The sequence below is a fragment of the Pseudomonas sp. 18058 genome, assembly GCF_902706155.1.
Lineage (GTDB): Bacteria > Pseudomonadota > Gammaproteobacteria > Pseudomonadales > Pseudomonadaceae > Aquipseudomonas > Aquipseudomonas rustica.
Window position 1 is genome coordinate 1 of record NZ_CACSJY010000044.1, and the last position, 46,513, is coordinate 46,513.

Genomic DNA, 46,513 nt, shown 5'->3' on the forward strand with positions numbered 1-46,513 from the left:
GCGGTGTATCAGCAACGTTTATGGTGGCTGACACGACGCTTTCGCGAGCAAGCCCGCTCCCACAGGTACAGCGTCAGAGTCTGAAACCGGGCAACCTTATTTAAGAGCTTTCGCACCCAAGCCTCTGGCGTTATCCTTGATTTCATCTTAATTGCCCCAGGGCGGCTAAATACGACCTTGAACGCACCCATAGAACCACATCGTTTTATCCTCGAGCCCTTTGAGGCTCGCCGCTTCGCCAATCTGTGCGGGCAATTCGACGAGCATTTACGCTTGATCGAACAGCGCCTGACGATCGAGATCCGCAACCGCGGAAACCAGTTCGAGCTGATCGGCGACCCCAAACACACCACGTCTGCGGAAAATCTGATTCGTCGCCTGTACCGGGAAACCAAAGGTTCAGAGCTGTCGCCAGATACGGTGCACCTGTTCCTGCAGGAATCGGCCGTGGTCGAGCTGGACAATCACGCCCCCGCCGAAGCCTCCGTTGCCCTGCGCACCAAGAAAGGCATGATTCGCCCGCGCGGCTTGAATCAGCTGCGCTACGTGAAGGAAATCCTCGGTAACGACATCAACTTCGGCATTGGCCCGGCCGGTACCGGCAAGACCTATCTGGCCGTGGCTTGCGCTGTCGATGCACTGGAACGTGAGCAGATCCGCCGCATCCTGCTGGTGCGTCCGGCGGTTGAAGCGGGTGAAAAACTCGGCTTCCTGCCCGGCGACCTGTCGCAGAAGATCGACCCGTATTTGCGCCCGCTCTACGACGCGCTCTACGAGATGCTCGGCTTCGAATACGTCGCCAAGCTGATCGAACGCCAGGTGATCGAAGTTGCGCCGCTGGCCTACATGCGCGGTCGTACGCTGAACAACAGCTTCATCATTCTCGACGAGAGCCAGAACACCACCGTTGAACAGATGAAAATGTTCCTCACGCGGATTGGCTTTGGTTCTACAGCGGTCATCACCGGTGACATCACCCAGGTCGACCTACCGAAAGGCACCAAATCGGGTCTGCACCATGTGATCGAAGTGCTCAAAGACGTGCCGGGCATCAGTTTCACGCACTTCCAGCCGAAAGACGTCGTGCGCCATCCTTTGGTACAGCGGATTGTCGAAGCCTACGAGCGCTTCGAAAACCGTGACGAAGCACCCAAGGACACCTCGCGAAATGCTTGAGCTAGACCTGCAAATCGCGACTGAAGCGAACGCGCCGAGTGAAGCCGACTTCCGTCTGTGGTGCGAACTGGCCCTGCGCCAGCGCACCGCTGACTCGGAAATGACCATTCGTCTGGTCGACGAGGAAGAAGGCCGCGAGCTCAACCACACCTGGCGCCAAAAGGATTACGCGACCAACGTCCTGTCGTTCCCTGCAGACGTGCCCGACGAGTTTCTCGACATCCCGTTGCTCGGCGATCTGGTGATCTGCGTGGCCGTGGTCGAGCGCGAAGCCGCCGAGCAAGGCAAGGAACTAAAGGCCCATTGGGCGCATCTGGTCATTCACGGCTGCTTGCATCTGCTTGGTTACGACCATATAGATGACGACGAAGCCGAAGAAATGGAAGCACTGGAACGCGAGTTGCTTGCCGAATTGGGCTATCCCGATCCGTACGCGGACGACGAAACCGAAACATCCCCTATCGTTACAACAAAGGATTCAGAGTAATCGCTATGAGCGAAGATCGATCGAGCAACGGGCAGAAGTCATGGCTGGGTAAACTCACCCAGGCTTTTGCCCACGAGCCGAAGAACCGTCAGGAGCTCCTCGAGCTGCTGCGTGATGCACATCAGAACAAACTGCTGGACAGCGAAGCGCTGGCCATCGTCGAAGGCGCCATTCAGGTGGCTGACCTGCAAGTACGCGACATCATGGTGCCGCGCTCGCAGATGATCAGCATCAAGGCGACCCAGACACCCCGTGAATTCCTCCCGGCCGTGGTCGACTCGGCCCACTCGCGCTATCCGGTCATCGGCGAAAGCCATGACGACGTGATGGGCGTGCTGCTGGCCAAGGATCTGCTGCCGCTGATCCTCAAGGAAAATGGCGACAGCTTCAACATCAAGGATCTGCTGCGCCCGGCCACGTTCGTGCCGGAGTCCAAGCGTCTGAACGTGTTGCTGCGTGAATTCCGCGCCAACCACAACCACATGGCCATCGTCATCGACGAATACGGCGGCGTGGCCGGTCTGGTGACCATCGAAGACGTGCTGGAACAGATCGTCGGCGACATCGAAGACGAGCACGACGTCGAAGAAGACAGCTACATCAAGCCGCTGCCAAGTGGTGATTTCCTGATCAAGGCCCTGACGCCGATCGAGAACTTCAACGAGTTCTTCGACAGCGAATTCTCCGACGACGAGTTCGACACCGTCGGCGGTCTGGTGATGAGCGCGTTCGGGCACTTGCCAAAACGCAACGAAATCACTGAAATCGGCGCCTATCGTTTCCGCATCCTGAACGCCGACAGCCGTCGGATTCATTTGCTGCGACTCACGCCAATCGCCCGGTAATACCTCTAAGGATTGAAATGCGCTGGACAACCCGCCCCGGCTGGCCCGGTAACCTGCTGGCCGTGGCGGCCGGTGCAATCACCACCTTCGCTCTGGCGCCTTTCAACATCTGGCCGCTGGCCTTGCTCGCAGTCGGCTTGTTCTACGCCGGTCTGCGCGAGCTAAGCCCGCGTCAGGCGCTGGGCCGTGGCTGGTGCTTCGGTTTCGGCCTGTTCGGCGCCGGCACCAGCTGGATCTATTACAGCATCCACCATTTCGGCGGCGCTTCGGTGCTGCTGGCCGGGTTCCTGATGCTGCTGTTTACCGCCGCGATTGCCTGGTTCTTCGCCCTGCCCGCCTGGATTTGGGCGCGCTGGTTGCGTCGCAACGAAGCGCCGCTGGCCGATGCCCTCGCGTTTGCTGCGCTGTGGGTTGGTCAGGAAATGTTTCGTGGCTGGTTCCTCACCGGTTTCCCGTGGTTGTACTCGGGTTACAGCCAGCTCGACGGCCCGCTAGCGGGGCTCGCGCCGGTCGGTGGCATGTGGCTTGTAGGGTTTGTGCTGGCGCTGACTGCTGCGCTGATCTACAACGCACCGCGTTTGCTGCAAAGCCGCCGCAAAGCTTTTGTTGTCGCCGGTCTGGTGCTGTTGGTCGGGCCTTGGGTGGCGGGTTTCGCGCTTAAGGATCATGCCTGGACGAGTCCGTCGGGCGCGCCTTTGAGCGTTGCTGCGATTCAGGGCAACGTCGCGCAAAGCATGAAATGGGATCCGGCCGAACTCAACGCGCAGTTGGCTTTGTACCGCGATCTGAGTTTCCGCTCGAAACCGGTGGATCTGCTGATCTGGCCGGAAACCGCTGTGCCGGTGCTCAAGGAATCTGCCGAAGGCTACCTGAGCATGATGGGCAACTTCGCCGCCGAGCGTAAATCCGCATTGATTACCGGCGTGCCGATCCGCGAAATGGTTCGTCACGAAAAACGCTTCTTCAACGGCATCACCGTGGTCGGCGAAGGCGATGGCACTTACCTGAAGCAGAAACTGGTGCCGTTCGGCGAGTACGTGCCGTTGCAGGACGTGCTGCGTGGCTTGATCGCGTTCTTTGATTTGCCGATGTCTGACTTCGCCCGTGGCCCGGCCGACCAAGCGTTGCTGCAAGCCAAGGGTTATCAGATTGCGCCGTTCATCTGCTACGAAGTGGTGTACCCGGACTTCGCTGCCGGCCTGTCGGCGCGCAGTGATTTGCTGCTGACGATCAGCAACGACACCTGGTTCGGCACCTCGATCGGCCCGCTGCAACATTTGCAGATGGCGCAGATGCGCGCACTGGAAGCGGGTCGCTGGATGATCCGCGCGACCAACAATGGCGTAACCGGTTTGATCAACCCGTTCGGGCAGATCACCGAACAGATTCCGCAGTTTGAACAGGGTGTGCTGTACGGCGAAGTGGTGCCGATGCACAACCTGACGCCGTATCTGCAATACCGCTCGTGGCCGCTGATGATTTTGTGTTTGCTGCTGTTTGGCTGGGCGCTGATGGCTAGCCGGATCTCAAAAACCCTTTAAAGCAAAAGATCGCAGCCTTCGGCAGCTCCTACAGGGGATTTGTATTCAACCCTTGTAGGAGCTGCCGCAGGCTGCGATCTTTTGATCTTCAGCGGTAAAACAGCGAATACCCCACCTGCCCCACCGCTTCATTCAGCAACTGCCCGCTCTGCCAGATCGATTTGAATTCCGGCAACCAGCCACCAAACGGTCTCGCGTTATCAGTGCCCAAAAAGCCCACCGGCGCCGGCACCACTTCAAATCCTGCCTGTTCAAAACTCCATACCGAGCGCGGCATGTGCCACGCCTGCGTCACCACGACCACGCGCTTGATCCCTTGCGGCAATAGAATGTCGGCGCTGAATTTGGCGTTCTCCCACGTCGTACGGCTTTCCCCTTCCTGCCAACGCACGGTCACGCCGAAGTCATCACGCAGTGAATCAGCCATCAACTTCGCCTCGGTCGGCGGCGTGCCGTAATGCAGGCCGCCCGAAGTCAAAATCGGCAAGCCCGAGGCCTTGGCCAGGCGCGCCGCATAACGCTGACGTTCAAGCCCGACGCCGGTCGGCTGGTCTTCACCCCAGGCCAGATCGCCACGCTCACGTCCGGAGTCCAACACCACAATCGCGTCAGCCCGTTGCGCCAGCGTCGCCCATTCCTCACGCGCCAGCGGCGGCTCACGCTCCAGCGCCTTCGCGCCCCACTGCACGACAACGGGCAGGCTCATCAACCAGAACCCACCAAAACCAATGGCAAAACACAATCCAGCCAATCGCGGTCGCGAGCGGCGCAGCCACCACGCAGCCAGCAACAGCAGCAAAAGAATGCCGGGCGGCAATAGAAGTTGTTTGATGAAATAGCGAAAGGGCATCGGGCATCTCCAAAGATGCCCGAAGCCTAAGAGTGTTAATAACGCGTTACAACCAGTAGGTGGGATCCCGTTGAAAAAGATCCGTTTCTTGACCTGCCATGCGCTTACTTGGCCTGCATAGCCCGTACTTTGACGGTGTCTCTGCCGGGCGCCTTGTCCTTGAGCCAGATGACCTTGGCCGAATGTGCTGCATCGAGCTGCTTCACTGCTTGTGACAGGCAGCCGTGCGTTTCACGCTCACTGCGATCCAGATAGGCCTTGACCAGTTTGAACTCAGCGGGGCTCAAGCCACGCAATTCCAGTTCCAGGGGGCGCTCGTCGCGCAGCCGGTCAGCGGTTTTTACTGCGTCCAGGGCCATACCCAGACGGTCGATCAACCTCTCGTACAACTCGGGTTTATTCACGTTTTTTTGCCGTTGCTCCACCATCCCTCACCTCATTGAAGATAAGACTCACTCCCCAGTTAGAGCTTAGCTTCGCTGCACAAACCGGCTGTACGCCGCGACCAACGGCCCCGACGCAAGTATTGCGGGACATGTAGCTGTAATCAGGGTTTCCCTAGGCCAAGCGCGGTCATGTATGCTACGGCGCTTCCTGTAATTCCACTTCCAGCTCGTCCGGGCCAACCCCGGAACCTGCGTTGAAGAGGATTAGGCCACCCCTATCCAGTACAAAAGTAGCCATGCACGAACAATATCAGCCCCGTGAAATTGAAGCCGCCGCCCAGTCGTTCTGGGATGAGCAAAAGTCCTTTGAAGTCAGTGAACAGCCAGGCAAGGAGACTTTCTACTGCCTGTCGATGTTCCCTTACCCCAGCGGCAAGCTACACATGGGGCACGTGCGCAACTACACCATCGGCGACGTGATCTCCCGCTACCAGCGCATGCTCGGCAAGAACGTTCTGCAACCGATGGGTTGGGACGCTTTCGGCATGCCGGCAGAAAACGCCGCAATGAAGAACAACGTAGCCCCGGCCAAGTGGACCTACGAAAACATCGCCTACATGAAAACCCAGCTGCGCAGCCTGGGTCTGGCGGTCGACTGGTCGCGCGAAGTCACCACCTGCAAGCCGGATTACTACCGTTGGGAACAATGGCTGTTCACTCGCCTGTTCGAAAAAGGTGTGATCTACCGTAAAAACGGCACCGTGAACTGGGATCCGATCGACCAGACCGTTCTCGCTAACGAACAGGTGATCGACGGTCGTGGCTGGCGTTCCGGCGCGCTGATCGAAAAGCGCGAAATCCCGATGTACTACTTCAAGATCACCGCCTACGCGGATGAGCTGCTGGAGAGCCTCGACGAACTGACTGGCTGGCCTGAACAGGTCAAGACCATGCAGCGCAACTGGATCGGCAAATCCCGCGGCATGGAAGTGCAGTTCCCGTACAACGTCGATTCGATCGGCGAAGCCGGCACCCTCAAAGTCTTCACTACCCGTCCGGACACCCTGATGGGCGCGACCTATGTCGCCGTGGCTGCCGAGCACCCGCTGGCCACCCTGGCCGCGAAAAACAACCCTGAGCTGCAAGCGTTCATCGCTGAATGCAAGGGCGGCAGCGTCGCTGAAGCCGACGTCGCCACGCAGGAAAAGAAAGGCCTGCCGACCGGCCTGTTCGTCGAGCACCCGCTGACTGGCGAGAAACTGCCGGTGTGGGTCGCCAACTATGTGCTGATGCACTACGGCGACGGCGCTGTGATGGCGGTACCGGCGCACGACGAGCGCGATTTCGAATTCGCCCACAAGTACAACCTGCCGGTTAAATCGGTCGTGCGTACCAGCTCTGGCGACAGCAACCCTGCGCCGTGGCAAGACGCCTACGGCGAGCACGGCACACTGATCAACTCCGGCGAGTTCGACGGTCTCGACTTCGCTGGCGCGTTCGACGCCATGGAAGTCGCCCTGATCAAGAAAGAACTGGGCGCCTCGCGTACTCAGTTCCGCCTGCGCGACTGGGGCATCAGCCGTCAGCGCTACTGGGGCTGCCCGATCCCGATCATCCACTGCGATGCGTGCGGTGACGTGCCGGTGCCGGAAGATCAACTGCCTGTCGTTCTGCCGGAAGACGTGGTGCCGGACGGTGCCGGTTCGCCGCTGGCGCGCATGCCTGAGTTTTACGAATGCAGCTGCCCGAAATGCGGCCAGCCTGCCAAGCGTGAAACCGACACCATGGACACCTTCGTCGAGTCGTCGTGGTACTACGCCCGTTACGCCTCGCCGCACTTTGAAGGCGGTCTGGTGGAAAAATCCGCAGCTGATCACTGGCTGCCGGTCGATCAGTACATCGGCGGTATCGAACACGCGATTCTGCACCTGCTGTACGCGCGCTTCTTCCACAAGCTGATGCGCGATGAAGGTCTGGTGAGCTCGAACGAGCCGTTCAAGAACCTGCTGACCCAAGGCATGGTGATCGCCGAAACCTACTATCGTCGCGAAGCCAACGGTGCTTACACCTGGTTCAACCCGGCGGATGTAGAACTCGAACGTGACAGCAAAGCCAAGGTCATCAGCGCCAAGCTGAAATCCGACGGTCTGCCGGTGGAAATCGGCGGCACCGAGAAAATGGCCAAGTCGAAAAACAACGGCGTCGACCCTCAGTCGATGATCGATCAGTTCGGCGCCGACACCTGCCGCCTGTTCATGATGTTCGCCTCGCCGCCTGACATGAGCGCCGAATGGTCGGACTCTGGCGTTGAAGGCTCGCACCGTTTCCTCAAGCGCGTCTGGCGTCTGGCGCAAGCGCACGTTGGTCAGGGCTTGCCGGGCAAGCTCGACATCGCCAGCCTGAATGACGAGCAGAAAGCCGTTCGCCGTTCGATCCACGTGGCCATCAAACAAGCCAGCCACGACGTCGGCCAGAACCACAAATTCAACACCGCCATCGCTCAGGTGATGACGCTGATGAACGTGCTGGAAAAAGCCGCACAAGGCACCGAACAGGATCGCGCTCTGGTTCACGAAGGCCTGGAAGCCGTAACGCTGTTGCTGGCACCGATCACCCCGCACATCAGCCACGAACTGTGGAATCAACTGGGTCACGCCGATGCAGTGATCGACGCCGGTTGGCCAGCCGTGGACGAAAGCGCGCTGGTGCAGGACAGCCTGACCCTGGTGATCCAGGTCAACGGCAAGCTGCGCGGCCAGATCGAAATGCCGGCCAGCGCCACCCGTGAAGAAGTTGAAGCGGCAGCCCGTGGCAACGAAAACGTTCTGCGTTTCGTCGACGGTCTGACCATTCGTAAAGTGATCGTTGTGCCGGGGAAACTGGTCAACATCGTCGCCAGCTAATTGGATCGGGCTTCAGGTTCGCCTGACGCCGAGTAAAACCTTTCGGGCCGCACGGTCGGCCCACCTGGTTTCAAGGGGAGCAACACAATGATCAAACGCAATCTGCTGGTGATGGGCCTCGCCGTTCTGTTGAGCGCCTGCGGTTTCCAGCTGCGCGGTACCGGCACCAACGAACTGGCGATCAAGGAGCTCGACCTGAGCGCCCGTAACGCTTACGGCGAGACCGTGACGCAACTGCGCCAGGTACTGGAATCCAGCGGCGTGAAGGTTGTTTCCGGCGCGCCGTACAAGCTGTTCCTGTCCAACGAGCAGGAAAACCAGCGCATCCTCAGCTACTCGGGTAACGGCACCACCGGCGAATATCAGGTGAGCACCGTGCTCAGCTACGACATTCTCGGCGCCAACAACCTGAACCTGCTGAGCGACAAGCTTGAAGTGCAGAAGGTGTTCATTCACGACGGCAACAACCTCGTTGGTTCCGATCAGGAAGCCAACGACGCCCGTCGCGAAACCCGTCGCGAACTGGTACAGCGCATGATGCTGCGTCTGCAACAGCTGACTCCGGCGCAACTGGATCAACTGCAGGCGACCGCCGATGCCCGCGCCAAGGCAGAAGCCCAGGCCCTGGAAGCGGCGCAGAAAGCTGAAGCGGAAACCCCGCGTCAGTCGCCGCTCGAAGTACCGCAGCAGTAAGATGTTCGGGGCGCTCAGGCGCCCCGTTCGACCTTTCTTATGAAGCTCGCCCCCGCCCAACTCGGTAAACACCTGCAAGGCGCCCTTGCGCCGGTCTACATCATCAGTGGCGATGACCCGCTGCTGTGTCAGGAAGCTGCCGACGCCATCCGCCGTGCTGCCCGCGAGCAAGGTTTCGACGAACGCCAGGTCTTTGCCGCCGGCGCCAATTTCGATTGGGGTACGTTGTTGCAGGCCGGCGCCAGCATGTCGTTGTTCGCGGAAAAACGCCTGCTGGAACTGCGTCTGCCCTCGGGCAAACCCGGTGACAAAGGCGCTGCCGCTTTCATCGAATATTGCTCGCGTCCCGCTGAAGACACGGTGCTGTTGATCAGCTTGCCCAAGCTCGATGGCAGTGCGCAGAAAACCAAGTGGGGCAAGGCGCTGGTCGAAGGCCAGCAGACCCAGTTCATTCAGATCTGGCCGGTGGATGCCAATCAACTGCCGAGCTGGATTCGTCAGCGTCTGTCGCAGGCCGGGTTGTCGGCCAGTCAGGACGCGGTCGAATTGATTGCCGCGCGTGTCGAGGGCAACTTGCTCGCCGCCGCGCAGGAAATCGAAAAGCTCAAGCTGATGGCGGAAGGCGGACAGATCACCGTTGAAACCGTGCAGGCCGCTGTGGCCGACAGTGCGCGGTTTGACGTTTTCGGCCTGACCGACGCTGTGCTCAACGGCGAACCAGCGCATGCTCTGCGCATGCTCGAAGGCTTGCGCGGTGAAGGTGTCGAGCCGCCGGTGATTCTCTGGGCATTGGCGCGGGAATTGCGCCTGCTGGCCAATATCTCGCTGCAGTACAGTCAGGGCACGCCGCTGGACAAATGTTTCAGTCAGGCGAAACCGCCGGTCTGGGACAAGCGCAAACCGCTGATGAGCAAAGCCCTGCAACGCTACACGGCGCAACGCTGGGCGCAGTTGCTGCTGGAAGCTCAGCGCATTGATGCGCAGATCAAGGGCCAGGCGGCGGGTTCGCCGTGGATGAGCCTGAGCCGATTGGCATTGTTGATGGCTGGCCAGCGTCTGACACTGCCTGCTGAATAAGAGCAAAAGATCGCAGCCTTCGGCAGCTCCTACACCGATCCTTGTAGGAGCTGCGGCACGCTGCGATCTTTTGCTCTTGTTTCCTACAATGCGCGCCCACATTTGGCCTATAGACAGACGCCCAACATCGGCAGATTATTTCCCCCGCAAAACCCACCCCAATGAGAGAACCCTCATGAGCAAAAAGCCAGCAAAGCATGGCCCCAACAAGGCCAAATCCATCGTCGCCCAGCCCCTGTTCCGCAGTCGCCAGGAACGACCAACCAAGGGTAAAGGCAGCTACCGCCGCGAAGCCTTCCAGTCTGACAGCTGGGAGGCTTCTTACTTTCTGGCTGCTTAAAGCGCAGTACCCCCCGCTCATGTTAAGGTCTGCACTTGACTCGTTTCCCCTGGAACTGTGCATGCCCCTAAGTCTTTCCCATCGTTGGCCTGTGCGCCAATTGATCGCTGCCTCCAGCTTCATCCTGCTTGTCGCCTGCGCGGAAAAACCCACCGCCGCCGATGCGCAACCTCTTCAAGCTGCCCCTGTCGCCACGGCCCCAGCGATCATCCCGCCGGTAGTGCCGTCCGCCGACTCTCTCGATCTTCAGCCGACCCAGACCTTTGCCGAATGGCAAGCAGGCTTCCGTAAGGATGCCTTGGCCGCCGGCATTAGCCCTGAGCTGTTCGATCGCGCATTTGCCAACGTCAGCTTTGACGCGAGCATCATCCGCGCTGACCGCAGCCAGCCGGAGTTCTCCCGCCCGGTGTGGGAATACCTCGATGGCGCGCTTTCGCCGTTGCGCGTACGCAAAGGTCAGGCGCTGATCAATCAGTACGCCGACATTCTGCAAAGCATCGAACAGCGTTACGGCGTCGACCGTCAGGCGCTGGTGTCGGTGTGGGGCATGGAAAGTAACTTCGGCCAGTTGCAGGGCACAAAGTCAGTGATCAATTCGCTGGCCACCCTCGCCTACGAAGGTCGCCGTCCTGGCTTTGCCCATGCGCAATTGATTGCCGCCCTGCAGATCCTGCAACAGGGCGATATCACGCCGGAGAAGATGCTTGGCTCCTGGGCTGGCGCGATGGGTCAGACCCAGTTCATTCCGACTACCTACAACACGCACGCCGTGGATTTTGACGGTGATGGTCGCCGCGACATCTGGGGCAGCCCGGCCGATGCGCTGGCCTCGACCGCGCACTACCTGCAAAGCTCCGGCTGGCAGCGGGGTCAGCCGTGGGGTTTCGAGGTGCAACTGCCGAGCGGTTTCAACTACACACTGGCTGACGGTGTGATGCGCAAAAGCGTTGCTGAATGGCGCCAACTGGGTGTGATTCTGCCGAATGGCGGTCAGGCTCCGGCGGGCTCCGAGCAATTGTCCGCCGCACTGCTGCTGCCGGCCGGTTATCGTGGCCCGGCGTTCCTGGTGCTGGATAACTTCCGCGCGATCCTCAAATACAACAACTCTTCGTCGTATGCGTTGGCGGTCGGTTTGTTGTCTGAGCGCTTCAGTGGCGGTGGTCTGATTAACGGCACCTGGCCGAAAGATGACATGCCGCTCAGCCGCAGCGAGCGCATTGAACTGCAGAACCTGTTGAGCGCGCGCAACTTTGATGCGGGCACGGCGGACGGGATTATCGGCGCTAACACGCGCAAGGCGATCCGCAGTGCGCAGCAGTCGTTTGGCTGGCCGGCGGATGGGTATCCGACGCATAAGCTGCTTGAGAGCTTGCGTACACAGTAAAGCAAGATCAAAAGATCGCAGCCTTCGGCAGCTCCTACATTGGAATGCGTTCCCTGTAGGAGCTGCCGAAGGCTGCGATCTTTTGCTTTATCGGGTCACCACATCCTGCTCCAGCATCAATTCCTTCTTCCCGGCATCCAGCCTTACCAGCGCGCCCATCGGCAACGTCAGGTTCGGATCACAATGCCCGCTGCGCCACCCCGACAACACCGGAATCCGTAACGGCTCGAACGTCTGCTTGAGCAAACGGTTCAACGCATCCATATCCACCCCCGCGACATCCCCCACCAACACCCCACGCAACCTCGCCAGCTTCCCGGCCAGGCGCATCTGCGTCAGCAATCGATCGATGCGATATAGCGGCTCGTTGATGTCTTCGATCAGCAGGATCACCCCTTCGACATCAATTTCGTAAGGCGTGCCCAACGTCGCCGCGATCATCGCCAGATTGCCACCTAGCAAACGCCCATGGGCAACGCCGGGCTCAACGGTGGTCAAGGGGCAAGCCACCGGGTGGCTGAGCACACTCCCCGCTTTCAACTGACCACGCAGCATGGCGAAGAATGACGTCACGGTCGGGGGCTCTTTGTCACCAAGCAGGTCAGCGTTGAGCAGCGGCCCGTGAAAGGTCACAAACCCGGCGTAACGGCTGATCGCGAGGTGCAGCGCGGTGATGTCGCTGTAACCGACAAAGGGTTTGGCGTTTCGGCTGAGCAGGTCGTAGTCGATCCGATCCAGCAGGCGCGGCGTGCCGTAGCCGCCGCGCAGGCAAATGATTGCATCGACCTCGGCATCGGCGAACGCTGCGTGCAGATCGTTAAGCCGCACCTCATCGCTGCCAGCCAGATAGCCATCCTTTTCATAGACGCCGGGAAACACCTTCAGCGCATAACCGCGAGCGCGCATCCACTGCACCGCCTTGTCGCTGTCCAGCGCACCCGGCCCGGCAGGCGCGATAACGCCGATCACGCCCTCTGACGGCAGCGCCGGCACGGGTTTATGCGGAAATAGGCTGTGGGTCGGTCGAACGGTCATCCATGGGGCTCCCAGTGTGAAGTCATGCGCACACAGTAGTCAGGAAAGCAGGCAAAAAAAAGCCCGCCGGACTTAAAGCCACGGCGGGCATTTTATTCAGCGCTGAATCAGGAACCCATCAACTCAGCCTTGACCAGCTTCGCTTGCTCGTCAGCGTGATACGAAGAACGCACCAGCGGGCCCGAGGCAACGTTTTTGAAGCCCATCTTGTAACCTTCTTCGGCGAACCAGGCGAAGGTGTCCGGGTGCACGAAACGCTGCACCGGCAAGTGGCTGCGCGACGGCTGCAGGTACTGACCGAGGGTCAGCATGTCGATGTCGTGTTCGCGCATGCGCTTCATGACTTCGATGACTTCTTCGTCGGTCTCGCCCAGACCCAGCATCAGGCCGGATTTGGTAGGGATGTGCGGCATCATCTGCTTGAAGCGTTGCAGCAGGGTCAGCGACCACTGGTAATCCGAACCCGGACGCGCAGCCTTGTACAGGCGCGGCACGGTTTCCAGGTTGTGGTTGAACACATCTGGCGGCTCGGCGGCGGTGATTTCCAGCGCGACGTCCATGCGGCCACGATAATCCGGCACGAGGGTTTCCAGTTGCACGTTCGGCGACAGCTTGCGGATTTCGCGGATGCAGTCGGCAAAGTGCTGGGCACCGCCGTCACGCAGGTCGTCGCGGTCAACCGAGGTGATCACCACGTACTTGAGCTTGAGGTCGGCGATGGCGATGGCCAAGCTTTCCGGCTCGTTGACGTCCAGTGGCTTCGGACGACCGTGGCCGACGTCGCAGAACGGGCAGCGACGGGTGCAGATGTCGCCCATGATCATGAAAGTCGCGGTGCCGCCGGAGAAGCACTCGCCGAGGTTCGGGCAGGACGCTTCTTCGCAAACGCTGTGCAGCTTGTGTTTGCGCAACAGGCTCTTGATCCGGTCGACTTCCGGCGAAACCGGGATGCGCACACGAATCCAGTCAGGTTTCTTCGGCAGCTCGGTGGTCGGAATGATCTTTACCGGGATGCGTGCAACCTTCTCGGCGCCGCGCAGCTTGACGCCCGCTTCTACCTTGGGACGCGGGGCCGGGCGCTCGGTCACGTCGAGCGTCGGGATCATGGTTTGCACTGCATCAGTAGTCATATCAGTCGATTCCGCCCGTCAGGGTCGTCTGCTCAGCATAGTCGAGGTGTTTGACGAGCTGCGCGCGCAGCCGGGCACTTACCTCGGCAAATTCAATCGATCCTGCGTGGTCGCTCAGCTGGGTCATCGCCAGCCCGGCATAGCCGCAGGGATTAATCCGTCGAAACGGTTCCAGGTTCATATCCACGTTCAGGGCCAGGCCATGAAAGGAACAACCGTGGCGAATCCGCAAACCCAGAGAAGCGATTTTCGCTCCGTCGACGTAGACGCCGGGAGCATCTGGCTTGGCCGCTGCGGTTACCCCGTAGCTGGCCAACAGTTCGATCAGGCAAAGCTCCATGCGGCTGACCAGATCACGCACGCCGAAACCCAGCTTGCGGACATCCAGCAACAGGTAAGCGACCAATTGGCCGGGGCCATGATAAGTCACTTGCCCGCCGCGATCGACCTGCACCACCGGGATATCACCCGGCAGCAACAAGTGTTCGGCCTTGCCGGCCTGGCCCTGAGTGAACACCGGCGGGTGTTCGACGAGCCAGATTTCGTCGGCGGCATCACTGCCGCGTTCGTTGGTAAAGCGTTGCATGGCATGCCAGACCGGCTCGTACGCCATCTGGCCGAGCTCACGAAAGCCCAGCGTGCCGGACATCACAGCACCATGTGCACGAAACCGGTTGCCCGCAGTTCGCTGTTGATGTTGTACAGCTGATCCTGATCGGTCGCCACGATGTGCAACTGGATGGTGGTGTATTTGCCGTTGGTGCTTTGACGCTCGTCGATGCGCTCATCATTGATGGTCGCGTGTTTTTTGACGATGTCGATGATCTTGTCTTTGTTGCCCACACCGGTATCGCTGATCACCTTAACGGGATAATCCGTTACAGGGAATTCGATCTTTGGCGCCTTTACTTCGGTATCGGTCATGGCGTAACGGCCTCTAGAGCGCAAGCCGTGTTAACGCGCATGGCCCCGCACCGGATCGGGGCGGGGCCATGCAGGTCAACACAAATCAGTTGAACAAGCCGAAGAAGAATAGACGGATGCTATCCCACATGCGGCGGAAGATACCACCCTCCTCGACGCCATCCAGAGCGATCAGGTCAGCGCTGTGCACGACCTTGTCTTCCAGTTTGACTTCGACTTTACCGATCACGTCGCCCTTGGCGATTGGCGCGATCAGTTGCGGGTTCATGGTCATGCTCGCAGCGAGCTTCTTCAGCTGGCCTTTTGGCAGGGTCATGGTCAGGTCTTCAGCCAGGCCGGCCTTGACTTGATTGGTGGTGCCTTTCCACACCGGGGCTTGAGCCAGTTCGGTGCCCTTCTGATAGAAGGTCTGGGTTTCGAAGAAGCGGAAACCGTAAGTCAGCAGCTTCTGGGTTTCAGCGGCGCGAGCCACTTCACTGTTGGTGCCGAACACCACGGCGATCAGACGCTGGCCGTCACGTACAGCCGAGGACACCATGCAGTAGCCGGCTTCGTCGGTGTGACCGGTTTTCAGACCGTCAACGGTCTTGTCGCGCCACAGCAGCAGGTTGCGGTTAGGCTGCTTGATGCCGTTCCAGAAGAACTCTTTCTGCGAGTAGATCGCGTAGTGAGCCGGGTCTTCGTGGATGATCGCGCGGGCCAGAATCGCCATGTCGTGAGCCGACGAATAGTGCTCAGGGTTTGGCAGACCGGTCGGGTTCATGAAGTGAGTGTTGGTCATGCCCAGATCGGTGACCGTCTTGTTCATCAGGTCGGCGAACGCATCTTCGCTGCCGGCGATGTGCTCGGACAGTGCGACGCTGGCGTCGTTGCCGGACTGGATGATGATGCCGTGCAGCAGGTCGCTGACAGTCACCTGCGAGCCAACCTTGATGAACATCCGCGAACCGCCGGTGCGCCAGGCGTTTTCGCTGACGGTCACCGGATCGTTTTCACCGATCTGGCCGCGACGGATTTCCAGGGTCGCGATGTACGCGGTCATCAGTTTGGTCAGGCTGGCCGGTGGCAGACGCTGGTCACCATTGTTCTCTACCAGCACGTTGCCGCTGCTGGCGTCCATCAGAACGTAGGCTTTGGCGGCCAGTTGTGGTGGCGACGGCATCATCTCGGCCGCGAAGGCGGCTGGCGAGAGGAGCAGCGGGACTAGCAGACACAGGCGTTTGGCAAAGGTGGTGATGTTCATCCGTCTCTCGAAATCGCTAATGGAAACTGCCCTTGCGGACAAAATTTAATCAGATGGCTTTCTAACGGGCCATCGCGGGTTCAGTTGCTCACTCCAGTCACCCTTGCCGGGCTTTTGTTCTTCGACGAGCCAACAACCTGGTTCACCCCCCAATCGCTGGTGAACCGTCAATCAAGTTCTACGTTGCTACTTATTCAGTGACCACACTTGGCGAACCAAGGTTGGCCAGGCGCACGCTGTTCTGCACCTGGGCAATTTCACCCGGCGAGCCGATCGGCCCCAGGCGTACCCGATGCAGGGTCTGCTGATTGCGCACGATCGAGCTGATAAACACCGGAGCGCTCACCATCCCGCTGAGCTTCGACCTCAGGAGTTCTGCAGCGTCCGGGTTGGCGAACGCGCCCACCTGCAGATACTGGCCAGTTGCTGTTGCAGAAGCGTTTTTTTTTGCACTCATCGGCACGGGGACGGTGTCGGAGGCATGTTGCTGCGGTGGCGGCGTCCATTGCTCGACGGTGCCGGCCGAAGCCGTGATCACCGGCGCGCTGTTCTGCGCGACCTGCGGCTCGTTGAGCATCAGCGGTGCCGGACGACCCTTGGCGGCCCAGTATTGCTGCGGATCGATGCCTTCGACCTTGACGCGCGCAGTGCCGGTTTCGGCGTAACCGAGTTTTTTCGCGGCGGCGTAGGACAAGTCGATGATGCGATCGGAATAGAACGGCCCACGGTCATTGACGCGCAGAATCACCGTGCGGTTATTGTCCAGGTTGGTCACCCGAACGTAACTTGGCAGTGGCAATGTCTTGTGGGCGGCACTCATGCCGTACAGGTCGTAGACCTCGCCGTTGGCGGTGTTCTGACCGTGAAACTTGGTGCCGTACCAGGACGCCGTGCCAGACGCGACGTAGGTCTTGGATTCCTGCAACGGGAAGTAGGTTTTGCCCAGTACGGTGTACGGGTTGGCCTTGTACGGGCCGGTGTGCAGGGTCGGCGTGGCATCGGGAATACGCGAGACATCGACGTCCCACCACGGTGCGCCGTCTTTGTGCGCACGGTTGATGTCCAGACCCGGCTGCGCACGCACAGCAGTGGATGAGGTTGTTTTCGGCGTCGGCGAACGGCTGGTCGTGCAACTGGCGACCAGTACTGCCAACGCAGCGAAGGCCACCAGCTTCAGGGGTTTATTGTTAGGCAATGCCTGCATTACTTGACGCCCCGTGCTTGTACCAGCTGTTCAGACAGTTGATGTACGGCCATGGCGTACATCACGCTGCGGTTATAACGCGTGATCGCGTAGAAATTCTTCAGGCCCATCCAGTATTCAGGGCCGTTCTCGCCTTCGAGGCGAAATGCAGTAACCGGCATATCATCGCGCAGCGCATCATGACTTGACCAGCCCAGCGCCCGCAACTCTCCGACCGTTTTTGTCGGCTCGATGCCGGTGGTCAGGCCTTCATCGACCTGCTCGCCACGGACATCGGCGCGGCTGACCACCGGCTCACCCGCAACCCAGCCGTGACGCTTGAAATAGCTGGCAACGCTGCCGATCGCATCGTCCGGGTTGTTCCAGATATTGATGTGGCCGTCACCGTCAAAATCCACCGCGTAGGCGCGGAAGCTGCTCGGCATGAACTGCGGCAGGCCCATTGCCCCGGCGTACGAGCCTTTGAGGGTCAATGGATCGACCTGTTCTTCACGCGCCAGCAGCAGGAACTCACGCAGTTCCTTGCGGAAAAATTCGGCACGGGGAGGATAGTCGAAACCGAGCGTCGACAAGGCATCGATCACCCGGAAATTACCGGTATTACGTCCGAAAAAGGTCTCGACGCCGATGATCGACACGATGACTTGTGCCGGTACGCCGTATTCCTGCTCGGCTCGGGCCAGCGTAGCCTCGTGCTGACGCCAGAAGTCCACACCACGGGCGATGCGCGCGTCGGTGATGAACATCGGGCGATATTCTTTCCACTGTTTGACCCGCTCGGCAGGTCGGGAGATGGCGTCGAGAATCGACTGTTTGCGCTGCGCCTCGCGGAACACACCCATCAGTTGTTCACCGGCGAAACCATAATCGCGGGTCATTTCACCGACGAACTCGGCCACCTGAGGTGAGCCTTCGTATTCGCCGGCCAGCGCTTCCTGCACGCTCCCAAGGAGGCCAACCAGGCCAACCCACGGCGCGCATCGAGTCGCCCAGCCACGCATTACTTGCATTGAACTCTTCACCTTATTCAAACCTGTGCGATCCACTTGCGATGGGTATGGATCGACATCAAAACCCCAAACGCTGACAGCAGCGTCACCAGCGAAGTTCCTCCGTAGCTAATGAACGGCAACGGCACCCCTACAACCGGCAACAGGCCACTGACCATACCGATGTTGACGAAAACGTAAACAAAAAACGTCATGGTCAACGAACCGGCAAGCAGTTTACCGAACAGCGTTTGCGCCTGAGCGGTGATCACCAGCCCCCGGCCAATCAGCAATAAATAGATCAGCAACAACGCGCAGATGCCCACCAGGCCGAACTCTTCGCCCAGTACAGCAATGATGAAGTCGGTGTGGCTTTCCGGCAGAAAATCCAAGTGAGACTGAGTACCGAGCAGCCAGCCTTTGCCGAACACGCCACCGGAACCGATGGCTGCTTTCGACTGAATGATGTTCCAGCCGGTGCCCAACGGATCGCTTTCCGGGTCGAGGAACGTCAGGATCCGTTGCTTCTGGTAGTCGTGCATGATGAAAAACCACATCGCCACCGACACCGGAATCGCCGCCGCCAGCACGCTCAGAATCCAGCGCCAGCGCAAGCCACCCATAAACAATACGAAAGCGCCGCCAGCAAGAATCAGCAGCGATGTGCCGAGGTCAGGCTGACGGACGATCAGCACAAACGGCACACCGATCAGCATCAGGCTGATACCGACGTGTTTGAGTTGCGGTGGCAACGTGCGTTTGGACAGGTACCAGGCAATGGTCGCCGGCATCAGGATCTTCATGAATTCCGAGGGCTGGAAGCGGATCACCCCGGGGATGTTGATCCAGCGCGTTGCGCCCATGGCGTTGTGGCCCATGATGTCCACGACCATCAGCAGCACCACCCCGACCACATAACCGAGCGGCACCCAACGCGCCATGAACCGCGGTTCGAGCTGGGCGATGACGATCATCGACACCAGGCCGATGCCAAACGAGGTGGCTTGTTTGGCCAGCAGATCCCAGCTCTTGCCACTCGCTGAATACAGCACGAACAGGCTGCCGGCGGCGAGGATCAGCAACAGAATCAACAACGGGCCATCGATGTGCAGACGTTGCAGCAACGTCGCACGACGACGCATCACATCCTCGCTGGAGAGCATGCGATCAAAATTATTCATCACGGGCCGTAGCCTCCGCACTGATTGGGCTGGCGTATTCGGCCTTCAATCGACCTTCGGGATCGAGCAGCCAGGCGTCCATGACCTGACGCACTACGGGCGCGGCAACGCCGGAACCGGACTCACCGTTCTCGACCATCACCGAAACAACGATTCGCGGATCGTCAGCCGGGGCAAAACCGACGAACAAGGCGTGGTCGCGGTGGCGCTCCTGAACCTTGGAGCGGTCGTACTTCTCACCCTGCTTGATCGCGACAACCTGCGCGGTACCGGACTTGCCGGCAATACGGTATTGCGCGCCGATCGCGGCTTTACGCGCAGTCCCCCGCGCGCCATGCATCACTTGCTGCATGCCGTGGTTGACCTTGTTCCAGTCCGACGGATCGCGCAGAACAATGTCTGGCATCGGGTTTTCGTCCACCGGTTTCTGCCCTTCGAGGGATTTGGCCAGGTGCGGACGGTTCCAGATGCCTTTGTTGGCGACCAGCGCGGTGGCTTGCGCCAGTTGCAGCGGGGTCGATTGCATGTAGCCCTGGCCGATCCCGAGGATCAGGGTTTCGCCCGGGAACCAGGCCTGCTTGCGCGTCGCTCGCTTCCATTCGCGCGATGGCATCAGGCCGGGGGATTCTTCGAACATGTCCAGCGAGACCTTCTGGCCAATGCCGAACTTGTTCATGTAAGCCGACAACCGATCGATGCCGAGCTTGTGCGCCAGGTCATAGAAATAGGTGTCGTTGGAACGCATGATCGCCGTGTCGAGGTCAACGAAGCCGTCACCGGTGCGGTTCCAGTTACGGTATTTGTGATCGTAGTTGGGCAGCATGTAGTAGCCCGGATCGAACACTCGGCTCGACGCGGTGATCACCCCGGAATCGAGGCCGGCAATCGCCACCGCTGGCTTGATCGTCGAGCCCGGCGGGTACAGACCACGCAGTACACGGTTGAACAGCGGCCGGTCGATGGAATCGCGCAACTCGGCGTAAGCCTTGAAGCTGATGCCGGTGACGAACAGGTTCGGGTCGAAGCTCGGCTGACTGACCATCGCCAGCACTTCGCCGGTCTTCGGATCGAGCGCAACCACCGCGCCACGACGACCGCCCAGTGCGGCTTCGGCGGCTTCCTGCAGTTTGATGTCCAGGCTCAGAACGATGTCTTTGCCGGGAATCGGATCGGTACGCTTGAGCACGCGCAACACGCGGCCACGGGCGTTGGTTTCCACTTCTTCGTAACCGACCTGACCGTGCAATTCCGGCTCGTAGAAACGCTCGATGCCGGTCTTGCCGATGTGGTGGGTGCCGCTGTAGTTGACCGGATCGAGGCTCTTCAGCTCTTTCTCGTTGATCCGCCCCATGTAACCCACCGAGTGCGCAAAATGCGCGCCCTGCGGGTAGTGACGAACCAATTGCGCCACCACTTCGACGCCCGGCAGACGGAACTGATTCACCGCGATGCGGGCGATCTGTTCTTCGCTCAGCTCGAACAGGATCGGCACTGGCTCGAACGGCCGGCGCCCCTGACGCATGCGCTTTTCGAAAATCACCCGGTCTTCCGGCGTCAGCTCAAGCACTTCGACGATGACGTCGAGCACCTGCTGCCAGTCGCCGGAACGCTCGCGGGTCATGCTCAGGCTGAAGCTCGGACGGTTGTCCGCCACCACCACGCCGTTGCGGTCGAAAATCAAACCGCGCGTAGGCGGAATCGGCTGCACATGGACGCGGTTGTTTTCCGAGAGCGTCGAGTGGTAGTCGTACTGGATGACCTGCAAGTAATACAGCCGCGCGATCAACACGCCAATCAACAGCACAATCGCCACGGCCCCGAACACGACGCGACTACGCACCAGGCGTGCGTCCTTTTCGTGGTCCTTGATGCGGATCGGCTGAGACATGAGGGCAGGATTACTTGTGGTAAGGGTGACCGGACAGCACGGTCCAGGCACGGTACAACTGTTCGCCGATCAGAATCCGCACCAGCGGGTGCGGCAACGTCAGCGGCGACAACGACCAGCGTTGATCAGCGCGGGCACAGACTTCCGGCGCCAGCCCTTCCGGGCCACCGACCATGAAATTGACCGTGCGCGAATCCAGCCGCCAACGATCGAGTTCGACCGCAAGCTGCTCGGTGCTCCAGGGCTTGCCATGGACTTCGAGGGTCACAATTCGCTCATTCGGCCCGACCTTGGCCAGCATGGCTTCGCCTTCCTGACGGATGAAGCGGGCCACGTCGGCATTCTTGCCACGGGTGTTGAGCGGAATTTCCACCAGTTCCAGCGCCAGCTCGGAAGGAAGACGCTTGGCATATTCATGCCAGCCTTCTTCCACCCATTTGGGCATGCGTGAACCGACGGCGATCAGGCGCAGTCGCACAGCAATCCCTTACAGCTGGTCTTTGTTGAGCTTGGTGAAATGCTCGTGGGTGTTTTCCGGGCTGTGATGCTTTGCATCGGCCGCACGGCTTTGCTCGGCGCCGGCCCACAGACGCTCCAGGTCGTAGAACTGACGCGCCGAGGCGGTCATCATGTGCACGATCACGTCGTCCATATCCAGCAGAACCCAGTCGCTGTCGCCCTTGCCTTCTTCACCCAATGGCTTGACGCCCTGGGCTTTGACCGCTTCGCGAACCTTGTCCAGCATCGCGCCGATCTGGCGGTTGGAGGTACCGGTGGCGATGATCATGAAGTCGGTGATGCTTTGCTTGTCGCGAACATCCAGGATCTGGATGTCTTGCGCCTTGACGTCTTCAAGGGCAGCGACAGCGACTTTGACCAGCTCTTCGCCAGCCAGCTCTGGGCCGGTTTTTACTTCGACCGGCAGCGGTGCGCTCTTGAACGTGCCTTTGCGCTTAACTTTGCTTACGTCTTTGTCAGTCATATAAAACTCGTTTTGCTCGTGTATTCGGCGGCTTGGGGACACGGTGATTCGTATCAGTGAAGCACGCCTTGTTCAGTTCGACGCACGGTATAGACCGTGCGCATCGATGTAGGCCAGGACCGCGTCGGGCACCAGGAAACGTACCGACTTACCGCTGGCCAGCAGTTGACGGATCTGGGTGGCGGAAACCGCGAGCGGTGTCTGCCAGACGAATGCAATCTGTCCGCTCGGCCCTTTCAGGGCCAGCGGGTCGCTCACCGAACGCGCTGCCAGCAGGTTGCGCAAGGCATCCGGCGGTTCGCTGTCGGCGTCCGGGCGCTGTAGCACCAGGATGTGGCAATGCTGGAGCAACTCTTCCCAGCGATGCCAAGTGGGCAGGCCGCAAAATGCGTCCCAGCCCAAAAGCAGAAAAACCTGGGTCTCGGCGGGCATTTCGGCGCGCATCAACTCCAGGGTATCAATAGTCCAGGACGGCTTGTCCCGCTGTAACTCACGGGCGTCCACCACCAGTGGCGGCACGCCGGCCACTGCGCATTCAACCATCGCCAGCCGATCCTGCGCCGACACCTGCGGCATGCCGCGATGCGGTGGCCGCGCGTTCGGCATCAAGCGCAACTCGTCGAGCGCCAGCGCTTCGGCGACTTCCAGCCCACCGCGCAAATGGCCGATGTGCACCGGGTCGAACGTGCCGCCCAGAACGCCAATGCGTTGAGGTCGAACGTCGCTGCCGGCGGGCACCGTGGTCAGGTCGAGGTCGGTCAAGTCAGACCGTCGCCTGGCCGCGCAACTGGCCATCACCGACCACGATGTACTTCTCGCAGGTCAGTCCTTCGAGGCCCACCGGGCCGCGGGCGTGCAGCTTATCAGTAGAAATGCCGATCTCGGCACCCAATCCGTATTCAAATCCATCGGCGAAGCACGTCGGGGTGTTGATCATCACCGACGCCGAGTCGACTTCCGCCACAAACCGACGGGTGTCGGCGAGGTTTTCGCTGACGATCGAGTCGGTGTGATGCGAGCCGTAATGGTTGATGTGTTCAATTGCCTGATCCAGCCCGTCGACCACGCGGATCGACAAAATCGGCGCCAGATATTCAGTGTTCCAGTCTTCTTCGCTGGCCGCGACTGCTTCGATGATTGCCCGGGTGCGCTCGCAGCCACGCAGCTCGACGCCTTTTACGCGGAACTGGGCGGCCATCGCTGGCAGGAAATCCTTGGCAACAGTTTGATCGACCAGCAACGTCTCCATCGCACCGCAAATACCGTAACGATAAGTCTTGGCGTTGAAGGCAATGCGCTGGGCTTTCGCCAGATCGGCGTGGGCACTCACGTAAACATGGCAGATGCCGTCCAGATGCTTGATCACCGGCACACGGGCATCGCGGCTGATGCGTTCGATCAGGCCACGGCCTCCGCGCGGCACGATCACGTCGACGTACTCGGGCATTGCGATCATCGCGCCAACGGCGGCACGGTCGGTGGTTTCGACCACTTGCACCACGGCGGCGGGCAGTTCGGCCTCGGCCAGTCCGCGCTGAATGCACGCGGCAATCGCCCGGTTGGAGTGAATCGCTTCGGAACCACCACGCAGAATCGTCGCGTTGCCGGACTTCAGGCACAGACTGGCGGCATCAATGGTCACGTTGGGCCGGGACTCGTAGATGATCCCGATCACGCCCAGCGGCACGCGCATCTTGCCGACTTGAATGCCCGACGGACGGAAACTCATGTCACGGATCGCGCCGACCGGATCCGGCAGCGCAGCCACCTGACGCAGACCGACGATCATGCCGTCGATACGCGCCGGGGTCAGTTCCAGACGCTCCAGCAGTGCCGGTTCCAGACCATTGGCGCGACCGGCGGCCAGATCCTGCTCATTGGCTGCAGCAAGCTCGGCGCGAGCGGCGTCCAAGGCATTGGCAGCAGCCTGCAGGGCGCGGTTTTTCTGCGCGGTGCTGGCACGGCCGATGACCCGGGAAGCTTCGCGGGCGGCGCGACCCAATCGGGTCATGTAGTCAAGAACGGACTCAGTCATGGTCTGCTGGGGTCTTGGCAAAGAGGAAAGCGGCAGATTATAGCTGTCGCGTCCCGGGACTAACAGCGGTGACAGGCGGATGGTCGAAATGGACTGCAATTTGCCGACGTTCAGCCGTAATTAAGCATTGAATTGTTATCATCACGACCTCATCAGCCCGGATAAACATCGCTTGCCATGTCCAACCTGACTGTTCGCGCCAGCGCCGAGCGCCAGCCTGCGGGGCTTGCCGACGCTTTTTTCGACCGTGACGCACAAGTTCTCGCCAAGGATCTGCTCGGCAAAGTCATTCGCCATCGCGTGGGCGGTCTTTGGCTGAGCGCGCGGATCATCGAAACCGAAGCCTATTACTGCGCGGAAAAAGGCAGCCATGCCTCGCTCGGCTACACGGAAAAGCGTAAGGCTTTGTTTCTGGATGGCGGACACATCTATATGTATTACGCCCGTGGCGGTGATTCGCTGAACTTCAGCGCGCAAGGGCCGGGCAATGCGGTGCTGATCAAATCGGCCTATCCGTGGGTCGATGAAGTCAGCGGGCCGGCGAGTCTGGCGCAGATGCTGCTGAACAATCCTGACGCTCAAGGGCGTGCGCGACCGTCGCAGAAACTCTGTGCCGGGCAGACTTTGCTGTGCAAGGCGCTGGGGTTAAAGGTGCCGATGTGGGACGCCAAACGTTTCGATCATGAACTGATCCTGGTCGAAGACACCGGCCCGGCGCCCTCGCAGATCATTCAAACCACGCGACTGGGCATCCCCCATGGCCGTGACGAACACCTGATGTACCGCTTCGTCGACGCCGCTTATGCGCAATGGTGCACGCGGAACCCGCTGCGCCGCGGTCAGGTCGAAGGCCGGGATTATTTTTTGCTGCCGTGAAATGACACAAATTTTGAAATAAATGAAATCCCCATGTGGGAGCGGGCTTGCTCGCGAAGAGGCCGTGTCAGAAACGCATAAGTTGAATGACCCAGCGCCTTCGCGAGCAAGCCCGCTCCCACAAGGGAACTGAGTGCTGTTGAAGATTGCCTGCATCCTTGGGGATCAATTGAAGTTTTGATGGAGTGGTTTTATGGGCCCATGGCTCGATAGCGTGACCGGTTGGCTGGCGGCCAATCCGCAGTGGCTGGCCGTAGCGGTGTTCATTGTTGCCTGCGTGGAATGCCTGGCGATTGCCGGATTGATCGTGCCCGGCACGGTGTTGTTGTTTGCCGTGGCCGTGGCGGCCGGCAGCGGTGCGCTGTCGTTGAGCGAAACCTTGCTGCTGGGTTTCCTCGGCGGGATTCTCGGCGATGCGATTTCGTATTTCCTCGGTCGCCACTTCCACCAGAACATCCGCCGTCTGCCGGGCTTGCGCCATCACCCGGAATGGATGGCCGGCGCAGAAAGCTATTTCCAGCGTTATGGCATCGCCAGTTTGCTGGTCGGTCGCTTTATCGGCCCATTGCGACCAATGCTGCCAATGGTCGCCGGCATGTGCGACATGCCGTTCCCGCGTTTTGCCGCCGTCAGTCTGCTGGCCGCCGCCGGCTGGAGCGTCGCCTATCTGCTGCCAGGCTGGGCCACTGGCGCGGCGATTCGTCTGCCGCTGCCGGAAGGTTTCTGGCTACAGGCCGGGATTGTCGCCGCGAGCATTGCGGTCATGGTCGGCCTCAGCGTCAACAGCAGCCTGCGCCGCCATCGTCGCGCGACGATCTGGATCAGCAGCATGAGCCTGTTGATTCTGATTGGCCTGTTCCTTGGTTACCCGTACCTGACGGCGCTCGACCAAGGCGTGATGACGCTGGTGCAGGAACATCGCCAGCCGCTGCTCGATGAGATCGCGGTGACGTTCACCCTGATCGGCGAATTCCGCAACATGCTGATGTTCAGCGCCCTGCTCACCGGTCTGTTGCTGCTGTGCCGGCAATGGCGCCAGGCAATCTTTGCCGGCGGCGTGTTGCTCTGCACAGCGATGCTCAATACCGGCACCAAGATGTTTTTTGCCCGGGTGCGTCCGGAAGTACTGAGTGATCCGCTGACCAGTTACAGCATGCCGAGCGGCCACGCGTCGGGGTCGTTCGCGCTGTTTCTGGTGCTCGCGGTGTTGGCTGGTCGCGGCCAACCGCCACGCATGCGCCTGACCTGGCTGTTTGTCGGTTGCATTCCGGCTCTGTCGATTGCCTTGTCGCGGGTGTATCTGGGCGCGCATTGGCCGACGGACATTCTGGCCGGCGCGATGCTCGCGGCGTGCGTGTGTGCGGCGGGGTTGTGGTTGAGCCAGCGTAAAGAGCCGCTGAATGCCATGCCGTTCAAGGTCTGGTGGCTGGTTCTGCCGGCGTTGCTGGTGTTGTTCAGTTTGTTTGTGTTTAGGCATTTGCCGAACACGATGTTGCGTTACGCGTATTGAAGATCAAAAGATCGCAGCCTTCGGCAGCTCCTACATGGGATTTCATTTCACGCCCGATACATCGCGCGCATGTGAAATCAAACAGTGTAGGAGCTGCCGCAGGCTGCGATCTTTTACGATGTTTCAGGCAAACAACTCGCCCTGCAACTCATCAAGCAGCGCCTGGATCGCATCCAGTCGCTGTTGCGGATCGTCGAGTTGCAGCAGATCGATCTTGTCTTCTTCGGCGAACGGCAGCAGATACGCCAGCTGATTGGCCAACGACTGCTGACCGAGCGCATCAGTGCCCATGTTCAGCGCTTCGACCATCGGGTGTTCGGCCAGCGCTTTGAGCAGCGCGACCAGATCGGCGTCCTCGTCCTGTAGCGGTTGCTCGGGTTCATCGTCGAGCCATTCGACGTCGGCAAGAATCAACTGATCGCGCTGCACTTCAGTGCGCAACACGTTGAAACGCCGCCCGCCCTGCACGCGAATCCCCAGCAAGCCGTTGTCCTGTTGCTGGAAATCGGTGATGCGCGCCTCGCAACCGACCAGCGCATAGCCCTCCGGCGCCAGCCCGACTTCGCTGCCCTGCAGAATGCACACCACGCCGAAACCGCCGCCCTGCTTCATGCAGCGGCCGATCATATCGAGGTAGCGCGCCTCGAAGATCTGCAAGTCGAGGTTGCAGCCGGGAAACAGCACTGTGTTCAGCGGAAAAAGCGGCAGACTCATAGACATTTCCTTACACCACCATCGACACCGCCAACGGCAAGAACACCGCCGTGGCCACGCCCATCAGACTCATCGCCAGCGCCGCAAACGCGCCGCACTCATCACTTTCCTGCAACGCCACCGAGGTGCCGACCGCGTGGGCGGTCATGCCCAGCGCCATGCCGCGCGCTTCGGGGCTGTGTACACCCAAACGGGTCAACAGCGCCGGGCCGAAGATCGCGCCGATCACCCCGGTGATCAACACAAACACCGCCGCCAGCGCCGCGACGCCGCCGATCTGTTCGGCGACCAGCATGGCGATCGGCGAGGTCACCGACTTCGGCGCCATGGTCATCAAGATCATGTGCTCGGCGCCGAACCACCAGCCCAACAGCACGCCCATGCCGGTAGCGACCACCCCGCCTATCACCAGCGTAGTAAAAATCGGCCAGAACAATTGGCGAATGCGCCGCAGGTTGAGATACAGCGGCACCGCCAGTGCCACGGTCGCCGGGCCGAGCAGAATGCTGAGGATCTCGGTGCTCTTGCGGTATTCGGCGTAGGTCAGGCCGCAGCCGAGCAATACGCCGATCACCAACAGCATGGAGACCAGCACCGGTTGCAGAAAGATCCAGCGGGTTTTCTCGAACGCCGCCAGCACCAGTTGATAGGCGCCGAGGGTGATGCCGATGCCGAACAATGGATGATGGATTACGGAGGCCCAGGCACCTTGCCAATCGAAGAGCATCAGGACTCCTCCGACGGCGGCGCGTGACGCTTGACCATGCGCTGCATCAGCACACCTGCGAAGGCCATCGACAAGACCAGCGACAACACCAGCGCACCGGCGATTGCCCAAAAATCAGCGGCAATGTCGCTCGCATACACCATCACCCCCACCGCTGGCGGCACCAGCAGCAACGGCAGATAACGCAGCAGACTGCCGGCCGCGAGGTTCAGCGGTTCGCCGACTTCACCGCGAATGATCAGGAAGATCAGCAACAGCAGCAGGCCGATAATCGGCCCCGGCAGCACCGGCAACAGCAAATGATTGAGTGCCGTGCCGATCAATTGAAACAGCACCAGCATGGTCAGGCCACGTAACAACATCCGACTTCTCTCCCCGTCTCTCTCCCGTTCATCGCCGGCATTATAAGCACGCCTGCGCTATGGATCGGCATTCGCCAAAAGCATGGTCAGTTGACCGGAGCAAATTGCCATGTTGATCTACAGTGGTTCGCAGGGCGGTCAAATCCCCCACCTGAAAAACTATAAAACCGATGAACCCAAGGAGAGTCTCAATGCCCTACGTTCCAGTTGCAGAGCTCAAAGATTATGTCGGCAAGGAACTCGGACGTTCCGAATGGCTCACCATCGATCAGGAGCGCATCAACCTGTTCGCCGAAGCCACCGGGGATTATCAGTTCATTCACGTCGACCCGGTCAAAGCCGCGCAAACGCCATTCGGCAGCACCATTGCCCACGGTTTCCTGTCGTTGTCGCTGATCCCGAAATTGATGGAAGACATCCTCGTCCTGCCGCAAGGCGTGAAGATGGTCGTCAACTACGGTCTGGACAGCGTGCGTTTCATCCAGCCAGTGAAGGTCAATTCGAAAGTTCGGCTCAAGGTCGATCTGGGCGAAGTGACCGAGAAAAAACCCGGCCAGTGGTTGCTCAAAGCCACCGCAACGCTGGAGATAGAAGGCTCGGACAAACCGGCCTATATCGCTGAGCCACTGTCGCTCTGCTTCGTCTAAGCGTTCCGGATGCGAAGCAGCGCACGCTGTTTCGCGTCACGTCTCTATATATGCGACGCATAGCTGCGGCATACTCGGTCGCCTAATTGCCCGGATCCCGCTATGCGCTCACTCGCTTCCCTCGCACCCATTGCCTTGACCCTGATGCTCACCGCGTGCGGCGACGGCGAATCGCTGTTGCCCCCGGATGCGCGCCTGCCGGACGGCGGACGCTATCGTGGCGAACTGGTCGATGGCTTGCTGCAAGGTCAGGGGCGCGTCGATTATCCCAATGGCAGTTGGTACGCCGGGCAATTCGACAAAGGTCAGTGGCATGGTCAGGGCGAATGGCACGGCAGCAATGGCGAGGTCTATCGCGGCCAGTTTCAGCAAGGGCTGTTCGACGGTCAGGGCAGCCTGACCACCAACGCCAGCAGCTACACCGGTGGTTTCAAACAGGGCCGACGCGACGGTGAAGGCACTCTGAAAGAAAACGCCATGACCTACCGTGGCGAGTTCAAGGCTGACCAGTATTCCGGACTCGGTCGTCTGGAAATGGACGACGGCAGCTCCTATCAAGGCCAGTTCGCCCACGGCAAACCCAACGGCGAAGGCCAGCGCGGCGACTCCAGCGGCAACACGTTCAGCGGGCATTTCGTCAACGGTCAGCTGGAAGGCAACGGTACGTTCAACAGCGCTGACGGCGACATCTACGTCGGCGGCTTCAAGAACAATCAATTGCACGGCAAGGGCCGCTACGAAAACGCTGACGGCGATGTCTGGCTCGGCCAGTTCAAAGAAGGCGCGCTGACCGGCAAGGGCGAACTGATCGGCGCCGACGGCAGCCATTACATCGGCTCGTTCAGCGATTGGCGCTTCAGCGGGCCGGGCCGTTTGAATCTGTCTGATGGCAGTTTCTACATCGGTGGTTTCGACAACGACAGCTACGCAGGGCGCGGCACTCTGGTGCTGACCGATGGCAGCGTCATGAGCGGCACCTGGATCAACGGCCAGCGCGTGCGTGACGCCGATGGCAAGCTGTTGCCCGACACCCTCGAACTCGGTTTGCTCGCTCAGGGCCGTTTGCTCGATGAAGCGTTGGCCGCCATCCCGGCGTCAACCCCGGCAGTCGAGTTGTACACACTGACTCTTGGCGGCGACGGCAAACAAAGCGTGTTCCTGCGCGAATCGGACTTCGTCGCCAATATGCTCCGCACGCGCTTCGGTGCTTATGGCCAGATCCGTCTGGTCAACCATCGCGACCACCTCGCCGACCGGCCGATGGCCACCCGCGAGAACCTGCGTCGTGCCGCGCAAACCCTCGCTGAACGTACTGGCCCGGAAGATTTGCTGTTTATCTACCTGACCAGCCACGGCACCGCCGAACATGAACTGGTGCTCGACCAACCGCGCATGGAACTGGCCGACCTCCCCGCCGACGAACTCGCTGCAGTGCTGGCGCCGCTGAAAAATCGCGACAAGATCATCGTGATTTCCTCGTGCTACTCCGGCGGTTTCATCCCGGCGCTGAAAGACGAACGCACGCTGATCATGACCGCCTCGCGCGCCGATCGGGTGTCCTTCGGCTGTTCGGAAGAGGCCAACTTCACCTACTTCGGCGATGCACTGTTCGCCCAGGCACTGAACCAGACCGATGATCTGGAGCAAGCCTTCAAACTGGCCAAGGCCACCGTCGCCGAGCGTGAACTGGCGGACAATTTCGAAGCCTCGGAGCCGCAGATCTGGGCGCCGAAAACCGTGCTGTCGCACTGGCAAACGCTGCGCAAACAACAAGCAAGAAAAGCTTTGCAAAGTGCTGCATTGAACGACGGAGCGACAAAGAGCAACTAAGCTGAACAGTATCAAGGGAGAGACACTATGTACTTGACGCCTCAGCACGTATTGCTTGCCGGAGCCACCGGTTTGACCGGTGAACATCTACTCGACCGTTTGCTCAACGAGCCAACGATTTCACGCGTGCTAGCCCCTTCGCGTCGGCCACTGGCGGAACATCCGCACCTGGAAAACCCGGTCGGCGATCCGCAGGCGTTTCTGCCGCAGCTCAGCGGCCGCGTCGATATCGCCTATTGCTGCCTCGGCACCACGATCAAACAGGCAGGCTCCGAAGCGGCGTTTCGCGCGGTCGATCTGGACATGGTCGTGGCGTTCGCCAAGCGCGCGCGGGAGATGGGCGCACGGCATCTGATCGTGATCAGCGCGATTGGCGCGGATCCGAAATCGTCGGTTTTCTATAACCGCGTCAAAGGCGAAATGGAGCAGGCACTGCGCGCGCAGGACTGGCCGCAGCTGACCATTTGCCGGCCTTCGCTGTTGTTGGGCGAACGCACGGAGCCGCGACTGGCCGAGCAGTTGGCCGGCCCGTTGTCGAAGCTGATTCCGGGTAAATATCGCGGCATCGAGGCGTGCCAACTGGCGCGGGCGATGTGGCGATTGGCGCTGGAAGAACAGGATGGGGTTCGGGTGATTGAGTCGGATGATTTGCGCAAGTTAGGCAAATAATCTTCCGCCGCATGATCGTTCCCACGCTCTGCGTGGGAATGCAGCCACGGACGCTCTGCGTCCCAAAACGTGACGCAGAGCGTCACCGGAGGCGTTACCACGCGGAGCGTGGGAACGATCTGTCTAACTACAATCCGCCAGTCGCCTGAAAACTCACGCCGATCACCGTCAGCAATGACAACGGCAACAACAGCGTATCGAGCAACGCACTCCCCGGCAGATCCACACCCGGATAGCTCGGCGCTTCAGCCCCGAACCGATCCATCGCGCAGCACCCGCCATTCATCGCGTACAAATTCAGCCGCGTCCCGGAGTACACCACCGGCGCGCCCGGTTTCGCCGCATCCAGCGTGCGCGCCGTGGCGCACCCGGTCAGCAACACCACCAGCCCGATCAGCAGCAGCTTATTCATCGCTGCTCAAATGATGCTCACCCCAACGCGGCAGCATGTCCTGCGGAATACCGAGCAGATTGAGAATCCGCGCCACAACGAAATCGATCAAATCATCAATCGTCTGCGGCTGGTGATAAAAACCCGGCGACGCCGGCAGAATGGTCACGCCCATGTTCGACAGTTTGAGCATATGCTCCAGATGAATGCTCGAATACGGCGCTTCACGCGGCACCAGAATCAACTGGCGACGCTCCTTCAACGTCACATCAGCAGCGCGTTCGATCAAATTGTTGCAGGCGCCCGTGGCAATCGCCGACAACGTGCCCGTCGAGCATGGCACCACGACCATCGCTGCCGGTGCGCCAGAGCCCGAAGCCACCGGCGACATCCAGTCTTCCTTGCCGTACACGCGAATCTGCCCGGCGGCCGCCCCGGTGTATTCGGTGAGGAACGCCTGCATCATCTGCGGTTTCGGCGGCAGCGTGACATCAGTCTCGGTGGCCATCACCAACTGCGCAGCCTTGGAGATCAAAAAGTGCACTTCGCGATCTTCGCGCACCAGACAATCGAGCAGACGCAAACCGTACTGCGCGCCCGAGGCACCGGTCATCGCCAGCGTGATGCGCTCCGGGCCGTTGCCCTGCGAAAAAGTGTTCATTGCAGCGCCTCGGCGAGTTTGCCGTGCAGGCCGCCGAAGCCGCCGTTGCTCATGATCACCACGTGCGTGCCGGGCTGAGCCTGGCTCTTCACGCGCTCGATGATGCCTTCCAGCGAATCGCTGACAATCGACGGCACGGTGCACAACGCGGCGGTGCCCGCCAGATCCCAGCCGAGGTTGGCCGGGGCGTACCAGATCACTTGGTCGGCATCGACCACGCTGGCCGGCAAGCCGTCACGGTGGGCGCCGAGCTTCATCGAGTTGGAGCGCGGTTCGATGATCGCGATCAGTGGAGCATCGCCGATGCGTTTGCGCAGGCCGTCGAGAGTCGTGGCGATGGCGGTCGGGTGGTGAGCGAAGTCGTCGTAAATGGTGATGCCGCGCACTTCGGCGACTTTCTCCATACGACGTTTGACGTTTTTGAACGCGCTCAAACCGGCGATGCCCATCGATGGCACCACGCCAACATGCCGCGCCGCTGCCAAAGCTGCCAAGGCGTTGGCAACGTTGTGCTGGCCGGTCAGTTCCCACTCGACAGTGCCTTGCGACACGCCTTCGAACATCACCTCAAATGCCGAACCGTCTTCGCTGAGCAATTTGACCTGCCACTGCCCGCCAGCACCGGTGGTCTGCACCGGCGTCCAGCAACCCATTTCGATCACCCGCTGCAAGGCAGGCTCGGTGGTCGGATGGATGACCAGGCCTTCACTCGGAATGGTGCGCACCAAGTGATGGAATTGCCGCTCGATCGCCGGCAGATCCGGGAAGATGTCGGCGTGATCGAACTCAAGGTTATTGAGGATCGCGGTGCGCGGACGGTAGTGAACGAACTTCGAGCGTTTGTCGAAGAACGCGCTGTCGTACTCATCGGCTTCGATCACGAAGAACGGTGTACCGCCCAGTCGCGCCGACACCGAGAAATTCTGCGGCACGCCACCAATCAGAAAACCCGGGCTCATGCCGGCGTGTTCCAGCACCCAGGCGAGCATGCTGCTGGTGGTGGTTTTGCCATGCGTGCCGGCAACCGCCAGCACCCAGCGACCTTGCAACACGTGATCAGCCAGCCACTGCGGGCCGGAAACGTACGGCAGGCCTTTGTTCAGCACATATTCCACCGCCGGATTGCCGCGCGACATGGCGTTGCCGATCACTACCAGATCCGGCGCCGGATCGAGTTGCGCCGGGTCGTAACCTTGCGTCAGTTGAATGCCTTGGGCTTCAAGCTGCGTGCTCATCGGCGGATAGACGTTGGCGTCGGAGCCGGTCACGTGATGGCCCAGCTCTTTGGCCAGAACCGCCATCGAGCCCATGAAAGTCCCGCAGATACCCAGAATATGAATGTGCATAGTCGACCTCGTAAAACATGGCCGCAGGTTAGCGTAGGGAGGGGGAAATCGCACTCTTTAGGTGATCACCATCACCCACCACCACGATCACTACCCCACCTGTAGGAGCTGACGAGTGCAACGAGGCTGCGATCTTTTGATCTTGAAAATAACAAGATCAAAAGATCGCAGCCTTCGGCAGCTCCTACAGGGGGATTTATGCAGTTCGGACGATGCCGTGTTTGCGCAGCTTTCTGTAGAGGGTGTTGCGACTCACGCCGAGTTGCTCGGCGGTGTGGGTCATATGCCAGCGCGTGCGCTCCAGTGTACTGAGCAACGCCAATCGTTCGGCATCTTCAAGTGGTTGCTCGGACAGAGCGGACTCTACCACTGGTGGGCGCACCTGCCGAATCATCACCGGCAAATCGTCCACCCCGATCCGCCCCTCATCACACAACGCCGCCAACGTGCGCAACACATTACGCAACTGCCGCACATTCCCCGGCCAGTTGAACGCCAGTAACGCCTGCCGCGCCGGCTCTTCGATCAGGATCGTTTCGCCGCCCGCCTCTTCGGCCAGCAGAAAATCCAGCAGCTGCGATTTATCACTGCGTTCACGTAGCGCCGGCAGCGCCACTTCCAGCCCGTTCAAGCGGTAATACAAATCCTCGCGAAAGCTGCCGTCCTCAACCCGCGCCAACAGATTGCGGTGCGTCGCGCTGATGATGCGCACGTTGACCGATTCCGGTTCGCCACCGATCGGCACCACCTGCCGATCCTCCAGCACCCGCAACAAACGCGTCTGCAAGGCCAACGGCATATCGCCAATCTCATCGAGGAACAACGTGCCGCCATCGGCCTGCTGCAACTTGCCGCGCATACCGTCCTTGCGGGCGCCGGTGAAACTGCCGCCGCGATAACCGAACAGCTCGCTTTCAATCAGACTTTCAGGAATCGCCGCACAGTTGAGCGCGACAAAAGCTTTGTCCGAGCGCTGACTGGCTTGATGTACAGCTTTGGCAAAGGCTTCTTTACCCGAGCCGGTTTCGCCATTGATCAGCAGCGGCACATCCCGCTCGAACACGCGCAGTGCTTTGCGAAAGTCCGCTTGCAGCGCGGCGTCACCCAGACAGATCCCGGACAGGCGCGGCGCTTCGACAATTTTTGCCAGCGGCATGAGCGGCGTAGGTTTGCGCGACTCACCGCGCAACACAGCAAACAGATGGCGCCCGTCACGGGTGCGCAGCGGCCAACTGGCGCTGGCATTCGCGCTGGCGCGGCCGAGCAACTCATCCAGCGAACAATCGAAGAACGCCTCGACCGGTTTCCCGAGCAGCCCGCCGCGAATATGCCCGAGCAGGTTCAGCGCACTCTGATTAACCGCGCTGATCCGCCCTTCGCCGTCAAACGCCAGCAAACCTTCGCTGAACAGCCCGACCGACTCGGCCTGCAAGTGGAAACGCAGCAACCATTGGTTATCGAAACAGCGCAGGAAGTAGCAGCTCTCGATCATCTTCGCCGACAGATTGACCAGCGCCATGGTGTGGAACTGGCTCTGCCGCGAGACATCGTGACGGGCCGAGGACACGTCGAGCACCGCCAGCAGTTCGCCATGCGGATCAAACACCGGGCTCGCCGAACAGGTCAGGCCGGTGTGGCGACCGCGAAAGTGTTCGTCCTGATGAATGGTCAGCGCCTGACGTTCGACCAGGCAGGTGCCGATGCCATTAGTGCCTTCGCAGGCTTCGCTCCAGTCGGCACCGAGCCAGAGGCCGGCGCGTTCGAAAATTTTCCGTTCAGCGGGTGCGGTGACGCAATTGAGGATCACCCCGCGCGCGTCGGTCAGCAACACCGCATGGCCGGCGCCGGAAAGCTGTTGATGGAGGCTGCTCATTTCATTGCCGGCGATCTGCAGGACTTGTTGCAAACGCTCACGGCTTTCGAGGACACGCCCGTGTTCAAGCACGGTCGGCGCGATGCTTAGCGCCGGGTCGAGGTGATAGTCCTCAAGACAGCGCAGCCACGAGCGGGCGATCGACGGATCAGCACCGGGCCCGTGCAGGTGCGGTTTGCCCTGACTGACGGTGAGAACCTGCTGGGCATGGCGACTCAAATGGTTGTCGTGCATTTCTTATTGTTCTCCATATTCCCCGTGTAGGAGCTGCCGCAGGCTGCGATCTTTTGATCTTGATCTGCAAAAAAGCAAAATCAAAAGAACGCAGCCTTCGGCAGCTCCTACAGGGGTTGCTGTGGGTTGAGCATCCTCCAGCTCAAGCACCATTGCAATGCTGGCAAGACTGCCCGGTCACAGGCTGCGCCAAAAGCGGTACAAACTGTCACCCCTCCTGTACCGATACCGTCACAGCGCCATTCCGCTCGTCCGACAAAAACCTGCCAACCCCTTGATTTCACGGCTCCGCACGGCGGTGGCCCGACCCTTGCTCTACGCTTATAGCAAGCGCACTTGCGCGTTTCTCTAATAAGTACAAAGCCAAGGAGAACATCATCATGCGTTACGCTCACCCCGGTACTGAAGGCGCCAAAGTCTCGTTCAAGAGCAAGTACGGTAACTACATCGGCGGCGAGTTCGTCGCGCCTGTCAAAGGTCAGTACTTCACCAACACCTCGCCAGTGAATGGCCAACCGATTGCCGAATTCCCGCGCTCCACTGCCGAAGACATCGACAAGGCACTGGACGCCGCTCACGCCGCAGCCGATGCATGGGGCTCCACTTCCGTGCAGGCGCGCTCGCTGATCCTGTTGAAAATCGCCGACCGCATCGAACAGAACCTCGAACTGCTGGCGATCACCGAAACCTGGGACAACGGCAAAGCCATCCGCGAAACCCTGAACGCCGACATCCCGCTGGCTGCCGACCATTTCCGCTACTTCGCTGGCTGCCTGCGCGCCCAGGAAGGCAGCGCGGCCGAAATCGACGGCAACACTGTGGCCTATCACATTCATGAACCGCTGGGCGTGGTCGGGCAGATCATCCCGTGGAACTTCCCGATCCTGATGGCCGCGTGGAAACTCGCGCCAGCGCTGGCCGCCGGTAACTGCGTGGTGCTCAAGCCTGCCGAGCAAACCCCGCTGGGCATCACCGTGTTGCTGGAACTGATCGGCGATCTGCTGCCGCCGGGCGTACTGAACATTGTTCAGGGCTATGGCAAAGAGGCCGGCGAAGCACTGGCCACCAGCAAACGCATCGCCAAGATTGCCTTCACCGGCTCGACCCCGGTTGGCTCGCACATCATGAAATGCGCGGCAGAGAACATCATTCCATCGACCGTGGAACTAGGTGGCAAGTCGCCGAACATCTTCTTCGAAGACATCATGCAGGCCGAGCCGACGTTCATTGAGAAAGCCGCTGAAGGTCTGGTGCTGGCGTTCTTCAACCAAGGCGAAGTCTGCACCTGCCCATCGCGCGCACTGGTACAGGAATCGATCTACGACGAGTTCATGGCCGTCGTGATGAAGAAAGTCCTGCAAATCAAACGTGGCGATCCACTGGACACCGACACCATGGTCGGCGCGCAGGCCTCTGAGCAACAATTCGACAAGATTCTTTCGTACCTGGAAATCGCCAAGGGCGAAGGCGCCGAGCTGTTGACCGGCGGCAAGGTGGAAAAACTCGAGGGCAATCTGTCGACCGGCTATTACATCCAGCCGACCCTGCTCAAGGGCACCAACAAGATGCGCGTGTTCCAGGAAGAAATCTTCGGGCCAGTGGTGAGCATCACCACGTTCAAGGACGAAGCCGAAGCGCTGGCGATCGCCAACGACACTGAGTTCGGCCTCGGCGCCGGTCTGTGGACTCGCGACATCAACCGCGCCTACCGCATGGGCCGCGCGATCAAGGCTGGTCGTGTGTGGACCAACTGCTACCACCTGTATCCGGCGCATGCTGCGTTTGGCGGGTACAAGAAGTCCGGCGTGGGGCGTGAGACGCACAAGATGATGCTCGATCACTATCAGCAAACGAAAAACCTGCTGGTGAGCTACGACATCAATCCGTTGGGTTTCTTCTAAACCTTCGGGCGACACGGATATTTCTGTGTCGCCCCTTCAATCGCTTTCGCGAGCAAGCCCGCTCCCACATTGGATTTGTGCAGAATCAAACAGTGTGGATCAGCGCAAGTCCCCTGTGGGAGCGGGCTTGCTCGCGAAGGCGTCCTGACTGACTCAACACTCACAGCCTGGCCGCTCTGGCACGGCCCTTGCGTACCCGTTATTCAGGATTTGCACCAAAACTGCCGCTGCGTGAACAGCACTCATCCACCTCAACCGCATCACCCGAAAGTCCAAAAAATCGAACAATAAAAAGACAGCGAGGACTTATGACTTCAACCACACAGCTCAAACCCACACTCGGCACCCTGCACCTCTGGGGCATTGCTGTCGGCCTGGTGATTTCCGGCGAGTACTTCGGCTGGAGTTACGGCTGGGGCACCGCCGGCACCTTGGGTTTTCTGGTCACGGCGTTGATGGTCGCGACCATGTACACCTGCTTCATCTTCAGCTTCACCGAATTGACCACCGCTATCCCACACGCCGGCGGGCCGTTTGCCTACAGCCGTCGGGCGTTCGGTGAGAAAGGCGGATTGATCGCCGGCATCGCCACGCTGATCGAGTTTGTCTTCGCGCCACCGGCGATTGCCATGGCCATCGGCGCCTACCTGAATGTGCAATATCCGGAACTTGATCCGAAGATTGCAGCGGTCGGCGCGTATTTCGTGTTCATGACCCTGAATATACTCGGCGTCAGCATCGCCGCGACCTTCGAACTGGTGGTCACAGTGCTGGCCGTTGCCGAGCTTTTAGTATTCATGGGCGTGGTGGCGCCGGGCTTCAGCTTCAGTAATTTTGTATTGAATGGCTGGTCGGGCTCCAACGAATTCACCATGGCCTCGATCCCCGGGATCTTCGCGGCGATACCGTTCGCGATCTGGTTCTTCCTCGCCATCGAAGGCGCGGCGATGGCCGCCGAAGAGGCCAAGGACCCGAAACGGACGATTCCCAAGGCTTACGTCAGCGGCATTCTGACCCTGGTATTTCTGGCCATCGGCGTGATGGTCATGGCTGGCGGCGTTGGCGACTGGCGTCAGCTGTCGAACATCAACGATCCGCTGCCGCAGGCGATGAAAGCCGTGGTCGGCAATAACTCGACGTGGATGCACATGCTGGTGTGGATTGGCCTGTTCGGGCTGGTGGCGAGTTTCCACGGGATCATCCTCGGTTACTCGCGGCAGTTCTTCGCCCTCGCCCGCGCCGGTTATCTGCCTAAGGGGCTGGCCAAACTCTCGCGCTTCCAGACCCCACACCGGGCGATTCTGGCCGGTGGCGTGATCGGCATTGCGGCAATCTACAGCGATGGTTTGGTTAACCTGCAAGGCATGACCCTGACCGCCGCGATGATCACCATGTCGGTGTTCGGCGCGATCGTGATGTACATCATCAGCATGCTCAGCCTGTTCAAACTGCGCAAAACCGAGCCAAACCTGGAGCGCACCTTCCGTGCGCCGGGTTATCCGGTGGTGCCGGCGATTGCACTGTTTCTGGCGGTGGTGTGTCTGGTGGCGATGGCGTGGTTCAACACGCTGATCGGCTGTGTGTTCCTTGCCTTTATGGCCGCTGGCTATCTGTATTTCCAGTTGACCGCCAAGCAACGCGCCGATGCACCGACAGACGCTATGCTCGAAGGTATCTAGCTGACATATAAAAGTGCACAGCGCCCATTCAGGCACTGTGCTGGAACCCTGTAGGAGCTGCCGCAGGCTGCGATCTTTTGATCTTGTTTTTAGAAAATCAAAGTCAAAAGATCGCAGCCTTCGGCAGCTCCTATAGGGGTTTATCGATTACAGGAGGATATCGTGGCCGCATTCGCCCATTCCGTCGGCGCCCAGACCTATCGCTTCGACAGCCTCAAGGACGTCATGGCCAAGGCCAACCCGGCGCGCTCCGGGGATTTCCTCGCCGGCGTCGCCGCGCTCAATGACGGCGAACGCGTGGCGGCACAAATGGCGTTGGCCGACATCCCGCTCACGCATTTCCTGCAAGAAGCGCTGATCCCCTACGAATCCGATGAAGTCACCCGACTGATCATCGACACCCACGACAAACAGGCCTTCGCCGTGGTCAGCCACCTCACCGTCGGCGGCTTCCGCGACTGGCTGCTCAGCGACGCCGCCGATGAAACCAGCCTGCGCAACCTCGCCCCCGGCCTGACGCCGGAAATGGTCGCCGCCGTGTCGAAAATCATGCGCGTGCAGGATTTGGTATTGGTCGCGCAGAAGATCCGCGTGGTGACGAAATTTCGCGGCACTCTCGGCCTGCGCGGGCGCCTGTCCACGCGTCTGCAACCGAACCACCCGACCGACGACCCCTCCGGCATCGCCGCGAGCATTCTCGACGGCCTGCTCTACGGCAACGGCGATGCGATGATCGGCATCAACCCGGCCACCGACAGCATTGCCTCGATTTGCGCGATGCTGGAAATGCTCGACGCGATCATCCAGCGCTACGACATTCCGACTCAAGCCTGCGTGCTCACCCACGTCACCACCTCGATCGAGGCGATCAACCGGGGCGTGCCGCTGGACCTGGTGTTCCAGTCGATTGCCGGCACCGAAGCGGCCAACGCCAGTTTCGGTATCAATCTGAATGTCTTGCAGGAAGGTTACGACGCAGGTCTGAGCCTGAATCGCGGCACCCTCGGGCAAAACCTGATGTATTTCGAAACCGGTCAGGGCAGCGCGCTGTCGGCCAACGCTCATCACGGTGTCGATCAACAGACCTGCGAGACCCGAGCCTATGCCGTGGCACGGCATTTCAAACCGTTTCTGGTGAACACCGTCGTAGGATTTATCGGCCCGGAATACCTCTACAACGGCAAACAGATCATCCGCGCCGGCCTCGAAGACCACTTCTGCGGCAAGCTCCTCGGCGTGCCGATGGGTTGCGACATCTGCTACACCAACCACGCCGAAGCCGATCAGGACGACATGGACACCCTGCTGACTCTGCTCGGTGTCGCCGGGATCAACTTCATCATGGGCATCCCCGGCTCCGACGACATCATGCTCAATTACCAGACAACTTCGTTTCATGACGCGCTCTATGCTCGCCAGACACTGGGCCTGAAACCAGCCCCGGAATTTGAACAATGGTTGGCGAACATGGGCATCTTCACGCAGGCGGACGGCAAGGTTCGCTTCGGTAACAACCTGCCGCCGGCCTTCCGCCAAGCGCTGGCGCAACTGGGATGAGTCGCATGGATAAACCGCCCGTCGATCCGCAAAACCCTTGGCTGCAACTGCGCCGCCTGACCCCGGCGCGGATCGCCCTTGGCCGCACCGGCACCAGTCTGCCGACCAGCGCGCAACTGGATTTCCAGTTTGCTCACGCTCAGGCGCGAGATGCGGTGCATTTGCCGTTTGATCACGCGGGGCTCAGTGCGCAATTAAGTGAACGAGGGCGTGAGAGTTTGCTGCTTCACAGTGCGGCGCTGGATCGCAACAGCTACCTGCAACGCCCGGATCTGGGACGCAAACTCAGCGATGACTCGGCGCAAAGTCTTCGCGACTACTTGGCCGCGCACCCCGGCGGGGTCGATCTGGTCATTGTCGTCGCAGATGGCTTGTCGGCACTGGCAGTGCATCGCCACACGCTGCCGTTTATCACCCGGCTGGAAGAACAAATGAGCGGCGATGGCTGGTCAATCGCCCCGGTGGTCTTGGTGGAACAGGGCCGCGTCGCCATCGGCGATGAAATCGGCCAGTTGCTCGGCGCGAAAATGGTGGTGATGCTGATTGGTGAGCGCCCGGGGCTCAGTTCGCCGGACAGCTTGGGGCTGTATTTCACCTACAACCCAAAAGTTGGTCTGACCGATGCCTATCGCAACTGCATTTCCAATGTCCGGCTGGAGGGTTTGAGCTACGGCATGGCGGCGCATCGCTTGCTGTACCTGATGCGCGAGGCGTGCCGGCGGCAGCTGTCGGGGGTCAATCTGAAGGATGAAGCACAAGTTCAGACGCTGGCGTCGGATGCTGGCCAGGACATGAAAGGAAACTTCCTACTGGATCCGCCGCCAAACTGAACCGTTTCTGCATTGCGTTTCTGATCCTGTTTGAGGCAGGATCGATGCACGGCCGCCAGGGTTTCCCGTCGCCGTCACAGCACGTGAAGACAGCCACTTGAAGGACGAGACCTGACATGCGGATTATCCAAGCGACCCTCGAACACCTTGATTTGCTCACGCCGTTGTTCGTCAAATACCGCGAGTTTTATGGCTCCCTGCCTTATCCCGACTCGTCCCGCGCTTTTCTCGAAAAGCGTCTGCGACGCAAGGAATCGGTGATTTATCTGGCGCTGGCCGATGATGACGACAAAAAGCTCATGGGTTTCTGTCAGCTCTATCCGAGCTTTTCATCGCTGTCACTGAAGCGCGTGTGGATCCTCAACGACATCTACGTCGCCGAAGACGCGCGCCGCCAACTCGTCGCCGACAATCTGATCCGCACTGCGAAGAAGATGGCCAAGGAAACCCAGGCTGTACGCATGCGCGTGTCCACCAGCAGCAACAACGAAGTGGCGCAGAAAACCTACGAATCAATTGGGTTCAAGGAAGACACCGAGTTCAAGAACTACGTGTTGCCGATCAGCGACGAGCTCTGAAGTCAAAAGATCGCAGCCTTCGGCAGCTCCTGCAGGGGCTGCGATCCACTCCCTGACAATTACTCACACACCGACATCCCTCGCTACAAAACCAACGCGCTTTTGATGTTTCAGGCCGTATAATCTCGAGCTTCCCAGCTTGTAAGAAAAACTACACCTCGCTGTAGGCTTACACGAAGTTATCCGCACAGGCCTGCCGAGTCGGGCCGCCATACAGGTGCCTCCATGGATTTCAACCCGCTCGACCTGATCCTGCATCTCGACGTTTATCTCGATTTGCTGGTTAACAACTACGGGCCGTGGATCTACGCCATCCTGTTTCTGGTGATTTTCTGCGAAACCGGTCTGGTGGTGATGCCATTCCTGCCGGGTGATTCACTGCTATTCATCGCCGGCGCTGTAGCGGCCGGCGGCGGCATGGATCCAGTACTGCTGGGCGGTTTGCTGATGCTCGCGGCGATCCTCGGCGACAGCACCAATTACGTGATCGGACGAACGGCCGGCGAGAAGCTGTTCAGCAATCCGAACTCGAAAATCTTCCGTCGTGACTATCTGCAAAAGACCCATGACTTCTACGACAAGCACGGCGGCAAAACCGTAACGCTTGCGCGCTTTCTACCGATCATCCGTACCTTCGCTCCGTTCGTGGCAGGCGTTGCGCGTATGCCGTATCCGCGCTTCTTCGGTTTCAGTGTTCTGGGTACGATCCTCTGGGTGGGCGGCCTCGTGACGCTGGGCTACTTCTTCGGCAACGTTCCGTTCATCAAGAAGAACCTGTCGTTGCTGGTTGTTGCGATCATCTTGCTGTCTCTCATTCCGATGATCATCGGCGTGGTGCGCAGCCGTTTTGGCGGCACCAAAGCCCAATCGCACTAAGCGATGTGGTCGCTAAGCGCCTGGCGGCGTCGACGCATCCTCGCCAAGCACCCGATTGCCGACGACATGTGGCAACGGGTGCGCCACCACCTGAGTTTTCTTGACGGCATCACTGCTGCCGAAGATCAGTGGCTGCGCGAAGCCTGCGTCCTGTTCCTCGAAGAAAAACACCTGACCGCCCTGCCCGGCGTCGAACTGCATCAGGAACAACGCCTGCTGCTCGCCGTGCAGGCGCAATTGCCGCTGCTCAATCTTGGCGATCTGAACTGGTATCAGGGCTTCCACGAAATCGTCCTTTATCCCGATGACTTTGTCAGCCCGCAACGACACCGCGATGCCAGCGGCGTCGAGCACGAATGGGATGGCGAACACAGCGGCGAAGCCTGGCAGCAGGGGCCGATTATTCTCGCCTGGCCTGGGGTGATGGCCAGTGGTGGCTGGGAAGGTTACAACTTGGTGATCCACGAGCTGGCGCACAAACTCGACATGCTCAATGGCGATGCCAATGGCCTGCCACCGCTGCACGCGGACATGCGCGTCAGCGACTGGGCCGAGGTGATGCAGGCCGCTTACGATGATCTTGATGGTCAGCTTGAGCGTAATCCCGACGCCGAGACCGCGATCGATCCTTACGCGGCTGAGAATCCGGCAGAGTTCTTTGCCGTCACCAGTGAGTACTTCTTCAGCGCACCCGATCTGCTCCATGAGACTTATCCACAGGTCTATGAGCAGTTGCGACTTTTCTATCGTCAGGATCCATTGAGCAGGTTGCGGCAACTTCAGGCGAGCGACCCGGTCTATCAGGCTCACGACTAAGGTCTGCACGACCTTCAGGACTTTCGGTGAATGGCGTCGACGGCAAAATATGCCTATAATCGCCGCCACTTTTTGGTCAATCCGGCCAAGTGTTTTTGGTCAACTACGGGGGCAACGCCCAATGAGCTACAGCAAGATTCCGGCTGGCAAAGACCTGCCGAACGACATCTACGTCGCGATCGAGATTCCGGCCAACCACGCGCCGATCAAATACGAAATCGACAAAGACAGCGATTGCCTGTTCGTTGACCGTTTCATGGCCACCCCAATGTTCTACCCGGCCAACTACGGTTACATCCCGAACACCCTGGCTGACGACGGTGACCCCCTCGACGTGCTGGTTGTAACCCCTTACCCGGTTGCGCCAGGCTCGGTTATCCGTGCACGTCCGGTTGGCATCCTGAACATGACCGACGACGGCGGCGGCGATGCCAAAGTCATCGCAGTGCCACACAACAAGCTGTCCCAGCTGTACGTGGACGTTAAGGAATACACCGACCTGCCGCCTCTGCTGATCCAGCAGATCGAGCACTTCTTCGCGAACTACAAAGATCTCGAAAAAGGCAAATGGGTCAAGATCGAAGGCTGGGCTGGTGCAGACGCCGCCCGCGAAGCAATCACCAAGTCGGTTGCAGCCTACAAAGGCTAAGACGCTTCGACTCGCGTGATGCTTGAAGAAAACCCCGGAGATCCGGGGTTTTTTTATCGACGTAAGCCAGCCGCTTCAACAGGCTGTTTATCGCTCTCTTGATATTGTTGTGACCTGTTTAATTTCCCACAAGAACGTCTTACATCCCGTCGTAAAATTCAGCCTGCTTTTGAACGCCCGGTTTATTCAAACCGCTCTGGCACGGCCGTAGACTCCGTGTTTATGAGAAAGAACACGAGCGGTCCAAGATTCAAGGCACTCCTGGAAGCAGCGAACATCTCCACCACGGGATTCGCAAAGTTCTGGGGCACGGAAGCCCAAAATGTCCACAACTGGTACACCCGGGGCGTCCCGGCGTATCGCATGGAAGAGGTCTCACGCCTGCTGTCCGTGAACAGCGAATGGCTGAAGACTGGCGAAGGCCACAAGGAGTCGCCGCGCCTCCATGCCCCTGCCAGCAATGGCGACACCTTCGACGCCCAATCTGTGCGCGGCGTCTATACGGTCATTGATCCCAACGACATCGACCTGGTGTTTTTCAATGAGAAACCTCTCACCGATACCGGCAAAACACACGTCATTGAAGATACGGATCAATCCATCCGCCTGCTTCGCGCACAGCTGGATCAACTTGAAATAAAACACTCTGACGCTATCTGTGCACGCATGATCGGCAACAGCATGGCCGAGCGAATCGAAGACGGATCCATCGTTGCCATTGATCGAGGACTGACTCAGGTCGTCGATGGCGAGATCTATGCGATCGAACACGACGGGATGTTGCGCATCAAGTATCTGCATCGCATGCCGGGCAATGGCTTGCGCCTGCGTAGCCACAACAGTGCCGAGTACCCGGACGAGATCTTCCGTGCCGCGCAACTGGACGAGCAGCGAATTCATATTCTGGGCTGGGTGTTCTGGTGGTCGACACTGAGCAAGCGTCGGCCGGTGGTGCCGTTTCTCTAATGATCGTCAGTGCACAACGCTTTCTGATGCTTTGACAGCTCTAATCCGCACTTCGGGCTGGGAATCTGCGGTAAAAATCAGTATCCTTCGCCCCACATTTGCGCATCGACCCGCCCTGCGGTTCTGATAGCGCCCGACGCGGCAGACCAACCTCTGACCAAGTCCCACAGCCGGACGCAAGATCCGGGTGTACGTTTTGAAGGCTGGCGCGGTTTACCAAAAATGAACCAAGCCAGTCCCCGAGAAGCCGGCCACAAGCCGGCTTTTTAATGCCTGCCAGAAAGACACTCACCTGTTAATTCCCTCGCTGCTGGCTCACTTCGGCCTGTCAGGTTGCGGCGCGCTGGGTGGCGGCTGTCCATTGTCTTGTTAAAAACTCTTTCGGTGACTTTCCTGCGGGCAAAACAAAACCCCAACTGCTTTCGCAATTGGGGTTTCGGAATTTAATCTTGACGATGACCTACTCTCACATGGGGAAACCCCACACTACCATCGGCGATGCATCGTTTCACTGCTGAGTTCGGGATG

At 59.8% G+C, this 46,513-nt stretch carries 45 protein-coding genes; 23 read left to right on the forward strand and 22 right to left on the reverse strand.

Annotation, left to right across the window (positions count from 1 at the left end; genetic code table 11):
• Positions 1-177: 177 nt before the first annotated feature.
• From GVL50_RS21070 to lnt, 4 genes are read left to right on the forward strand one after another with little or no spacing between them, the layout of a single operon-like run.
• Positions 178-1,176, forward strand: coding sequence for a PhoH family protein (locus tag GVL50_RS21070; RefSeq protein WP_038361873.1), 999 nt, complete (start codon positions 178-180; stop codon positions 1,174-1,176).
• Positions 1,169-1,663 (forward strand): rRNA maturation RNase YbeY, encoded by a 495-nt coding sequence (ybeY, locus tag GVL50_RS21075; protein ID WP_053124144.1) that lies wholly within the window; start codon positions 1,169-1,171, stop codon positions 1,661-1,663. Before GVL50_RS21070 ends, ybeY begins: the two co-directional genes overlap by 8 nt.
• Before the next feature lie 5 nt (positions 1,664-1,668).
• On the forward strand, positions 1,669-2,508 hold the full coding sequence (locus tag GVL50_RS21080; protein WP_007909641.1) for an HlyC/CorC family transporter: 840 nt from the start codon (positions 1,669-1,671) through the stop codon (positions 2,506-2,508).
• 17 nt (positions 2,509-2,525) lie between these two features.
• On the forward strand, positions 2,526-4,049 hold the full coding sequence (gene lnt, locus GVL50_RS21085; protein ID WP_159814953.1) for an apolipoprotein N-acyltransferase: 1,524 nt from the start codon (positions 2,526-2,528) through the stop codon (positions 4,047-4,049).
• An 88-nt stretch (positions 4,050-4,137) separates the two neighbouring features.
• On the opposite strand, the gene GVL50_RS21090 is transcribed toward lnt, so the two are convergent.
• Both GVL50_RS21090 and GVL50_RS21095 read right to left on the reverse strand, forming a co-directional pair.
• Positions 4,138-4,899, reverse strand: coding sequence for a YdcF family protein (locus GVL50_RS21090; RefSeq protein WP_159814954.1), 762 nt, complete (start codon positions 4,897-4,899; stop codon positions 4,138-4,140).
• A 104-nt stretch (positions 4,900-5,003) separates the two neighbouring features.
• Positions 5,004-5,327 carry a hypothetical protein gene (locus GVL50_RS21095; protein WP_053124151.1) on the reverse strand — a complete coding sequence of 108 codons (324 nt, stop codon included), beginning with the start codon at positions 5,325-5,327 and terminating at the stop codon, positions 5,004-5,006.
• A gap of 254 nt (positions 5,328-5,581) precedes the next feature.
• Between GVL50_RS21095 and leuS the strand changes: the two genes are divergently transcribed.
• The 5 genes from leuS to GVL50_RS21120 all read left to right on the forward strand — a co-directional run bounded on the left by leuS (position 5,582) and on the right by GVL50_RS21120 (position 11,682).
• The gene (gene leuS / locus GVL50_RS21100; protein WP_159814955.1) at positions 5,582-8,188 is read left to right on the forward strand and encodes a leucine--tRNA ligase; all 2,607 of its coding nucleotides are present in this window, start codon (positions 5,582-5,584) and stop codon (positions 8,186-8,188) included.
• An 87-nt stretch (positions 8,189-8,275) separates the two neighbouring features.
• Positions 8,276-8,881 carry an LPS assembly lipoprotein LptE gene (gene lptE / locus GVL50_RS21105; protein WP_053124154.1) on the forward strand — a complete coding sequence of 202 codons (606 nt, stop codon included), beginning with the start codon at positions 8,276-8,278 and terminating at the stop codon, positions 8,879-8,881.
• A gap of 39 nt (positions 8,882-8,920) precedes the next feature.
• Positions 8,921-9,958 (forward strand): DNA polymerase III subunit delta, encoded by a 1,038-nt coding sequence (holA, locus tag GVL50_RS21110; RefSeq protein ID WP_159814956.1) that lies wholly within the window; start codon positions 8,921-8,923, stop codon positions 9,956-9,958.
• Positions 9,959-10,133: 175 nt separating this feature from the next.
• On the forward strand, positions 10,134-10,298 hold the full coding sequence (arfA, locus tag GVL50_RS21115) for an alternative ribosome rescue factor ArfA (protein WP_053124158.1): 165 nt from the start codon (positions 10,134-10,136) through the stop codon (positions 10,296-10,298).
• Positions 10,299-10,359: 61 nt separating this feature from the next.
• The gene (locus GVL50_RS21120) at positions 10,360-11,682 is read left to right on the forward strand and encodes a lytic murein transglycosylase (RefSeq protein ID WP_159814957.1); all 1,323 of its coding nucleotides are present in this window, start codon (positions 10,360-10,362) and stop codon (positions 11,680-11,682) included.
• An 87-nt stretch (positions 11,683-11,769) separates the two neighbouring features.
• Here GVL50_RS21120 and GVL50_RS21125 read toward each other — a convergent pair whose 3' ends face one another.
• The 13 genes from GVL50_RS21125 to GVL50_RS21185 all read right to left on the reverse strand — a co-directional run bounded on the left by GVL50_RS21125 (position 11,770) and on the right by GVL50_RS21185 (position 24,293).
• Positions 11,770-12,717: an LD-carboxypeptidase gene (locus tag GVL50_RS21125; RefSeq protein ID WP_159814958.1), complete on the reverse strand. Its 948-nt coding sequence runs from the start codon at positions 12,715-12,717 to the stop codon at positions 11,770-11,772.
• 107 nt (positions 12,718-12,824) lie between these two features.
• Positions 12,825-13,823: a lipoyl synthase gene (lipA, locus tag GVL50_RS21130; RefSeq protein WP_161806657.1), complete on the reverse strand. Its 999-nt coding sequence runs from the start codon at positions 13,821-13,823 to the stop codon at positions 12,825-12,827.
• Between the two features lie 25 nt (positions 13,824-13,848).
• Positions 13,849-14,496: a lipoyl(octanoyl) transferase LipB gene (lipB, locus tag GVL50_RS21135; protein WP_038361904.1), complete on the reverse strand. Its 648-nt coding sequence runs from the start codon at positions 14,494-14,496 to the stop codon at positions 13,849-13,851.
• A complete protein-coding gene (locus GVL50_RS21140; protein WP_039761816.1) occupies positions 14,496-14,771 on the reverse strand; it encodes a DUF493 domain-containing protein in 276 nt (91 codons plus the stop codon). The genes lipB and GVL50_RS21140 overlap by 1 nt, the downstream gene beginning before the upstream one ends.
• A gap of 85 nt (positions 14,772-14,856) precedes the next feature.
• Positions 14,857-16,014: a D-alanyl-D-alanine carboxypeptidase family protein gene (locus GVL50_RS21145; protein WP_053124166.1), complete on the reverse strand. Its 1,158-nt coding sequence runs from the start codon at positions 16,012-16,014 to the stop codon at positions 14,857-14,859.
• 190 nt (positions 16,015-16,204) lie between these two features.
• Complete coding sequence (locus GVL50_RS21150; RefSeq protein ID WP_159814959.1) at positions 16,205-17,218, reverse strand: septal ring lytic transglycosylase RlpA family protein; 1,014 nt, start codon at positions 17,216-17,218, stop codon at positions 16,205-16,207.
• Positions 17,218-18,228 (reverse strand): lytic murein transglycosylase B, encoded by a 1,011-nt coding sequence (gene mltB, locus GVL50_RS21155; protein WP_053124170.1) that lies wholly within the window; start codon positions 18,226-18,228, stop codon positions 17,218-17,220. Before mltB ends, GVL50_RS21150 begins: the two co-directional genes overlap by 1 nt.
• A gap of 17 nt (positions 18,229-18,245) precedes the next feature.
• Positions 18,246-19,349, reverse strand: a complete 1,104-nt coding sequence (rodA, locus tag GVL50_RS21160) for a rod shape-determining protein RodA (RefSeq protein ID WP_053124173.1) — start codon at positions 19,347-19,349, stop codon at positions 18,246-18,248.
• Between the two features lie 31 nt (positions 19,350-19,380).
• Positions 19,381-21,276, reverse strand: coding sequence for a penicillin-binding protein 2 (gene mrdA, locus GVL50_RS21165; protein WP_053124174.1), 1,896 nt, complete (start codon positions 21,274-21,276; stop codon positions 19,381-19,383).
• A 10-nt stretch (positions 21,277-21,286) separates the two neighbouring features.
• Positions 21,287-21,754: a 23S rRNA (pseudouridine(1915)-N(3))-methyltransferase RlmH gene (gene rlmH / locus GVL50_RS21170; RefSeq protein WP_003185785.1), complete on the reverse strand. Its 468-nt coding sequence runs from the start codon at positions 21,752-21,754 to the stop codon at positions 21,287-21,289.
• Positions 21,755-21,763: 9 nt separating this feature from the next.
• On the reverse strand, positions 21,764-22,258 hold the full coding sequence (gene rsfS / locus GVL50_RS21175; protein WP_053124176.1) for a ribosome silencing factor: 495 nt from the start codon (positions 22,256-22,258) through the stop codon (positions 21,764-21,766).
• Between the two features lie 72 nt (positions 22,259-22,330).
• Complete coding sequence (gene nadD / locus GVL50_RS21180; RefSeq protein WP_159814960.1) at positions 22,331-23,053, reverse strand: nicotinate-nucleotide adenylyltransferase; 723 nt, start codon at positions 23,051-23,053, stop codon at positions 22,331-22,333.
• Positions 23,022-24,293, reverse strand: a complete 1,272-nt coding sequence (locus GVL50_RS21185) for a glutamate-5-semialdehyde dehydrogenase (protein ID WP_159814961.1) — start codon at positions 24,291-24,293, stop codon at positions 23,022-23,024. The genes nadD and GVL50_RS21185 overlap by 32 nt, the downstream gene beginning before the upstream one ends.
• A gap of 177 nt (positions 24,294-24,470) precedes the next feature.
• On the opposite strand from GVL50_RS21185, the gene GVL50_RS21190 reads away from it, so the two are divergent.
• Together GVL50_RS21190 and GVL50_RS21195 are read left to right on the forward strand one after the other, a co-directional pair.
• Entirely contained in the window at positions 24,471-25,169 is a 699-nt protein-coding gene (locus tag GVL50_RS21190; RefSeq protein WP_159814962.1) for a DNA-3-methyladenine glycosylase, read from the forward strand.
• Between the two features lie 193 nt (positions 25,170-25,362).
• Positions 25,363-26,679, forward strand: coding sequence for a bifunctional DedA family/phosphatase PAP2 family protein (locus tag GVL50_RS21195; protein WP_159814963.1), 1,317 nt, complete (start codon positions 25,363-25,365; stop codon positions 26,677-26,679).
• 123 nt (positions 26,680-26,802) lie between these two features.
• Here the strand turns inward: GVL50_RS21195 and GVL50_RS21200 are convergent, their stop codons facing one another.
• Genes GVL50_RS21200 through GVL50_RS21210 form a run of 3 tightly spaced genes read right to left on the reverse strand, consistent with a single transcriptional unit; the run spans position 26,803 to position 28,482 of the window.
• Positions 26,803-27,393, reverse strand: a complete 591-nt coding sequence (locus GVL50_RS21200) for an LON peptidase substrate-binding domain-containing protein (protein WP_053124190.1) — start codon at positions 27,391-27,393, stop codon at positions 26,803-26,805.
• 10 nt (positions 27,394-27,403) lie between these two features.
• The gene (locus GVL50_RS21205) at positions 27,404-28,120 is read right to left on the reverse strand and encodes an LrgB family protein (protein ID WP_159814964.1); all 717 of its coding nucleotides are present in this window, start codon (positions 28,118-28,120) and stop codon (positions 27,404-27,406) included.
• Entirely contained in the window at positions 28,120-28,482 is a 363-nt protein-coding gene (locus tag GVL50_RS21210) for a CidA/LrgA family protein (RefSeq protein WP_159814965.1), read from the reverse strand. Before GVL50_RS21210 ends, GVL50_RS21205 begins: the two co-directional genes overlap by 1 nt.
• A 191-nt stretch (positions 28,483-28,673) precedes the next feature.
• Between GVL50_RS21210 and GVL50_RS21215 the strand changes: the two genes are divergently transcribed.
• From GVL50_RS21215 to GVL50_RS21225, 3 genes are all read left to right on the forward strand, one after another.
• The gene (locus GVL50_RS21215; protein ID WP_034153755.1) at positions 28,674-29,129 is read left to right on the forward strand and encodes a MaoC family dehydratase; all 456 of its coding nucleotides are present in this window, start codon (positions 28,674-28,676) and stop codon (positions 29,127-29,129) included.
• A 102-nt stretch (positions 29,130-29,231) separates the two neighbouring features.
• Positions 29,232-30,959 carry a C13 family peptidase gene (locus GVL50_RS21220; RefSeq protein WP_053124196.1) on the forward strand — a complete coding sequence of 576 codons (1,728 nt, stop codon included), beginning with the start codon at positions 29,232-29,234 and terminating at the stop codon, positions 30,957-30,959.
• A 27-nt stretch (positions 30,960-30,986) separates the two neighbouring features.
• Positions 30,987-31,628, forward strand: a complete 642-nt coding sequence (locus tag GVL50_RS21225) for an oxidoreductase (RefSeq protein WP_053124198.1) — start codon at positions 30,987-30,989, stop codon at positions 31,626-31,628.
• Positions 31,629-31,755: 127 nt separating this feature from the next.
• Here GVL50_RS21225 and GVL50_RS21230 read toward each other — a convergent pair whose 3' ends face one another.
• The 4 genes from GVL50_RS21230 to GVL50_RS21245 form a co-directional block, all read right to left on the reverse strand.
• On the reverse strand, positions 31,756-32,040 hold the full coding sequence (locus GVL50_RS21230; RefSeq protein ID WP_159814966.1) for a YceK/YidQ family lipoprotein: 285 nt from the start codon (positions 32,038-32,040) through the stop codon (positions 31,756-31,758).
• Positions 32,033-32,680, reverse strand: a complete 648-nt coding sequence (gene ubiX, locus GVL50_RS21235; RefSeq protein ID WP_053124202.1) for a flavin prenyltransferase UbiX — start codon at positions 32,678-32,680, stop codon at positions 32,033-32,035. The genes GVL50_RS21230 and ubiX overlap by 8 nt, the downstream gene beginning before the upstream one ends.
• The gene (gene mpl, locus GVL50_RS21240) at positions 32,677-34,026 is read right to left on the reverse strand and encodes a UDP-N-acetylmuramate:L-alanyl-gamma-D-glutamyl-meso-diaminopimelate ligase (protein ID WP_008083666.1); all 1,350 of its coding nucleotides are present in this window, start codon (positions 34,024-34,026) and stop codon (positions 32,677-32,679) included. The genes ubiX and mpl overlap by 4 nt, the downstream gene beginning before the upstream one ends.
• Before the next feature lie 196 nt (positions 34,027-34,222).
• Positions 34,223-36,133, reverse strand: coding sequence for a sigma-54-dependent Fis family transcriptional regulator (locus GVL50_RS21245; RefSeq protein WP_159814967.1), 1,911 nt, complete (start codon positions 36,131-36,133; stop codon positions 34,223-34,225).
• Positions 36,134-36,513: 380 nt separating this feature from the next.
• Here GVL50_RS21245 and GVL50_RS21250 point away from each other — a divergent pair, with 380 nt between their 5' ends.
• The 9 genes from GVL50_RS21250 to GVL50_RS21290 all read left to right on the forward strand — a co-directional run bounded on the left by GVL50_RS21250 (position 36,514) and on the right by GVL50_RS21290 (position 45,985).
• The gene (locus GVL50_RS21250; RefSeq protein ID WP_008083670.1) at positions 36,514-38,034 is read left to right on the forward strand and encodes an aldehyde dehydrogenase family protein; all 1,521 of its coding nucleotides are present in this window, start codon (positions 36,514-36,516) and stop codon (positions 38,032-38,034) included.
• Positions 38,035-38,342: 308 nt separating this feature from the next.
• Positions 38,343-39,713, forward strand: a complete 1,371-nt coding sequence (gene eat / locus GVL50_RS21255; protein ID WP_159814968.1) for an ethanolamine permease — start codon at positions 38,343-38,345, stop codon at positions 39,711-39,713.
• A 162-nt stretch (positions 39,714-39,875) separates the two neighbouring features.
• The gene (locus GVL50_RS21260; protein ID WP_159814969.1) at positions 39,876-41,270 is read left to right on the forward strand and encodes an ethanolamine ammonia-lyase subunit EutB; all 1,395 of its coding nucleotides are present in this window, start codon (positions 39,876-39,878) and stop codon (positions 41,268-41,270) included.
• Positions 41,267-42,100 carry an ethanolamine ammonia-lyase subunit EutC gene (gene eutC, locus GVL50_RS21265; protein WP_371926023.1) on the forward strand — a complete coding sequence of 278 codons (834 nt, stop codon included), beginning with the start codon at positions 41,267-41,269 and terminating at the stop codon, positions 42,098-42,100. Before GVL50_RS21260 ends, eutC begins: the two co-directional genes overlap by 4 nt.
• Before the next feature lie 116 nt (positions 42,101-42,216).
• Positions 42,217-42,678 carry an N-acetyltransferase gene (locus GVL50_RS21270; RefSeq protein ID WP_003228592.1) on the forward strand — a complete coding sequence of 154 codons (462 nt, stop codon included), beginning with the start codon at positions 42,217-42,219 and terminating at the stop codon, positions 42,676-42,678.
• A gap of 225 nt (positions 42,679-42,903) precedes the next feature.
• Entirely contained in the window at positions 42,904-43,554 is a 651-nt protein-coding gene (locus GVL50_RS21275; protein ID WP_053124211.1) for a DedA family protein, read from the forward strand.
• A gap of 3 nt (positions 43,555-43,557) precedes the next feature.
• Positions 43,558-44,370, forward strand: coding sequence for a zinc-dependent peptidase (locus GVL50_RS21280; RefSeq protein WP_159814971.1), 813 nt, complete (start codon positions 43,558-43,560; stop codon positions 44,368-44,370).
• Positions 44,371-44,491: 121 nt separating this feature from the next.
• Positions 44,492-45,019: an inorganic diphosphatase gene (ppa, locus tag GVL50_RS21285; RefSeq protein ID WP_159814972.1), complete on the forward strand. Its 528-nt coding sequence runs from the start codon at positions 44,492-44,494 to the stop codon at positions 45,017-45,019.
• 222 nt (positions 45,020-45,241) lie between these two features.
• Positions 45,242-45,985, forward strand: a complete 744-nt coding sequence (locus GVL50_RS21290; RefSeq protein ID WP_053124215.1) for a helix-turn-helix transcriptional regulator — start codon at positions 45,242-45,244, stop codon at positions 45,983-45,985.
• Positions 45,986-46,513: the final 528 nt, after the last annotated feature.

Excerpts from the sequence above, each read along its gene's own strand:
- mpl (WP_008083666.1), bottom strand. The coding sequence starts at position 34,026 with ATGCACATTCATATTCTGGGTATCTGCGGGACTTTCATGGGCTCGATG.
- GVL50_RS21140 (WP_039761816.1), bottom strand. The coding sequence starts at position 14,771 with ATGACCGATACCGAAGTAAAGGCGCCAAAGATCGAATTCCCTGTAACG.
- GVL50_RS21195 (WP_159814963.1), top strand. The coding sequence starts at position 25,363 with ATGGGCCCATGGCTCGATAGCGTGACCGGTTGGCTGGCGGCCAATCCG.
- GVL50_RS21250 (WP_008083670.1), top strand. The coding sequence starts at position 36,514 with ATGCGTTACGCTCACCCCGGTACTGAAGGCGCCAAAGTCTCGTTCAAG.
- lnt (WP_159814953.1), top strand. The coding sequence starts at position 2,526 with ATGCGCTGGACAACCCGCCCCGGCTGGCCCGGTAACCTGCTGGCCGTG.
- GVL50_RS21190 (WP_159814962.1), top strand. The coding sequence starts at position 24,471 with ATGTCCAACCTGACTGTTCGCGCCAGCGCCGAGCGCCAGCCTGCGGGG.
- GVL50_RS21125 (WP_159814958.1), bottom strand. The coding sequence starts at position 12,717 with ATGACCGTTCGACCGACCCACAGCCTATTTCCGCATAAACCCGTGCCG.
- GVL50_RS21095 (WP_053124151.1), bottom strand. The coding sequence starts at position 5,327 with ATGGTGGAGCAACGGCAAAAAAACGTGAATAAACCCGAGTTGTACGAG.
- GVL50_RS21120 (WP_159814957.1), top strand. The coding sequence starts at position 10,360 with ATGCCCCTAAGTCTTTCCCATCGTTGGCCTGTGCGCCAATTGATCGCT.
- GVL50_RS21290 (WP_053124215.1), top strand. The coding sequence starts at position 45,242 with ATGAGAAAGAACACGAGCGGTCCAAGATTCAAGGCACTCCTGGAAGCA.
- GVL50_RS21150 (WP_159814959.1), bottom strand. The coding sequence starts at position 17,218 with ATGCAGGCATTGCCTAACAATAAACCCCTGAAGCTGGTGGCCTTCGCT.
- GVL50_RS21200 (WP_053124190.1), bottom strand. The coding sequence starts at position 27,393 with ATGAGTCTGCCGCTTTTTCCGCTGAACACAGTGCTGTTTCCCGGCTGC.
- GVL50_RS21220 (WP_053124196.1), top strand. The coding sequence starts at position 29,232 with ATGCGCTCACTCGCTTCCCTCGCACCCATTGCCTTGACCCTGATGCTC.
- GVL50_RS21205 (WP_159814964.1), bottom strand. The coding sequence starts at position 28,120 with ATGCTCTTCGATTGGCAAGGTGCCTGGGCCTCCGTAATCCATCATCCA.
- GVL50_RS21245 (WP_159814967.1), bottom strand. The coding sequence starts at position 36,133 with ATGCACGACAACCATTTGAGTCGCCATGCCCAGCAGGTTCTCACCGTC.
- GVL50_RS21280 (WP_159814971.1), top strand. The coding sequence starts at position 43,558 with ATGTGGTCGCTAAGCGCCTGGCGGCGTCGACGCATCCTCGCCAAGCAC.
- ppa (WP_159814972.1), top strand. The coding sequence starts at position 44,492 with ATGAGCTACAGCAAGATTCCGGCTGGCAAAGACCTGCCGAACGACATC.
- ybeY (WP_053124144.1), top strand. The coding sequence starts at position 1,169 with ATGCTTGAGCTAGACCTGCAAATCGCGACTGAAGCGAACGCGCCGAGT.
- lipB (WP_038361904.1), bottom strand. The coding sequence starts at position 14,496 with ATGTCCGGCACGCTGGGCTTTCGTGAGCTCGGCCAGATGGCGTACGAG.
- GVL50_RS21185 (WP_159814961.1), bottom strand. The coding sequence starts at position 24,293 with ATGACTGAGTCCGTTCTTGACTACATGACCCGATTGGGTCGCGCCGCC.
- arfA (WP_053124158.1), top strand. The coding sequence starts at position 10,134 with ATGAGCAAAAAGCCAGCAAAGCATGGCCCCAACAAGGCCAAATCCATC.
- GVL50_RS21090 (WP_159814954.1), bottom strand. The coding sequence starts at position 4,899 with ATGCCCTTTCGCTATTTCATCAAACAACTTCTATTGCCGCCCGGCATT.
- lipA (WP_161806657.1), bottom strand. The coding sequence starts at position 13,823 with ATGATCCCGACGCTCGACGTGACCGAGCGCCCGGCCCCGCGTCCCAAG.
- mltB (WP_053124170.1), bottom strand. The coding sequence starts at position 18,228 with ATGCAAGTAATGCGTGGCTGGGCGACTCGATGCGCGCCGTGGGTTGGC.
- holA (WP_159814956.1), top strand. The coding sequence starts at position 8,921 with ATGAAGCTCGCCCCCGCCCAACTCGGTAAACACCTGCAAGGCGCCCTT.
- GVL50_RS21080 (WP_007909641.1), top strand. The coding sequence starts at position 1,669 with ATGAGCGAAGATCGATCGAGCAACGGGCAGAAGTCATGGCTGGGTAAA.
- GVL50_RS21215 (WP_034153755.1), top strand. The coding sequence starts at position 28,674 with ATGCCCTACGTTCCAGTTGCAGAGCTCAAAGATTATGTCGGCAAGGAA.
- eat (WP_159814968.1), top strand. The coding sequence starts at position 38,343 with ATGACTTCAACCACACAGCTCAAACCCACACTCGGCACCCTGCACCTC.
- ubiX (WP_053124202.1), bottom strand. The coding sequence starts at position 32,680 with ATGAACACTTTTTCGCAGGGCAACGGCCCGGAGCGCATCACGCTGGCG.
- nadD (WP_159814960.1), bottom strand. The coding sequence starts at position 23,053 with ATGGCCAGTTGCGCGGCCAGGCGACGGTCTGACTTGACCGACCTCGAC.
- GVL50_RS21270 (WP_003228592.1), top strand. The coding sequence starts at position 42,217 with ATGCGGATTATCCAAGCGACCCTCGAACACCTTGATTTGCTCACGCCG.
- mrdA (WP_053124174.1), bottom strand. The coding sequence starts at position 21,276 with ATGTCTCAGCCGATCCGCATCAAGGACCACGAAAAGGACGCACGCCTG.
- GVL50_RS21210 (WP_159814965.1), bottom strand. The coding sequence starts at position 28,482 with ATGTTGTTACGTGGCCTGACCATGCTGGTGCTGTTTCAATTGATCGGC.
- leuS (WP_159814955.1), top strand. The coding sequence starts at position 5,582 with ATGCACGAACAATATCAGCCCCGTGAAATTGAAGCCGCCGCCCAGTCG.
- GVL50_RS21275 (WP_053124211.1), top strand. The coding sequence starts at position 42,904 with ATGGATTTCAACCCGCTCGACCTGATCCTGCATCTCGACGTTTATCTC.
- eutC (WP_371926023.1), top strand. The coding sequence starts at position 41,267 with ATGAGTCGCATGGATAAACCGCCCGTCGATCCGCAAAACCCTTGGCTG.
- rodA (WP_053124173.1), bottom strand. The coding sequence starts at position 19,349 with ATGCGTCGTCGTGCGACGTTGCTGCAACGTCTGCACATCGATGGCCCG.
- GVL50_RS21230 (WP_159814966.1), bottom strand. The coding sequence starts at position 32,040 with ATGAATAAGCTGCTGCTGATCGGGCTGGTGGTGTTGCTGACCGGGTGC.
- GVL50_RS21145 (WP_053124166.1), bottom strand. The coding sequence starts at position 16,014 with ATGAACATCACCACCTTTGCCAAACGCCTGTGTCTGCTAGTCCCGCTG.
- GVL50_RS21225 (WP_053124198.1), top strand. The coding sequence starts at position 30,987 with ATGTACTTGACGCCTCAGCACGTATTGCTTGCCGGAGCCACCGGTTTG.
- rsfS (WP_053124176.1), bottom strand. The coding sequence starts at position 22,258 with ATGACTGACAAAGACGTAAGCAAAGTTAAGCGCAAAGGCACGTTCAAG.
- lptE (WP_053124154.1), top strand. The coding sequence starts at position 8,276 with ATGATCAAACGCAATCTGCTGGTGATGGGCCTCGCCGTTCTGTTGAGC.